The 49,722-nt window shown below is 45.3% G+C and carries 58 protein-coding genes and 1 CRISPR repeat array; of the genes, 26 read left to right on the forward strand and 32 right to left on the reverse strand.

What is annotated here, in order from left to right; all coding sequences use genetic code 11:
• Nucleotides 1-377 precede the first annotated feature (377 nt).
• Nucleotides 378-1,019 carry a cofactor assembly of complex C subunit B gene (locus QZW82_RS25625; protein WP_293154822.1) on the reverse strand — a complete coding sequence of 214 codons (642 nt, stop codon included), beginning with the start codon at nt 1,017-1,019 and terminating at the stop codon, nt 378-380.
• A 109-nt stretch (nt 1,020-1,128) separates the two neighbouring features.
• Entirely contained in the window at nt 1,129-1,860 is a 732-nt protein-coding gene (gene rpaB, locus QZW82_RS25630; protein ID WP_071587789.1) for a response regulator transcription factor RpaB, read from the reverse strand.
• A gap of 164 nt (nt 1,861-2,024) precedes the next feature.
• Between rpaB and radA the strand changes: the two genes are divergently transcribed.
• From radA to QZW82_RS25675, 9 genes are all read left to right on the forward strand, one after another.
• Complete coding sequence (gene radA / locus QZW82_RS25635) at nt 2,025-3,581, forward strand: DNA repair protein RadA (RefSeq protein ID WP_293154833.1); 1,557 nt, start codon at nt 2,025-2,027, stop codon at nt 3,579-3,581.
• A gap of 52 nt (nt 3,582-3,633) precedes the next feature.
• On the forward strand, nt 3,634-3,867 hold the full coding sequence (locus tag QZW82_RS25640) for a hypothetical protein (RefSeq protein ID WP_293154836.1): 234 nt from the start codon (nt 3,634-3,636) through the stop codon (nt 3,865-3,867).
• Nucleotides 3,868-3,870: 3 nt separating this feature from the next.
• The gene (locus QZW82_RS25645) at nt 3,871-4,200 is read left to right on the forward strand and encodes a type II toxin-antitoxin system PemK/MazF family toxin (protein ID WP_293154839.1); all 330 of its coding nucleotides are present in this window, start codon (nt 3,871-3,873) and stop codon (nt 4,198-4,200) included.
• 81 nt (nt 4,201-4,281) lie between these two features.
• Nucleotides 4,282-4,512 carry a type II toxin-antitoxin system prevent-host-death family antitoxin gene (locus tag QZW82_RS25650; protein ID WP_293154842.1) on the forward strand — a complete coding sequence of 77 codons (231 nt, stop codon included), beginning with the start codon at nt 4,282-4,284 and terminating at the stop codon, nt 4,510-4,512.
• A complete protein-coding gene (locus QZW82_RS25655) occupies nt 4,509-4,895 on the forward strand; it encodes a type II toxin-antitoxin system VapC family toxin (protein ID WP_293154845.1) in 387 nt (128 codons plus the stop codon). Before QZW82_RS25650 ends, QZW82_RS25655 begins: the two co-directional genes overlap by 4 nt.
• 31 nt (nt 4,896-4,926) lie before the next feature.
• Nucleotides 4,927-5,151: a hypothetical protein gene (locus QZW82_RS25660; protein ID WP_293154848.1), complete on the forward strand. Its 225-nt coding sequence runs from the start codon at nt 4,927-4,929 to the stop codon at nt 5,149-5,151.
• Between the two features lie 302 nt (nt 5,152-5,453).
• Nucleotides 5,454-6,437 (forward strand): WD40 repeat domain-containing protein, encoded by a 984-nt coding sequence (locus QZW82_RS25665; RefSeq protein ID WP_293154850.1) that lies wholly within the window; start codon nt 5,454-5,456, stop codon nt 6,435-6,437.
• A gap of 15 nt (nt 6,438-6,452) precedes the next feature.
• Nucleotides 6,453-7,310 (forward strand): TIGR02587 family membrane protein, encoded by an 858-nt coding sequence (locus tag QZW82_RS25670; RefSeq protein WP_293154852.1) that lies wholly within the window; start codon nt 6,453-6,455, stop codon nt 7,308-7,310.
• Complete coding sequence (locus QZW82_RS25675) at nt 7,307-7,723, forward strand: TIGR02588 family protein (RefSeq protein ID WP_293154854.1); 417 nt, start codon at nt 7,307-7,309, stop codon at nt 7,721-7,723. The genes QZW82_RS25670 and QZW82_RS25675 overlap by 4 nt, the downstream gene beginning before the upstream one ends.
• Nucleotides 7,724-8,482: 759 nt before the next feature.
• Here QZW82_RS25675 and QZW82_RS25680 read toward each other — a convergent pair.
• The 7 genes from QZW82_RS25680 to QZW82_RS25710 form a co-directional block, all read right to left on the reverse strand.
• The gene (locus tag QZW82_RS25680) at nt 8,483-9,076 is read right to left on the reverse strand and encodes a CPBP family intramembrane glutamic endopeptidase (protein ID WP_293154857.1); all 594 of its coding nucleotides are present in this window, start codon (nt 9,074-9,076) and stop codon (nt 8,483-8,485) included.
• Nucleotides 9,077-9,107: 31 nt separating this feature from the next.
• Nucleotides 9,108-10,190 carry a DUF3326 domain-containing protein gene (locus QZW82_RS25685; RefSeq protein WP_293154860.1) on the reverse strand — a complete coding sequence of 361 codons (1,083 nt, stop codon included), beginning with the start codon at nt 10,188-10,190 and terminating at the stop codon, nt 9,108-9,110.
• Complete coding sequence (locus QZW82_RS25690; protein ID WP_293154985.1) at nt 10,187-10,378, reverse strand: hypothetical protein; 192 nt, start codon at nt 10,376-10,378, stop codon at nt 10,187-10,189. The genes QZW82_RS25685 and QZW82_RS25690 overlap by 4 nt, the downstream gene beginning before the upstream one ends.
• Nucleotides 10,379-10,443: 65 nt before the next feature.
• On the reverse strand, nt 10,444-10,761 hold the full coding sequence (locus tag QZW82_RS25695; protein WP_293154863.1) for a 2Fe-2S iron-sulfur cluster-binding protein: 318 nt from the start codon (nt 10,759-10,761) through the stop codon (nt 10,444-10,446).
• A gap of 246 nt (nt 10,762-11,007) precedes the next feature.
• A complete protein-coding gene (locus QZW82_RS25700) occupies nt 11,008-11,553 on the reverse strand; it encodes a Uma2 family endonuclease (RefSeq protein ID WP_293154866.1) in 546 nt (181 codons plus the stop codon).
• 305 nt (nt 11,554-11,858) lie between these two features.
• Nucleotides 11,859-13,040 carry a GTPase gene (locus tag QZW82_RS25705; RefSeq protein ID WP_293154869.1) on the reverse strand — a complete coding sequence of 394 codons (1,182 nt, stop codon included), beginning with the start codon at nt 13,038-13,040 and terminating at the stop codon, nt 11,859-11,861.
• A 196-nt stretch (nt 13,041-13,236) separates the two neighbouring features.
• Nucleotides 13,237-13,776 (reverse strand): Uma2 family endonuclease, encoded by a 540-nt coding sequence (locus QZW82_RS25710; protein WP_293154872.1) that lies wholly within the window; start codon nt 13,774-13,776, stop codon nt 13,237-13,239.
• On the opposite strand from QZW82_RS25710, the gene QZW82_RS25715 reads away from it, so the two are divergent.
• Complete coding sequence (locus QZW82_RS25715) at nt 13,727-13,972, forward strand: hypothetical protein (RefSeq protein WP_293154993.1); 246 nt, start codon at nt 13,727-13,729, stop codon at nt 13,970-13,972. The two genes, QZW82_RS25710 and QZW82_RS25715, sit on opposite strands and share 50 nt — an antisense overlap.
• A 101-nt stretch (nt 13,973-14,073) precedes the next feature.
• Nucleotides 14,074-16,059 carry an ATP-binding protein gene (locus QZW82_RS25720; RefSeq protein ID WP_293154875.1) on the forward strand — a complete coding sequence of 662 codons (1,986 nt, stop codon included), beginning with the start codon at nt 14,074-14,076 and terminating at the stop codon, nt 16,057-16,059.
• 153 nt (nt 16,060-16,212) lie between these two features.
• Here the strand turns inward: QZW82_RS25720 and QZW82_RS25725 are convergent, their stop codons facing one another.
• Nucleotides 16,213-16,506: a hypothetical protein gene (locus tag QZW82_RS25725; RefSeq protein ID WP_293154878.1), complete on the reverse strand. Its 294-nt coding sequence runs from the start codon at nt 16,504-16,506 to the stop codon at nt 16,213-16,215.
• A 208-nt stretch (nt 16,507-16,714) separates the two neighbouring features.
• Nucleotides 16,715-17,203, reverse strand: a complete 489-nt coding sequence (locus QZW82_RS25730) for a hypothetical protein (RefSeq protein WP_293154881.1) — start codon at nt 17,201-17,203, stop codon at nt 16,715-16,717.
• Nucleotides 17,204-17,391: 188 nt separating this feature from the next.
• On the opposite strand from QZW82_RS25730, the gene QZW82_RS25735 reads away from it, so the two are divergent.
• Genes QZW82_RS25735 through QZW82_RS25745 form a run of 3 tightly spaced genes read left to right on the forward strand, consistent with a single transcriptional unit; the run spans nt 17,392 to nt 18,143 of the window.
• On the forward strand, nt 17,392-17,604 hold the full coding sequence (locus QZW82_RS25735) for a helix-turn-helix transcriptional regulator (RefSeq protein WP_106149040.1): 213 nt from the start codon (nt 17,392-17,394) through the stop codon (nt 17,602-17,604).
• Between the two features lie 57 nt (nt 17,605-17,661).
• Nucleotides 17,662-17,874: a helix-turn-helix transcriptional regulator gene (locus QZW82_RS25740; protein ID WP_293154889.1), complete on the forward strand. Its 213-nt coding sequence runs from the start codon at nt 17,662-17,664 to the stop codon at nt 17,872-17,874.
• Between the two features lie 56 nt (nt 17,875-17,930).
• A complete protein-coding gene (locus QZW82_RS25745) occupies nt 17,931-18,143 on the forward strand; it encodes a helix-turn-helix transcriptional regulator (RefSeq protein ID WP_106149042.1) in 213 nt (70 codons plus the stop codon).
• 89 nt (nt 18,144-18,232) lie between these two features.
• Here the strand turns inward: QZW82_RS25745 and QZW82_RS25750 are convergent, their stop codons facing one another.
• The 11 genes from QZW82_RS25750 to QZW82_RS25800 all read right to left on the reverse strand — a co-directional run bounded on the left by QZW82_RS25750 (nt 18,233) and on the right by QZW82_RS25800 (nt 27,442).
• Complete coding sequence (locus QZW82_RS25750) at nt 18,233-18,418, reverse strand: hypothetical protein (RefSeq protein WP_293154892.1); 186 nt, start codon at nt 18,416-18,418, stop codon at nt 18,233-18,235.
• Nucleotides 18,419-18,633: 215 nt separating this feature from the next.
• Nucleotides 18,634-19,584, reverse strand: coding sequence for a F0F1 ATP synthase subunit gamma (locus QZW82_RS25755; RefSeq protein WP_293154895.1), 951 nt, complete (start codon nt 19,582-19,584; stop codon nt 18,634-18,636).
• A gap of 446 nt (nt 19,585-20,030) precedes the next feature.
• Nucleotides 20,031-21,548 carry a F0F1 ATP synthase subunit alpha gene (atpA, locus tag QZW82_RS25760; protein ID WP_293154898.1) on the reverse strand — a complete coding sequence of 506 codons (1,518 nt, stop codon included), beginning with the start codon at nt 21,546-21,548 and terminating at the stop codon, nt 20,031-20,033.
• A gap of 314 nt (nt 21,549-21,862) precedes the next feature.
• Entirely contained in the window at nt 21,863-22,408 is a 546-nt protein-coding gene (atpH, locus tag QZW82_RS25765; RefSeq protein ID WP_293154901.1) for an ATP synthase F1 subunit delta, read from the reverse strand.
• A gap of 3 nt (nt 22,409-22,411) precedes the next feature.
• Complete coding sequence (locus QZW82_RS25770) at nt 22,412-22,939, reverse strand: F0F1 ATP synthase subunit B (RefSeq protein WP_293154906.1); 528 nt, start codon at nt 22,937-22,939, stop codon at nt 22,412-22,414.
• A gap of 87 nt (nt 22,940-23,026) precedes the next feature.
• The gene (locus QZW82_RS25775) at nt 23,027-23,494 is read right to left on the reverse strand and encodes a F0F1 ATP synthase subunit B' (protein WP_293154909.1); all 468 of its coding nucleotides are present in this window, start codon (nt 23,492-23,494) and stop codon (nt 23,027-23,029) included.
• Between the two features lie 27 nt (nt 23,495-23,521).
• Nucleotides 23,522-23,767 carry an ATP synthase F0 subunit C gene (gene atpE, locus QZW82_RS25780; protein WP_193972048.1) on the reverse strand — a complete coding sequence of 82 codons (246 nt, stop codon included), beginning with the start codon at nt 23,765-23,767 and terminating at the stop codon, nt 23,522-23,524.
• Nucleotides 23,768-23,893: 126 nt separating this feature from the next.
• Nucleotides 23,894-24,649 (reverse strand): F0F1 ATP synthase subunit A, encoded by a 756-nt coding sequence (atpB, locus tag QZW82_RS25785; protein ID WP_293154916.1) that lies wholly within the window; start codon nt 24,647-24,649, stop codon nt 23,894-23,896.
• Between the two features lie 27 nt (nt 24,650-24,676).
• On the reverse strand, nt 24,677-25,048 hold the full coding sequence (locus tag QZW82_RS25790) for an ATP synthase subunit I (protein ID WP_293154987.1): 372 nt from the start codon (nt 25,046-25,048) through the stop codon (nt 24,677-24,679).
• Nucleotides 25,049-25,564: 516 nt separating this feature from the next.
• Nucleotides 25,565-26,854, reverse strand: coding sequence for a calcium-binding protein (locus QZW82_RS25795; RefSeq protein ID WP_293154919.1), 1,290 nt, complete (start codon nt 26,852-26,854; stop codon nt 25,565-25,567).
• Nucleotides 26,855-26,989: 135 nt separating this feature from the next.
• Nucleotides 26,990-27,442, reverse strand: a complete 453-nt coding sequence (locus tag QZW82_RS25800) for a nitrate reductase associated protein (RefSeq protein ID WP_293154922.1) — start codon at nt 27,440-27,442, stop codon at nt 26,990-26,992.
• A 165-nt stretch (nt 27,443-27,607) separates the two neighbouring features.
• Between QZW82_RS25800 and moaA the strand changes: the two genes are divergently transcribed.
• From moaA to QZW82_RS25815, 3 genes are all read left to right on the forward strand, one after another.
• Entirely contained in the window at nt 27,608-28,597 is a 990-nt protein-coding gene (moaA, locus tag QZW82_RS25805; protein ID WP_293154925.1) for a GTP 3',8-cyclase MoaA, read from the forward strand.
• 88 nt (nt 28,598-28,685) lie between these two features.
• Nucleotides 28,686-29,036, forward strand: a complete 351-nt coding sequence (locus QZW82_RS25810; protein ID WP_293154928.1) for a type II toxin-antitoxin system RelE/ParE family toxin — start codon at nt 28,686-28,688, stop codon at nt 29,034-29,036.
• On the forward strand, nt 29,033-29,329 hold the full coding sequence (locus QZW82_RS25815) for an XRE family transcriptional regulator (protein ID WP_293154930.1): 297 nt from the start codon (nt 29,033-29,035) through the stop codon (nt 29,327-29,329). Before QZW82_RS25810 ends, QZW82_RS25815 begins: the two co-directional genes overlap by 4 nt.
• Before the next feature lie 32 nt (nt 29,330-29,361).
• Here QZW82_RS25815 and QZW82_RS25820 read toward each other — a convergent pair whose 3' ends face one another.
• From QZW82_RS25820 to QZW82_RS25835, 4 genes are all read right to left on the reverse strand, one after another.
• Entirely contained in the window at nt 29,362-29,955 is a 594-nt protein-coding gene (locus QZW82_RS25820) for a Uma2 family endonuclease (RefSeq protein WP_293154933.1), read from the reverse strand.
• 398 nt (nt 29,956-30,353) lie between these two features.
• A CRISPR array of direct repeats spans nt 30,354-30,835; the repeat unit is 36 nt; unit sequence GTTTCCATTCAATTAGTTTCCCCAGCGAGTGGGGAC.
• Between the two features lie 349 nt (nt 30,836-31,184).
• Complete coding sequence (locus QZW82_RS25825) at nt 31,185-31,580, reverse strand: hypothetical protein (RefSeq protein WP_293154936.1); 396 nt, start codon at nt 31,578-31,580, stop codon at nt 31,185-31,187.
• A 151-nt stretch (nt 31,581-31,731) separates the two neighbouring features.
• A complete protein-coding gene (locus QZW82_RS25830; RefSeq protein WP_293154939.1) occupies nt 31,732-32,475 on the reverse strand; it encodes a HepT-like ribonuclease domain-containing protein in 744 nt (247 codons plus the stop codon).
• Nucleotides 32,476-32,749: 274 nt separating this feature from the next.
• The gene (locus QZW82_RS25835) at nt 32,750-33,928 is read right to left on the reverse strand and encodes a class I SAM-dependent methyltransferase (protein WP_293154942.1); all 1,179 of its coding nucleotides are present in this window, start codon (nt 33,926-33,928) and stop codon (nt 32,750-32,752) included.
• Between the two features lie 596 nt (nt 33,929-34,524).
• On the opposite strand from QZW82_RS25835, the gene QZW82_RS25840 reads away from it, so the two are divergent.
• From QZW82_RS25840 to QZW82_RS25850, 3 genes are all read left to right on the forward strand, one after another.
• Complete coding sequence (locus tag QZW82_RS25840) at nt 34,525-37,311, forward strand: phycobilisome rod-core linker polypeptide (protein WP_293154945.1); 2,787 nt, start codon at nt 34,525-34,527, stop codon at nt 37,309-37,311.
• Between the two features lie 241 nt (nt 37,312-37,552).
• Nucleotides 37,553-38,005 (forward strand): hypothetical protein, encoded by a 453-nt coding sequence (locus QZW82_RS25845; protein ID WP_293154948.1) that lies wholly within the window; start codon nt 37,553-37,555, stop codon nt 38,003-38,005.
• 19 nt (nt 38,006-38,024) lie between these two features.
• Complete coding sequence (locus tag QZW82_RS25850; protein ID WP_293154951.1) at nt 38,025-38,939, forward strand: pentapeptide repeat-containing protein; 915 nt, start codon at nt 38,025-38,027, stop codon at nt 38,937-38,939.
• Between the two features lie 95 nt (nt 38,940-39,034).
• Here the strand turns inward: QZW82_RS25850 and QZW82_RS25855 are convergent, their stop codons facing one another.
• The gene (locus tag QZW82_RS25855) at nt 39,035-39,673 is read right to left on the reverse strand and encodes a type I restriction enzyme HsdR N-terminal domain-containing protein (RefSeq protein WP_293154954.1); all 639 of its coding nucleotides are present in this window, start codon (nt 39,671-39,673) and stop codon (nt 39,035-39,037) included.
• Between the two features lie 21 nt (nt 39,674-39,694).
• Complete coding sequence (locus QZW82_RS25860; RefSeq protein WP_293154957.1) at nt 39,695-40,603, reverse strand: LysR family transcriptional regulator; 909 nt, start codon at nt 40,601-40,603, stop codon at nt 39,695-39,697.
• A 104-nt stretch (nt 40,604-40,707) separates the two neighbouring features.
• Between QZW82_RS25860 and QZW82_RS25865 the strand changes: the two genes are divergently transcribed.
• The 4 genes from QZW82_RS25865 to QZW82_RS25880 all read left to right on the forward strand — a co-directional run bounded on the left by QZW82_RS25865 (nt 40,708) and on the right by QZW82_RS25880 (nt 45,275).
• Nucleotides 40,708-41,388, forward strand: coding sequence for a type 1 glutamine amidotransferase domain-containing protein (locus QZW82_RS25865; protein WP_293154960.1), 681 nt, complete (start codon nt 40,708-40,710; stop codon nt 41,386-41,388).
• A 561-nt stretch (nt 41,389-41,949) separates the two neighbouring features.
• Complete coding sequence (locus QZW82_RS25870; RefSeq protein WP_293154963.1) at nt 41,950-43,317, forward strand: P-loop NTPase fold protein; 1,368 nt, start codon at nt 41,950-41,952, stop codon at nt 43,315-43,317.
• A 275-nt stretch (nt 43,318-43,592) separates the two neighbouring features.
• Nucleotides 43,593-44,714 (forward strand): shikimate dehydrogenase, encoded by a 1,122-nt coding sequence (locus QZW82_RS25875; protein WP_293154966.1) that lies wholly within the window; start codon nt 43,593-43,595, stop codon nt 44,712-44,714.
• Nucleotides 44,715-44,843: 129 nt separating this feature from the next.
• Nucleotides 44,844-45,275, forward strand: a complete 432-nt coding sequence (locus tag QZW82_RS25880; RefSeq protein WP_293154969.1) for a hypothetical protein — start codon at nt 44,844-44,846, stop codon at nt 45,273-45,275.
• Here QZW82_RS25880 and QZW82_RS25885 read toward each other — a convergent pair.
• From QZW82_RS25885 to QZW82_RS25900, 4 genes are all read right to left on the reverse strand, one after another.
• Nucleotides 45,253-45,405 carry a hypothetical protein gene (locus QZW82_RS25885; protein WP_293154971.1) on the reverse strand — a complete coding sequence of 51 codons (153 nt, stop codon included), beginning with the start codon at nt 45,403-45,405 and terminating at the stop codon, nt 45,253-45,255. The genes QZW82_RS25880 and QZW82_RS25885 overlap by 23 nt on opposite strands.
• Nucleotides 45,406-45,754: 349 nt before the next feature.
• Nucleotides 45,755-46,042: a YggT family protein gene (locus tag QZW82_RS25890; protein WP_293154974.1), complete on the reverse strand. Its 288-nt coding sequence runs from the start codon at nt 46,040-46,042 to the stop codon at nt 45,755-45,757.
• Nucleotides 46,043-46,393: 351 nt separating this feature from the next.
• Nucleotides 46,394-46,717, reverse strand: coding sequence for a hypothetical protein (locus tag QZW82_RS25895; RefSeq protein ID WP_293154977.1), 324 nt, complete (start codon nt 46,715-46,717; stop codon nt 46,394-46,396).
• A 150-nt stretch (nt 46,718-46,867) separates the two neighbouring features.
• Entirely contained in the window at nt 46,868-47,236 is a 369-nt protein-coding gene (locus tag QZW82_RS25900; protein WP_293154980.1) for a YkgJ family cysteine cluster protein, read from the reverse strand.
• 573 nt (nt 47,237-47,809) lie between these two features.
• Here QZW82_RS25900 and QZW82_RS25905 point away from each other — a divergent pair.
• Together QZW82_RS25905 and QZW82_RS25910 are read left to right on the forward strand one after the other, a co-directional pair.
• The gene (locus QZW82_RS25905) at nt 47,810-48,463 is read left to right on the forward strand and encodes a Uma2 family endonuclease (RefSeq protein ID WP_293154982.1); all 654 of its coding nucleotides are present in this window, start codon (nt 47,810-47,812) and stop codon (nt 48,461-48,463) included.
• A 514-nt stretch (nt 48,464-48,977) separates the two neighbouring features.
• Entirely contained in the window at nt 48,978-49,118 is a 141-nt protein-coding gene (locus tag QZW82_RS25910) for a photosystem II reaction center protein Ycf12 (protein WP_293154990.1), read from the forward strand.
• The last annotated feature ends 604 nt before the right edge of the window (nt 49,119-49,722 follow it).

Raw genomic sequence — 49,722 nt, forward strand, 5'->3', positions numbered from 1 at the left:
GGTTTATCAAATATACATGGCTCGAAATAGATGCTTACTCTAGCTGGCAATCTCTTGTTTCATCTGTAGAAAAAATTCTTAAAGAGTTTGGAGATAATTATGTAATTAATTTTGCTTAACTACTTAGGGCGATCGGCTCCAGAGTCTCACCAAGCAAAATAGCCGAAGCCAGCAGCGTCAAAAATGGTTGCAAAAACTGAATTTGACCTACCCCTGCAACTCCACCCATCGCCATCCCGTGATACAATGTGCGTCAGAAAATAGCTTTTCCATGATTGAGACAATAACGTATTCTGACGCACCCTACGACTGTCTCTAGCCGAAGCTGCGGGCACCAAAACCCTACCAACTAAAATCTAAAATCTAAAATCTAAAATCTAAAATTGGTTGAGGGTATTTTCTAGTTTTTCGGCAATGCCTTCAACCCAATTTTCATCTTGCTTGGTATAGCTGCGCGGCGCGTTAGCACCTAATATTAATACGCCTTGAGTGCCGATCGGCTGACAGATAACTCCTTGGGTATTTTCTGGCAAATAGTCGAATTCGATTTTGCCGGGATAGATATTCAGATTTACTAGATAAACTGGTTTGTTTTTGTCGAGCACTCGCTGCAATATTGGCCCTGGCTTGACTTCGGGATTGATGCCTAAGATGCCGCGCCTCAATAAGACTTTTCCTTGATAGACAATGACGATCGCCCTTGTGGCCGTATTTGTCAACAGCAAACGCGACGCCCAAGCTAATTCTAGCTTGACGGCATCGGGCAAATCCGGCGCCAGCTCGAAGCCTTCAGAGCCGGTAAGCTGTACCGAATCGGGCGATCGCGCTTGCACCTGTTGCCACAGCAAACCTGTTAAAATCAGCAGGGCGCTGATAATTACTCCCAAAACGTCCGATCGAGTTTGAGAGTCTGTAATTTGCTCTGTCAGGAAGCGGTTGACCACCAGCAGCGTGCCTGCTAACCCTCCCGCAACTAAGGGTAGTTGCCGCAAAACTTTATTTGGATCCGATTTTGTCATTAGTCATTAGTTAGGATTAAGGTTCGTAGTGCGTCGGGAGTGTCCGCAGAATAAGAGCGGACTGAAGTCCGCACTACGAACCGAACCGCCAACTGCCAACTGCCAACTGTCAACCGACTTCGCCAATTTCGACAATGCGCTGGAATAGATAGCCGGTGCCGCGGGCGGTGAGAATTAATTCAGGATTGCTGGGGTCGTCTTCCAACTTTGCCCTCAGCCGGGAGATGTGAACGTCCACAACGCGGGTGTCTACGTGGCGTTCTGGCGTGTATCCCCAAACTTCTTGCAAAATTTCCGATCGCGAAAAAGGCTCTCCAGAACGGCTGACAAGCAGCTCTAACAAGCTGAATTCCATGCCTGTGAGCCGAATTCGTTCGTCGCCTTTATAAACTTGGCGCTTGTTTGTGTCAATCCTAATGTTGGTGACGTGGATGACTCCCGAACTGGGAATTCCTGAGGCGCCGTTTTTGTCAACCCGGCGCAGTACCGAACGGATGCGGGCTTCGAGCTCTTTGGGAGAGAAAGGTTTGACGACGTAATCGTCGGCGCCCAATTCTAAACCGGTGATGCGATCGGCTACGTCTCCCAAAGCGGTTAGCATGATGATGGGTACGTCTGATTCTTTGCGTAACTCCTGACACACCCCGTAACCGTCGAGCTTCGGCATCATCACGTCCAAAACTACTAAGTCGGGTTCGGTGTTGCGAAATGTTTCGAGAGCTTCTTCACCGTCAGCAGCGGTGACGACATCGTAGCCAATCATGGAAAGGCGAGTCTCCAGAATGCGCCGGATACTGGCTTCGTCATCGACTACCAGAATTTTTTCTTTATGATTTTCCAAGTTACCGAGCACTCCTTAAGTTACATTTCAGATAATCTTAATTTTTTGTACCCTATCATAGAATATACAGATTGAATCGTGTATGGCGATCGGTCTGAAAGCTTGATAATTGCTTTAACTCAGACTTTTCTAAATGTTAGGGTGACTATTTATCATAGTAAACAATGCCTAAGCCTCGAATACAATATATTTGTCGGGAATGTGGGTATGATTCACCACAATATTTTGGCAGGTGTCCTAGCTGTCACAAGTGGGATTCTTTTGACGAGCAGTTAGAACCACATACTGCTGGTGGGCCACGGGCTGGTTTGACTGGGGTGACAACTAAGTCAGTGGGCGGTTCGCCTCCTGATAAGTCGAAGGGTCAACCAAAGGTATCTTTTAGATTATCGCAGATTTCCGACCAAACTCAGTCTCGCTGGCCTTCTGGCTATGGGGAACTCGATCGAGTTTTGGGAGGTGGGATTGTTCCGGGATCGCTGGTGTTGATTGGCGGGGAACCGGGAATCGGGAAATCGACGCTGCTATTACAGATGGCGAATATGTTGGCGCGCAAGGATAGAATACTCTATGTTAGTGCGGAGGAGTCTGGTCAGCAAGTAAAATTGCGATCGCAGCGCTTGGGTGTGGCTAATCCGGTTAATTTGTCAAGCAATGGCGGAAATATATCTGATAGCAATGGAGATGCTAAAACCGATTCCCAGGACAATTCAGCGGAGAATTTCTACTTGCTTCCAGAGACGGATTTAGAAGTTGTTTTGCGGGAGTTGGAAGCGCTGAAACCGAATGTGGCGGTGATTGATAGCATCCAAACTATTTATTTTGCTAATTTAACATCGGCTCCGGGTTCGGTGGCTCAGGTACGGGAATGTACGTCTGCTTTGATGCAGGTTGCAAAAAGGGAAAATATTACTTTATTCTTGGTTGGTCACGTTACTAAGGATGGATCTTTGGCGGGGCCGAGGGTTTTGGAGCATTTGGTAGATACTGTACTGTATTTTGAGGGCGATAGATTTGCTTCTCATCGCCTTTTGCGATCGATGAAAAACCGTTTTGGCGCGACTCACGAAATCGGTGTTTTTGAAATGGTAGCCAATGGTTTGCGAGAAGTAGATAATCCGTCGGAGTTGTTTTTAGGCAATAAGGATGAATTTTCTCCGGGTACTTCGACGACGGTTGCTTGCGAGGGAACTCGACCGATTTTAGTGGAGATTCAGGCGTTAGTCAGCCCTGCAAGTTTTGGTGCGCCACGCCGTTCTACTACTGGTGTGGATAGTAGTAGATTGCAGCAAATTTTGGCTGTTTTGGAGAAAAGGGTGGGGATTCCTTTGTCTAAATTGGATGTGATTGTGGCGTCGGTAGGCGGGTTGAAGGTGGAGGAACCGGCGGCGGATTTGGGGGTGGCGATCGCAGTTGTGGCCAGTTTTCGCGATCGGGTAATTGATGCACGCACAGTTTTGCTCGGAGAAGTCGGTTTGGGCGGACAAGTACGCCCAGTTTCGCAATTAGAACTGCGACTGAGAGAAGCAGCGAAATTGGGCTTCAAAAGGGCGATTATTCCGAAGAATCAATCCGTGCCAGATTTGGGGATGGAAATTATTCCGGTGGCTAGAGTGATCGATGCAATCATTGCGGCGATTCCGGCTACTCCGGCTCAGTTGCAGTCGGATGATACGGAGTTGCCTTCTGTTGACTTGGAGGAAGAGGATTTGTCTGATTGAGATTATGTTAAGGTAGCAATAACTGGGGAAACACAAATCTAAAACTCACATTATGAAAGCCTACGAATTTCCAGCAAAAGTTACATCGGAAGGAAAAATAAACTTGACCGATGACATTTTAAAATACTTGGCAGTCAACCAAGATGTAAGAGTGATAATTCTAGTGAATGAACAAACAAACTCAGAAACAGATGAAGTAGAGGAAAAAACAGATTGGCATCGTCTTGCTGCCACACAATTCTTTGCAGATTGCAGCGAAGAAGATACAATTTACGATCGGGTTTGAGCTATGTCTAATTATCAGTCTGGAGAATTAGTTATAGTCGCATTCTTATTTGCGGGTGCAACCGAAACTAAACGCCGTCCTGGCCTGGTACTGCTGGACACAGGAGATGAAGACATGATTGTTGCCAAGATAACCAGTCAAATTCCTCGTACAAGCTTTGATGTCGAAATTCAGGAATGCCAACAAGCAGGATTAAAGCGACCTTCAGCGGTTCGCTTGCATAAACTGAACACATTACAAAAAAGTTTAGTTGAAAGGAGACTGGGAATATTAACCCCTGATGATTTGGCGCAAGTGCGAGATAGAGTCAAACAAATCTGGTCTTTCATTTGATGAAAATACAGGATCGCAAGCTTCATTAGTCACGGTCAATCTCAAATCTCAAATTTCCAACTTTATGCGGAGGCACGAGTTATGTATCAAGTAGATATTGTTGAGGCAAAAGAAAAGCTTTTGGAATTAATCGAAGCGGCGATGAGAGGTGAAGAAGTTTCGATTAGTAAAGATAATCAGCCTGTTGTAAAATTGGTAGGAATTCCCAAACAAGCTAAACCCAATCGGCAAGCAGGGAGTGCTAAAGGCATGGTTTGGATGTCCGATGATTTTGATGAACCGCTAGAAGAATTTAAGGAGTACATGGAATGAGGTTGTTGTTGGACACTCATGCCTTTATTTGGTACGCGACAGATAGTTCAAGACTCAGCACAACAGCGCGATCGCTAATTGACAACGGAAATAACGATATTATCTTCAGTACAGCTAGCGTCTGGGAAATGGCGATTAAGCATAGCATAGGCAGGCTAAATTTTAGTATGCCTTTTATGGAGTTTATCAAGCAGCAGATCGCAGTTAATAGAATTGAGATACTGGAAATAAGTTTCGACCACATTGAGGTTGTAGCTTCACTGCCTTTACATCACTGCGATCCATTTGACAGGCTGATAATTGCCCAATCTATGGCAGAACAGATACCCGTTTTGAGCGTTGATGCTATTTTTGATGGTTATGCGATCGCGCGCCTGTGGTGAATTAAGTTAGTATAAAAATAAAGAGGCGAAGATGAAACAATTTAGAATTATAATTGAAAAACATCCCGACGGTTATGTAGCCTATCCCCTTGGCATCAAAGGTGTTGTAGTTGGTGAAGGTAACACCTATGAGGAAGCATTAGCTGATGTCAAGTCAGCTATTCGCTGCTACATCGAGATATTCGGCCAAGAAATTATGGAAGACGAATCATCCGCTGTCGAGACTTTTTTAGTAAAGGCAGAGGTGGCTATTTAATGTCGAAATTTCCTGTCGATGCTCCTAAAAAACGAGTCATCAGAACATTTCAGTTTTTGGGTTTTAGGACTATTAGAGAACGCGAACATATTGTCATGGTGCGATAAAATCAGGATGGCACGGAGACTCCGCTGGTAATGCCTAACCACGATCAAATAAAATCAGGGACACTGAGAGCAATTTGTACTCAGCCGGGAATTTCAAGAGAGGAATTTTTAATAGCTTATGCACAAAGTTGAGTGGAGATGCTATCTAAGCTCGCACTTAAAATATGTCAAATTATCGATCGCCATAAGTTATAAATGTTTCAAACTCCCAACTGGCAATGCGTACACACCCTTCACGGACATTCAAGTTCGGTAACTTCTGTTGTCATCACCCCAGACGGACAGACTATAGTTAGCGGAAGTTCTGATAGTACCATTAAGCTGTGGAACCTCAACACAGGGGAAGAAATTCATACTTTAGCAGGACATTCACAAGGGGTTACATCTATTACCCTCAGCCCTGACGGGCAAACTCTTGCTAGCGGTAGTAAAGATGCAACTATCAAACTATGGAATCTCAGCAATAAAGAGGAAATTTACACCATTAACGGCCATTCAAACATAATTACTTCTGTAGCCATCAGTCCCGACGAAAAGACTCTGGCAAGTGCCAGTGAAGACACAACTATCAAACTTTGGAACCTTAGCAATGGAAAACAAATTCGGACTTTAAAGTGGCCAGTAGAAATATATTATGGTTTGGATATTTTATTCAGTCCTGACGGAAAGATTCTAGTCAGTAGCAGTGGAGATGATTATGTTTCTCTAAGTGCAGTAGCTTTTAATTTAGCCACTGGAGACGAAATCTGGACAAAGCATTGGAAAGAGGGGATGGACTCTGTTTATGCGATCGCTGTCAGCCCTGATGCAGAAAATTTTGCTACCTTGCACTCTCGGGGGAATATCAAGTTGTGGAATCTCTATACAGGGGCAAAAATTTATACTCTTGCGGAAACTTCAATGGGAGACTTCTGCTTAGCTTTTAGCCCTGATGGTAAAATTTTAGCAAGTGGTGGGTGGGATTCTGACAGCGAAGATGATAGCAGGGAACCTGGTATTATCGAACTTTGGAATCTTGACGCTAGAGAGAAACTTTGCAGTCTCTTGGGGCATTCATGGGGAGTTTATTCCGTGGCTTTTAGTCCGGATGGGCAGACTCTAGTGGAAGTGATGAAAATACTATCAAGATTTGGCAAAGAGATTTATAAGCGCGGGAAATTTTGTATAATTTTTAATTAGCTTTTTAGCCGAAATATGAACAAAGCAAAAAAACAGCGCAAAAATCAGTGGTCAAATGAACTAAGAGATATTATTCGAGGTGCATCGGGCGGCTTTTTGTTCGGCATTCCGCTGCTTTATACGATGGAGGTTTGGTGGATCGGTTCCTCTACTAAACCAGCGCAAATGTCGATCGCCATTGTAACTACTTTTATCGTCGTTTTCTTGCTGACTCGCACTGAAGGCTTTCGCAAAACTAAGGACATCCGGTGGCGGGATGCTGCAATCGATAGCGTAGAAGCGATCGCGATTGGGATTGTCTGCGCCGCTGTTATCCTGTTTTTGCTCCGGGAAATTACGCCGGATACTCCGCTGCAACAAGCTTTGGGGAAAATCATTTTTGAAGGCTTGCCCTTTGCCTTGGGAGTGGCCCTGGCAAGCGGTTTCTTGAGTGGCGATCACTATCAAAGCTCAGACAGCGACAGCGAACCGATGATTAATCCCACTTTAGCAGATATCGGCGCTACTTTAATCGGCGCGATGATCATTGCTTTCAACATCGCCCCAACTGACGAAATTCCCATGCTAGCCGCAGCTATTTCGCCACCTTGGCAATTAGCAATTATCGCCGCTTCGCTGCTAATTTCCTACGGTATTGTATTCGTAGCTGACTTTACTTATCAAGCAAAACGCCAGCAGCATCAAGGAATTTTTCAGAGTCCCCTCAGCGAAACAGTGATGGCTTATTTAGTATCGCTGGTGGCTTCTGCATTTATGCTGTTTTTTTTCCACAAACTCAGCTTTGACGATCCGTGGTCTGTTTGGTTGGGCTATACGTTAGTATTGGGATTGCCGGCAACTGTTGGCGGCGCGGCGGGGAGGTTGGCGGTATGAATGACAGTAATGAGGAAAGTAATAACGAACAGCCACAAAAAAGAACTTTTGCTGAATGGGTAACATTTGCGATCGCCTGTTCGATCCTGTCTACCATCACCGGACTCGTACTTTACAACTGGGTGACTAAAAAACAGGAACCTCCTGTGATTTCTGTGACTCGCAACGAGCCAATTCGCGCCACGCAAGGGCAATTTTACGTACCGTTTAAAGTTACTAACACGGGTGGCGAAACGGCAGAATCAGTGCAAGTTGTAGCCGAACTGCGCGTCAAGGGCGAAGTCTTGGAATCTGCCGATCAGCAAATTGATTTTTTGTCAAGCGGCGAAACTAAAGAAGGAGCTTTTATCTTCAGCCGTAACCCCAGTCAAGGTGAATTGATTGTGCGATCGAGCAGTTATCAACTGCCTTAATAAAGATCGGATTCGACGGTTTTAATATATCAAAAGTCAATTGATCGTGTCTCGTCAATTACAGCATAAAAAAGGTTCGTAGTGAGGACTTTAGTCCTTTAATTTCTGCGGACTGAAGTCCTCACTACAAACAAATACCAAAGGTTCGTAGTGAGGACTTTAGTCCTTTGATTGATGCGGACTGAAGTCCTCACTACAAACAAATACCAAAGGTTCGTAGTGAGGACTTTAGTCCTTTAATTTCTGCGGACTGAAGTCCTCACTACAAACAAATACCAAAGGTTCGTAGTAAGGACTTTAGTCCTTTGATTTCTGCGGACTGAAGTCCTCACTACAAACAAATACCAAAGGTTCGTAGTAAGGACTTTAGTCCTTTGATTTCTGCGGACTGAAGTCCTCACTACAAACAAATACCAAAGGTTCGTAGTAAGGACTTTAGTCCTTTGATTTCTGCGGACTGAAGTCCTCACTACAAACAAATACCAAAGGTTCGTAGTAAGGACTTTAGTCCTTTGATTTCTGCGGACTGAAGTCCTCACTACAAACAAATACCAAAGGTTCGTAGTAAGGACTTTAGTCCTTTGATTTCTGCGGACTGAAGTCCTCACTACAAACAAATACCAAAGGTTCGTAGTAAGGACTTTAGTCCTTTGATTTCTGCGGACTGAAGTCCTCACTACAAACCAATCTAGTAATGACTTTAGTCCTTGGATTTCTGCGGACTGAAGTCCTCACTACAAACCAATCTGCGCGATCGCTCTACCGCTTCACCATATTGTGTTCCCACTTCCAAACACAGCTAGAAATCAAATTCGTGCAGACATGAGCCGTAATTGGTACTAACAAATTGCCAGTAGCTAAAACACTGTAACCCAGCAGGAAACCCACAGCCGTCGCCCAAACAGCATAAGGCCACTGATCCATTCCTCCCAAGTGCAGAATGCCGAAACAAAAACTCGATAAAACTAAACCGGTCACATTCAAGCCCAAACCAGACAGCATCACGCCTCGAAATAGCAATTCTTCGCTAAGTCCCGGTAGCAGTCCCAGCCAAATTAAATCCGGCCAAAACAAAGGTTTGAGCACTACTTCTAAGTAAATGTCTGCACTCCGGCGATAACCGGGCCAGAGTTGATATACGATCGCACTACCGCCTGTAATTGCCAGTCCGATCGCCAATCCTTTGAACAAATCCATGACGATGAATTTCACGGGTAAAAGCGATACCGATCCAAATATCAACCACAATTTAGCTACCGCCAGCAACATAATTGCTGTCACGCCCATTGCTACTAAAACCTGAGTGCGCGTCAACGGTTCAATTTCGGGATTTTCGGGAAGTTTTTCTGGCACTTAATCAATTTTAGATTTTAGGTTTTAGATTTTAGATTTGTTGAGTTGAGTCAGACAAACACCGCAGGGAGGAGATGTCTGCACCCAAAGAAGCTGGACTAATGCCGGCTCGTAAAGCGACCAATACGCCGATCGCCTCTAAATATGAGTTTACCTGCAAAGCTTTGATTCCGAGTTTTTCTGGGGAAGCTTGCATCTGGGTTTTGTTGTCACCCACAGCAATAATTTGTACTGTCGATCGCCCGCTCAAACTCAGAATAGCACTGCCACCGCACGCTGTGGCCGGTATTACCACCGCATCAACTCGATCGGCAGTAATGGATAATTGGCTGTGTTCCTGGGCTTTCTGTGTTGTAAACTGGGGAGCTTTGCTAAGACCCGCGAGCACGCAAGGTAAGAAAGTATAACCGATTTCCTCCGCAGCCGATCGCGGCGAAAGATGTGGATCGAGGGGAAGTGGCGACAGGGCGGGGGCGTGGGCGCAGGGAATTTTAAATGTTCTGACAATGAGGTGACTGATGACTGCTTCCGCGCCTGCGAGGGGATCGACTCCTTTGCCGCGGCGGTAGTTTTCCAGCGCGACGCTACCTTCATCGTCGGGAAATCTGGCCACAACAGCGATCGCCTGGACTTTGGCTTGTGCGATCAATTTGTCGGCTGCGCGCAGTAAACTGTCGGGATTGCCGATCGTCCCCCAGGATGCCCCTGATTCTGAAATGCGTAATTCTACTTGCAGGGGGCGATCGGTCAAAATACAATCAGTTATGTTTAAACCCAATGTAGCTCTAGCAGCATCAACCGCTTGCAAGTGGCGCAATTGTAACTCCGGTTCGATCGCGCAATCCACGATTAAGCCGATGCGATTTTGATGTACCGGTTGCAGTCCCCAGCATCCGGCGGCAAATTTGTCAAGAGCATAACCTTCCACGTAAAGGGCGTTAGGTATGGGCCAATAAAGTTGAGCGCCGTTGAGGACGTTGGGGTGAGTAATTAGCGTATCAGAAACTTGGGCGATCGCCCTAGCGACAGGTAGAGCATCTCCTGCAAACCCACCGATCGAGGCTCCAACGCCTGTGGGGACTATCAAAACCACTGTTAAAGGGGGGGGGTTCACGCTGATACCGGGGATGCTTCCACGAGCACGTAGCCTTCTACCAGGGCTTTTTGGCGATCGACATCCACATCTGTGACTGCCCAGCGCAGGGGTTCGCCGTGCTTTTGCAGTTCAATTTCAATAGCCGAGTGGAGTTCTTCGGCGGTGTCCTGGAGGTCAACTTCTGCGGAAATGAAATGGGTGGTCATGGGGCGATCCATAGTGGTTTTACCGCGATCGGTACTTAGGTACTTACGTAAATTTTAGCTTAGTCCTAGGATTTACCGAACTGGCGAGCGTAAACAATGTCTTCTTTTTCAGTTTCTATCTTCAAGTGCGATCGGGGAAAAGAAACGCAAAGTAACACATAACCTTCAGCCTGAAGTTCCGGACTAACACCCATGCAATCAACCTGCTTCAGTTGACCCTCAACCACCTTAGCAGCGCAAGTAGTACAAACCCCCGAATTGCAAGAGTTGGGCAAATCAATCCCCGCGGCGATCGCAGTTTGCAGAATTGGTTGATCTTCCGGCACTTCTACGGTATAAGTGCTGCCTTGGTGGAGTAATTCAACAGTGTAAGTTTGAGACATATTTCAATTATTGGTTTTAATTCCCAATTGGAATCTACGGTAGATTTGCAAACAAAGCAGAAAACATTGTACCGCTGTTGGTGATTTGGTGCAAGTTGACAAAATTTATAGGAGTTACGCACGGGGGCCTAGAAACCGGTTTTTTTACAAAAATACTTGATTGCAGCCCTTAAATTCTGTAAAAACCCGGTTTCTTTGTAATGACACGCAATATATGTTCACTCACTTAATAACTAATTTCTGCCTTCAACCCAACAACTCATCAACCGCAACACTAAAACCCAGCAGCACTAACTGAGTGCTGATTACGTCACCGGAATTAAACGCTAACTTTTGAGTTTGAGTCATTATCAATATCCAGCAACTTTCTGGAAAAACAATCCAAACTTCCAGACAACCAGAATCCAAATACTCTTGTGCTTTCAAAAAAATCTCTTCCGCAATATCAGTAGGAGAAACAATTTCAGCAATTAATAGCGGACTTTGAGGAAAAGTAGGAACATCGCCATATTCAGCAACAAGTTCAGCAGTCAGATAAGCAACATCAGGGCGACGCACTCGCCTGTCAGTACGACAAGGAACTTCAGTATAAACTTCGCCCCCTTGTCCGCTAGATATCTTGTAACTTCTCCAAGAAAAATCTAGTCTAGATTGGATTCTACTGTGTTTTACTGTCATTCCATTTTTCTCCGATATTTGCCCGTCCACCCATTCCATATCGTCGGGGGGACTAGCGATGAAGTCTTCTAGAGAAACATTTTCTGATAAAACGGCTGTCATTACCATAGCCATTGACTCCCTTTTGCAGAATTCAATAATATTATAGCGGTTCTCAAAAAGATAAGGTACGTTGTTGGGCTTGGGCCCTCTTAGTTTAAGCGATTATATAAGCTGTCAGTCATACCTCATATTTTTGATAAAGGCTATATATCAATCTTTGGTAATGGATAATTGGTAATGGGTAATTGGTAATGAGTTAGGGGAACTAAAAAATAACAATGCCCAATGCCCAATCCCTCCGCTACGCTCCGCCCAATGCCCAATCCCTCCGCTACGCTCCGCCCAATGCCCTCTTTGGCCGATGCCCAATTCCCAATCTACTCAATATTAATTTGATTCGGTGGCTGTGGTTGATTCTGCTTCTCATCCTTCAAAGTTTTACGCCCCGACGACGCATAATCCTTGTACAAATCCACAAACATCTTAGTCAACTGCTGCAAAGAAAGCTGTTCACCATTAACTTGAGCTTTCATATAAGCTTTAAGCACTTCGATGTAAGCCAAACCAAGAGCAAGGGTGAGAGTTGCCGCCGTTGCACCGGAGATAGCGCCACCGACAATTGTACCCGCACCGGGAATCATTTTAATCAAATTAGTCACAATACTTCTACCAACAGCAGTCACCCCACCAGCACCGCTAATAGCCGACAGCATCGCCGAGATAAACCCCTTATCAAAGGGCATTCCAAAAATCACAGTAATATTCGCAATCATTGCCGTTTGCATCGTCATCAAAATTGGTGCATCAGCAAAAGGTACAGGAGTTGCACCGATAATTGCAGAACCGGCAACATAGGCACTTAGATACTTAAATGCCATGTCCGATTTGAGTCCAATATTGGCAATTTGTTCTTTGACAAAAGCCTTTTTCGCTACTTCTGGTAGCAGTTGAAAAGTTGCATCAACCAACTTGTCTAAACCGTGAGATTTTACTGTATAATCCTCATCAATCTCTTCCGGTTCAGCCATGACTGGGATAACTTGACTGACTGGCAAATTCATGTGTTCCAGTTGCTTGAAAAACTCGCTCGGTTTTTTCGATGTAGTTTGAGTGAGGACTAAAATAACTGGTACATCGATGATTTCCATTTCTCTTAGCCAGCCTTCCTCAACGGATTCTATGCGATTTGCGCCGTGATTGATGCAGTACCAGATGACGTGAATGTGTTCTTTGGGGTGGAGGAGTCTTTGGTCTTCTATGAGTTTAGCAACGTTTAATTGAGTAATTTTAATTTGTTCGGCGTTGAGTTCGAGTCCGGGAGTGTCGTAAACTGCGATCGGGCAATTCGGTTTGGTATATTGGCGGATGCCGTGAGTGACGGGGCGGCCGACTCCGGTTTCTGCTAAGCGCTGGCGAAACACGGAATTGATCAGGGTACTTTTGCCGACTCCGGTTTTGCCGATGACTAAAACATTGCACTGTCCCACTTGGTTTTCGGCGTCTTTGAAGGCGTAGTAACTTCTATTTAAAAGCTCATCTAGGGAAAAGTCGTCTGACATGGCGTTTTCTAGAATGGTGGGATATTAAGGATTAAGCATTCATTGTTAATGTTAAGCCCACCGAATAGAATTCGGGGCTACACAAACGAAGTTGTTAATGTTAAGCCCGCCGAATAGAATTCGGGGCTACACAAACGAAGTCCGCCTGCGCGGACTGGGGGAGTCTCAAATATATTGTAGCAATTTAGTTTGATGTTTAAGCTAGCAAGCGATCGACCTCGATGCTAAAACCCATCAAGATTTGTTGAGTGGTGGCGGTATCGCCGGATCGAAATGTCAGCATTCGATCTTGAGTCATCACAAATATTAAACGACTATCGGGAAAAACTAACCAAACTTCCTGACAGCTAGATGCTAAATATTCCTGTGCTTTGAGAAAGACATCTTCAGCGATATCGGTAGGTGAAACTATTTCGGCAATTAAGGGGAAACTTTGAGGTAAAGTGGCAAGGTTGCCAAATTGTGCAACTAATTCGGGTGTGAGATAAGCGACATCGGGACGGCGAATTTGTCGGTTAGTGCGGCAAGGTGCTGAAATATAAACTTCACCTCGCTGTTTGCTGGAAATCATGTAATTTGCCCAAGCACAACCCAGGTTTGATTGAATTTTACCATGCTTGAGTGTGGCTCCATTTTTCTCCACGAGTTGTCCATCCACCCATTCCATCTGGTCGAGGGGATTGGCCATGAACTCTTCTAGAGTAAAATGCTTCTGTGCGACATTAGCAGCGACCATAGTTATTTCCTCGCTTTTAGGAAACTTACTTGTTATTATTATGGGCGATCGGGAAGGGCGATCGAACTTTGACCGCAAAAAAGACAAATATCACCAACTCCACATCCTCAGCTATGAAGCAGTTTTCTGTTATGTTTTTGATAACGGCTTTCTTCAGACCAGTCTTTCAGCATTGACCATGTATCTCAACTCCTGATTTATTTGTCATTGGCAATGCTTGACAAATCTACTGAGTGGTGATAGGGTTAAATGTTAAAGAATAATCTAAAATAAAAACTTTTGTAAACTTAATTGATTATGAACAAAAAAAATCGTAAAATTCGTTGCCGTATTAATTACAAACATACTTTATTAGAATTATCTGTTAATAGGAAAGATCCATGTGAAGTAATTCGAGAACTAATTTCCAACTCCTATGATGCTAAAGCATCTGTTATAGAAATATATCCTTTACTTCAATATGAAGGGTTTATATTTATTGACAATGGGATTGGTATAAGCTCGGAAAAAGAAGTTAATGGAGTAACTCCAATAGATGCTTTCTTCTCAATAGGTCTTTCCACTAAAACTCCGGGAAAATCTATAGGTTACAAATGTCAAGGCTCAAAACTTTGCTTTGCTTCAGGAAAATTTGCACTTATTACCAGATGTAAAGAGGATAATGAATCTTGCTGGAGTTCCGTAATTATAGATAATCCGAGAGATACTTTAGATTCTGAACAAGACAACATTGATGTTCAAGAAGATATGGAACCTTGGTTAACTTTAAAAAACCTACTACCGCAGCCTGATGCTCGAACAGTAGGTATTTTAGATCATTTAGACCAAAAATATTTCCAATCACATCTTGAAACTGGCTCCCTAATACTTGTCAAAAATTTAGAAATTGATAATTTTTCCAACTATTACGGTACCGATCAAAAATATCCCTATATCAAAAGTTATATCAGATTTTATACCAGACATGGAGATGTCAGAATCCTAAATAACGAAAGAACAGGGTTTAGAGCAATAGACGCTAAAAATTTTAAAACTTCATCTCCTACCTATAACGATAAATGCCAGCTTTTTATTTGGAATTGCAGGGAAAGTAAATTAGAAGAGATTGCTTCTGGATATCCATATATTGATAAACAAGACTTTATTATTCCAGGAATGGAAGATTATTCATGGAAATCGCCAACAGAGATAAAGCGACTTAATTCAGGTAGATTTTATTATCGTAGCGCCCATGTGTTTAAATTTGATGGCATTACCTACTGTTTAGTATTGGCTATTGATGGAAACAGAAGAGCTTTAGAATATTATGAAGACTTAGATCGCCAAGGAAAAAAGAAGTCAGGTATTGGGTTTAGTTCACAAAGAGGAACTTTTATTTGCTCTGAAGGGCTAAAAATATGTTCTTATAATGAAATATTTAATCATAGTTTATTACAAGATTATATGGTTTTAAGTGATGGTAAAGCTATGACACATTATTTGTTGATGATTAACGGTACTTTTCAGTTAGTAACGGACAGAAATTCTTTAAGTGGAACGTCAATTAAAACTCTAAGGAATGAACAGTTTTTGGTACATATTAAGAGCTTTTTAGATCGAGCTTGGAATGACAGCAAAGTTTTTAAAGAGTTGATACAGAGAATCGGAAGTGAAGTTAGTGAATCAAAGACCGAAGTTCAAGTCAAGCAATTCAATAAAGTTAAAACACAAATCCTTCAAAGAGATTATTTTCATATTTTAGATCGTGAAGTTTTAAAAGGCAAGAAGTTCTTTGTTCCTAGTGTCGGAGAAGAACATGGAGTAGGTGCATTATATACATTGTTGGCTCATCTGATTCCTGCAAATTCTTGCTACTCTAATTTTTGGTTAAGACCTTTAAATTTTTCCGGTCAAGGAATTGATAGTTTAGCTGCCGAATTTAATGATGATACCTTAAAACAAGAACTTAAAGGCTTGGAATATAAATATACATTTTCAAGCGATGAGCTATTTAATCATCCATTGGTAGTCACCGATCAGATTGTATGTTGGAAACTCGATGAATCTGTGCAAGATGGTAATCCTGTGGATGATGGAGATTATGTTGGAGAAATTTCATTTACTAATGATTTAAAAGGTATAGGCTGTGAAATTATTAATATACAAAACAGATATGGTTCATGTCATAATTCTAATATTAAAGTCGTTTGCTTAAAAGACTTAATAGATAAAACTTTCCAGTGTCAGTGGAAAAAAGGTTTGAGTAGTGTAGTTTCACAATCATCAAAAAAACGACCCCGATAGTTAAAAACTATAAACATAAATAGGCTGGATTTCGTTATCGATTAGATTTGCTTGGTCAGAAACGATTGCCCTTTGTCAGTACCCATTATTGGGCTGGATTTGTATCGCAGGGTTTGGCGTAGGACAAACAACAGCATTTTGAACAAAGCTAATCTATCCTTGATTCTCTCCCAGTTTTTTGATTAAAAATCTGACTTCTTCCAGCAAATTATTAAATCGCTGGTCATTTTCTATTTTGTACTGTTGAAAATCCTGATCCCGCCGCCGCATTTCTTCATCCCGTTGACTGTCTCTTGCTAAAATAGCATTGACAGCACCTACCAGCATATCGACATTCTGGTTAGTTTGTTCGATATTCCGAGTCGTTTGCTCTACAGTGGAAGCCAAATCCTCAACAGTAGAAGCCAAATCATCCACCATTTCATCTGTCCAGCGTTCGGTTGTCATTTTTTTATTCCTTGATATGACTTCATAGCGAGAGTTTAGATAGTCCAATTATATTTTAGCGATCGCTCCTTCCTGAAATCTTGCTCTACAACAGTCCTGAACCCATCAAGACCAAAGAAACCGGGTTTTTCCGTTACTGCTGGCTCCGACAAAGACTTTCGTGAAAAACCCGGTTTCTGACCACCAGTGCGTTCGGGAATACTACAAATTAGAAATGTTCCAGCAGAGATTTCTCTTGGGCGTAAACCTTTCGCAGCGACTCCAGCCCGATCGCCCCCAACATCAATTTAACCACCCCAACTAACTCTCCCCACTCCAACAATTCAGCAACAGAAACGGCTTCCCGAAATCTCTCCGCATAGAAATCCACCCAAAAATCCGGCGCGTATCTCTCCTTCAGACTCGCCATCCGCCGCTTCCAATAACCAAAATCTAAACCAGACGGCGATTCCACTCCCACCACCGGGGGAAAGTCGGCATAACTCACAAACCGACTCATCCCTTGGGCGTGCACGTACAGGATATGCGCCCAGCACTCGAAGCGATATATTTGTTCTACCGCGATTTTCAGCAGCCGCGCGATCGCCTCTTTTGTGACAAACCGGCTCAATCTGTGCCTGGGGGTTGATTTTGGTCGAAAGCTTGCTAACATAGTTGATACATCCCACTTGATGGGAATTTCAGATGGTTGGTACATCCCAATTACTTGGAATTTCAGACGGTTGGTACATCCCACTTGATGGGAATTTCAGATGGTTAATACATCCCAGTTGATGGGATTTGAACTTTGATAGGCGATCGTCCTTGAGTTTTCCAGGCCTAGGGGCGATCGCTTTTTACATTATAATGATTGTACGACCTATATCAATCATCTGTCAAGAGTTTATGGGTTTAATTAGATTGCGGGTTAGAGAATTTGCTGGTGAGAAAGGCTGGACGATCAAAGAGGTTTCTGACCGATCGGGAGTCAACTACAGCACCCTCAGCACCTATTCGCGTTCTCCAGGAATGGCAATGGTTGATTTTACTTGTCTGCTCAAGTTGGCACGTACTTTTGACGTGATGGTCGAAGACTTGGTTGAGGTCGTCAAAGAATAGGCGATCGCCTTTTACAGTACAATCCTATGACTTATATCAATCACATCTCAAGAGCTTATGGGTTTAATTAGATTGCGGGTTAAAGAGTTTGCTGCTGAGAAAGGCTGGACGATCAAAGAGGTTTCAGAGCGATCGGGCGTAGTCTACAGTACGCTCAGAACCTATGCCCGATCGCCCGGTTTAGCAACAATTGATGTGACAGCCTTGGACAAGTTGGCGAGGACTTTTGATGTGATGGTCGAAGATTTGTATGAGATTGTCCAAGATTAGCCGATCGCCTTTTGGGATAAAAATATCTTATGATGGTACACCATCATTTGTCAAGTATGGGTTTAGTCAGACTAAAAGTCAGGGAATTTGCGGCTGAGAAAGGTTGGACGCTAAAAGAGGTTTCAGAGCGATCGGGAGTAATTTACAGTACAGTCAGACACTACGCCCGCTGTCCGGGAGTTTCAACTATTGACTTCATTTCCATACACAAATTGGCTCGCACCTTTGATGTAATGATTGAAGACTTGGTGGAAATTGTGCAGGAATAGGCGATCGCTCCTCACTTCATAATTCCCTTACAGTTAAACAACTAAATGTCTTGCCCTGTATGCGTTATATCAACCGCTACGCGTAGCAGCTACGTGTTGTTTTGGTTTTGACTTGCTTCTATTTTTGGTTGTTCGGCCTGCTTGACATATTCCTCCATAAATTCAAGCAAAACATCTCTCATATTTTTACCCTCTCTAGCAACAGCCGACTTAAATCGGTTCCGCAATTCCGGGGGCATTTCTACTCTAATAGCCACAGTTTTTTTGTCACTCATATAGGTTTAAAGCTTTAAAACATATAGATTATCATCTCATCTGCGTTCATCTGCGCTAATCCGCCTGTATCTGCGGTTAAAAGAGAATTTCTTAACCGCAGATGATAATGGATTAACGCGGATTCACGCAGATGAAGAGAAGAGACTTCAAATAAAAAAAGCGCCTGAGTTACCCCAGACGCCTAGCATAAAATTAACAATTTGTCAAGTCTAACTTAACCGTTTAAAGCCTCAGCACCGCCGCAAACTTCCAGAATTTCCTGAGTAATTGCCGCTTGTCGCGCCTTGTTATAAGTCAGCGTCAAACTGCCGATCAAATCGCTAGCATTCTCACTTGCATTGTTCATCGCTGTCATCCGCGCCGCCAACTCGCTAGCCGCAGACTCTTGCAAAGCCCGCAGCAATTGGTTGTTCAAATACAACGGCAAAAGAGCATCCAAAATTTGCGCCGGATCTTGCTCGAAAATCATGTCCCGCGGCAAGCTCTTGGTAGGTTTAGAAACTTTCTCCCGCGATACTTGAAACTGTCCGCCTTTTGTTGTCAAGCGGAAGATTTCATCATCGGGAGTTTCCAAACCTTGGGGGTCGAGGGGTAACAAGGTTTGAATTACTGGACGCGAACTAATTAGTGACACAAACTTGGTGTAAATTAGCTCAACTCTATCCACAGTTCCCGACAGGAACAAAGACAGCAATTCGTCAGCAATTAGCGCTGCTTCCGGTGCTGTTGGGATTTGTTCCAAGTTAGTGTAAGTAGCATCAATTGGCTGATCGCGGCGTTGGAAATACTGAGTAGCTTTGCGTCCTACCAACACGAATTTGTAGTTTAAGCCTTCAGCTTTGATTTCCTTGGCGCGATTTTCGGCGTATCTAATGATGTTGCCGTTGTAGCCACCGCACAAACCCCGATCGCCCGAAACGACCAAAAGTCCGACTGTTCTGACTTCGCGTTTTTTCAGCAGCGGCAAATCCTGGCTTTCAAACTTCAAGCGTTCTGCCAAACCGTACAAGACTTCTGCCAAGCGATCGGCAAAAGGACGAGTAGCAGTCACCTGTTCTTGAGCGCGGCGCACCTTAGCAGCAGCCACCAAGCGCATTGCTTCTGTAATCTTTTTAGTGTTCTTGACCGACTTAATGCGATCGCGAATAGTTTTGAGATTTGCCATAACTTTCTCCTTTTTCCTTAGCTTTTATTTCTGAGTTCTTAGTTCCCAGCCATCAGTTTTTAAATTTAGCTGCGGTAGAGACACGGCATTTTCTATTGGTATCAATTTTAAGACCCAAACCAGATGTCTCTCTCGTTTTTCTCAAAGTCTCGATCCCCCTAAATCCCCCTTAAAAAGGGGGACTTTGAGTGTTTCTAGTCTCTCCCTGATAGTCGGGAGACTTTGAATACTCTTGTCCCCCCCTTCTTAAGGGGGGCTAGGGGGGATCCGTGACTTAACTAAGTCTCGATTCCCCTAAATCTTCCTTAATAAAGGGAACTTTGAATGCTTCCAGTCTCTCCCTGATAGTCGGGAGAATTTGAATACTCTTGTCCCCCCCCTTTTTAAGGGGGGCTAGGGGGGATCGAAACTCAACTAATCACTAATCACTGATGACTAATGACTAATTACGCAGAAACCAAGAAAGTTTGCTTGTACTCTGTGATGCCTTCTTTCAGCAGCTTCTCAGCTTCATCAGTCAAAGCTTTACCGCCTTGAACGATTTCGCCGTACTTCGGCTTGCTAGTCCGCAAATAGTCGCGCAAACCAACAGTAAACTTGCTTACTTTGTCCACATCAATGTCATCCATGTAGCCGTTAATACCGGCATAGATTACAGCCACTTGTTCGTTCATCGGCAGAGGAGAACTTTGCGCTTGTTTCAACAGTTCGCGCAAGCGTTGACCGCGGGCCAATTGATTTTGAGTAGCTTTATCCAAGTCAGAAGCAAACTGAGAAAATGCTGCCAATTCTTCAAACTGCGCCAATTCCAATTTCACCTTACCGGCTACTTTTTTCATTGCCTTAGTTTGAGCCGCTGAACCTACCCGCGATACCGAAATACCGGGGTTTACTGCTGGACGCAAACCAGAGTTGAACAAGTCAGAAGAAAGGAAGATTTGACCGTCGGTAATCGAAATTACGTTGGTAGGAATGTAGGCAGAAACGTCGCCAGCTTGGGTTTCAATGATTGGCAAAGCTGTCATGCTGCCTTCGCCCAAGTCGTCGCTCAATTTAGCAGCGCGTTCTAGCAAGCGAGAGTGCAGGTAGAAAACGTCTCCGGGATATGCTTCGCGACCGGGAGGACGGCGCAGCAACAAGGACATTTGGCGGTAGGCCTGTGCTTGCTTGGAAAGGTCATCGTAAATGACCAAGGTGTGCTTGCCTTTGTACATGAAATACTCGGCTAAGCTGGCGCCTGTGTAAGGTGCCAAATATTGCAGGGTTGCGGGGTCGCTAGCGTTGGCTGCTACGACGATTGTGTAGTCCATCGCGCCCTTTTCTTGCAGGACGTTGACGATGTTAGCTACGGTAGAAGCTTTTTGACCGATCGCCACATACACGCAAATTACATCTTCCGATTTTTGGTTGATGATTGTGTCGATCGCGATCGCAGTTTTACCAGTTTGACGGTCTCCAATAATCAGTTCCCGCTGTCCTCTTCCCACAGGAATCATCGCATCAATAGCGGTAATCCCTGTTTGCATCGGTTCGTAAACAGAACGGCGAGAAACGATACCAGGTGCCGGAGATTCAATCAAACGAGACTCAGTAGTTTTAATATCGCCTTTGCCGTCGATAGGACGGGCTAAAGCATCAACTACGCGGCCCAACATTGCTTCACCAACGGGGACTTCAGCAATTCTGCCAGTAGCAGTAACTGCGGAACCTTCTTGAATGCCTAGGCCTTGGCCCATCAACACTGCACCGACGTTATCTTGTTCGAGGTTCAGTGCGATACCCACAGTGCCGTCGGCAAATTCTAGCAATTCGCCGGACATAGCCTTATCCAAGCCATAAATCCGGGCAATGCCGTCGCCTACTTGCAAAACAGTACCGACGTTAGAGACTTTTACATCTTGGTCGTACTGTTCAATTTGCTGGCGAATAATGCTGCTAATTTCGTCAGGTCTGATTGCTGCCATGTCAATTATTATTTGTCAGTTGTCAGTTGTCAGTCAGTCGATTTTAGATTTTAGATTTTAGATTTTAGATTTACTCGCAGCGTTGCATCTGGGAGTTTGAACTCTTAGTCTAAAATTTCGATCTTTCCACGACTTTAAGTCTAGTGCTTGTACCCATTTTTGGGCGGGTGGATGTTTTTGGCAAGAAAGAATTGAGATTTGGCAGTAAGTATTTGGGACTAACAACTCAAAAACAGAAATTCATTAGATTTCTGCCTTTTGTTTAATTCTTCCCTTATTCTTTCTTCCTTCTTCCTTCTTCCTTCTTCCTTAAATCAGGAACTCAAGCGAATTCCGAGACGGCGCAATTGTCCCCGCAGGCTAGCATCAATTACTTGAGAGCCTACTTTAATTACCACACCGCCGATTAAATCTGCGTCTATTTTTGTTTCAATTTCTACGCTGCGAGCGCTGGTCATCGCCTGGACTTTCTCGCGAACAGTTTGCTGTTGAGCGTCTGAAAGTGGGACTGCCGATGTAACTTCAGCCAATACTGTTTGGTTGAGTTCTCGGAGCTTTGCCAAGTATTGTTGGCCAATGCCTTCTAAAAAAAGAATTCTTCCTTTGTCTACTAAAAGCTTCAGAAAGTTGTGCATCAAGGGGTTCATTTCTTCACCCGCTATTTGCCCAATCACAGCTTTTTTTGCATCCGCTTTGATCAGCGGATTGGCTAAAAATTGACGTAATTCTTCCGAACCTTCTAGCAGGCTAAGCAAAGAACGAATGTCTTCGCCGAACTTTTCTGAGAGATTGCTGGACTGAGCCAGTGACATCAAGGCAGATGAGTAAGGCTGTAAGACTGCTGTGCTAACGATACTCACTTTTTAGCCTCCCAGTAACGCAATGCTGCGATCGATTAAGTGGTTTTGGGCGTTGTCGTCCAAGCTAGTTTTTAACTCACCTTCCACTTTTGCTAATGCCAAAGATACAACCGTCGATCTCAGTTGGGCGATCGCTCTTTCCCGCTCCGCTTCCAACTCTTGACCTGCTGTTGCTTTCATGCGTTCAACTTCCTGCGCCGCTTGAGCTAGAATTGCTTCTTTTGCTACGATCGCATTTGCTTCAGCAGCGGAGCGAATTCGTTCCGCTTCTGCTTGAGCCTGAGTCAATTTTTGCTGTTGTTCTGCTAAGGCTGCCGCTGCATCTTTTTGGCGAGTTTCTGCATCTTTAATCGCCTCTTCAATGGCGGAGCGTCTTTCGCCTAGGATATTTCCTAAAAAGCCGCGCCCGAAGTAAAACAGCAATCCAATAACAATGCTCAGGTTAATCAGGTTGGTTTCTAAAATATCGAAATTTAAACCGAAACCACCTTCCCCGCTAGCTTCTGTGGCTAGCAATAAAACAGTCCCCATGATTCTCTTCCATAATTGCGCGTGCAGGTTGGATGAACCGATTTAAGATTTGAGAATTCACCCAAAATCTCAAACTGTTCGATCGAGCTATTTGGCCAATGCTGTGCCCAATAGCTTTTCAAGAATTTGTCGGCTCAGAGTATCTACCTCTTGTTCTAGCGAGCGCATTGCCTCTTGCTTTTGCTGCTCAATCTCTTGGCCTGCCTTTTCTCGCGAAACTTGAGCTTCTTTTTGAGCCTCAGCTACTTTTGCCGACGCGATTTTTTTGGCATCCGCTTGAGCCGTAGCAATTACTGCCTGAGACTGTTTGCGAGTTTCTCCCAGTTTTTGGTCGTATTCCTGCGCTAATTTCTGGGCTTTTGCCAAGCGTTCCTGAGCTGACACTTGAGTGGTACGAATGTATTCGTCCCGATCGTCCAGAACCTTAGTCAAGGGCTTATAGAAAACCGCATTGAGGACTACCGTCAAAACTAGGAACTGCAATGCCATAAATGGCAAAGTTGCATCAAAATCAAACACTTTTAGTTCCTCCTTGTTTTTGGGGCGGAAAGACATCCGCCCCTTTTTTGCAATCCTTCAATATTAAGCGAAGGGATTAGCAAACAGCAGCACCAATGCAATAACCAGACCGTAGATGGTCAAGGATTCCATGAATGCTAAGCTCAGCAGGAGAGTGCCGCGAATTTTGCCTTCTGCTTCCGGCTGACGCGCAATACCTTCTACTGCTTGACCTGCGGCATTACCTTGACCGATACCAGGTCCAATCGCGCCTAAACCAATAGCTAGACCGGCGGCGATAACAGAAGCAGCAGCAATTGTCGGATTCATGATAAATTTCCTTAATCTTTGTGTACAGAGTTCAAGAGAGATGTTGGGTAATTAGTCATTAGTCATTAGTCATTAGACCGCTGACTTTTGACTGTTCGCTATTAGCCTTTACCCAATTTTAGAGAGTTAATCGTGATGTTCGTCGCCGTGTCCTTCCAATGCTTCGTGAATGTAAGCTCCTGCCAAGGTGGCAAATACCAAAGCTTGAATCGCACTGGTAAACAGACCCAACATCATTACGGGCAGAGGTACGAACAGGGGAACTAATAACACCAACACAGCTACCACTAATTCATCCGCTAAGATGTTACCAAATAAACGGAAGCTCAGGGAAAGAGGTTTGGTGAAATCTTCTAAAATCGCGATCGGTAACAAAATTGGGGTCGGTTCGATGTACTTACTAAAGTAACCCAAACCCCGCTTACTGAAACCTGCATAAAAATATGCCAAAGAAGTCAGCAATGCGAGTGCTACCGTCGTGTTGATGTCATTAGTCGGAGCAGCTAGTTCGCCCGCTGGCAGCTTAATTAGCTTCCAAGGAACTAAAGCGCCCGACCAATTCGATACAAAAATAAACAGGAACAATGTGCCAATAAATGGCAGCCAAGGACGGTACTCTTTCTCGCCGAGTTGATTTCTAGCCAAGTCTCGAACGAATTCTAAGGCGTACTCCATGAAATTTTGCATTCCGCTCGGAATTCTCTGCACATTGCGAGTTGCCGCGAGGGAAGCTATCAGGAGGAGAGCAATCACAATCCAGGAGGTAATAAATACCTGTCCGTGAACTTTGAGACTGCCTATGTGCCAGTAGAAATGCTTTCCTACTTCCAACTCAGCGAGGGGAAAAGCATTAAAGGCATTTAAGACATTTAGCATTTCCATTCACAAGAAGTTCACACAGTGGAGGGTTCACCGACTGCCTGACCCATTGGCAGGGTCGGTAACAAACAGGCTTTGCAGCATATAAAAGACGATCGCGCCCTTATACGTCAGAAATCCCAAAAATATGGGCAAAATCTGTAGCTCTTTCAACTGAGTTGATACTACAATCAACCCAATAAATACAGCTAACCTATTTTTGCTCAGACTCGTCTTTTGCGGGCCGATGCGTTCAACGTCTTTAGCCAACATTCTCAAGTAAACCACACCGGCGATCGCCCCAAGCACATAATTTAGGGCAATGTTGAGTGAATAAAAAATCCACACCGAGATAAAAACTATTCCCGTGAAAGCGAGAGTGACCACAAACAACTGTTGTTGAAGTTTGTAGAAATCTTGCATAGTGTCGGTGGACTCCGGTTCGGACGAACCTGTCTGAGAGATGTCCCCCGTTTCAGCGATGGATGCGCGAGATTGATCTGACAAGGTTACTTGACTTTTAAAGCAGTCGGTGTTAGTTGACTCCCACTACAATTAATTCGGTTGAAACCGTCTTGTAGCGACAAGTGTGACAAAAGCTACAGCTCGTACACTTCAGATCGAATAATACCACGCGCAGGTAACATAACTTAAAAAAAAATGAATTTTTTGATTGATTTCTGAGAAAGGTAGATTCGAGACCCAGCCTCACATGGGAGTCCTGCCGGACACAGTCGAGGGGTTGAAATCCCTCTCGGGTTCTTGGATTGTGCGATTGTTCCGAAGGCCGACAGGGAATTAATTCCCTGTCTCATAGCACAAGTCGGTTAAAAACCGACTGAAATCAGCAATCATTTTTAATTATTCGGCGACTGACAACTTTCGGTACGAGACAGCAGTTTTTAACGCCTGTCGGACGATCGGGCTACTGATACAAAGTTAAAAGTCCCCACTCAATGTGGTAAAGTTGGCGGCGCTTAAAGCCGCAGGTTGAATTCCGGCAACCAGGCCTAAAATTTGTCCGGTAGCAAGAATCCGAATAGCTGTGTTGCTACCCGAAGCATCTAAGGCAATTCCTGCAAAGGCTAGTCCGTTGGTAAGGCCGATCGCATCTTGACCCGCCGTAAAATCCGCAATAACATCGGCTTCAGATACGCTGGAGGCCGCTGCGTTTACCCGCAGTACAAACAAATCGTTTCCAGCTTCACCCGTCAGAACGTCTCTACCCAAGTCACCTACCAGTTGGTCGTTACCTTCTCCTCCAATCAGCGCATCGTTGTTCTGTCCGCCGCGCAGGATGTCATCGCCCGCACCGCCAGAGAGCGTATCATTTCCGAGATTTCCAGAGATAATGTCATTGCCGACGTTGCCATCGATGCGATCGTTACCGCGACCGCCCCAGAGCGTATCGTTGCCGTTGGCTCCTAGTATAGTATCGTCGCCGGCATTGCCATTTACCCGATCGGCAGATGGCGAGCCTTGGATAAAGTCGTTGCCATCTAAACCTTGAACCAAGAGATTGCCGACTCGAGCTGGATCGATCGTAAAGTTATCGGCATTGGCAGAAAGGTTGAAAAAGGAGCCATCGGGCCCAAAGGGGACAGGAGAAATGGTTGCAGGTGCGAAACCATATTGAAGATGATCGACTTCCCAGTTATTTTTACCGGGCATCGACAATCGAATCGATGATATCCCGTTTTGATTCACAACTCCAAAGAATCTATCTTCTGAGGTAGTACGCGAAATACTCTGATCGCCCAGCGAAAAGGGGCCGATAACCCCCAGAGATTCTCCCGATGGCCCAAACGCCTCAAATAACGTGTTATTTACCAAGTCGCCAGACAGGGGTGTGCCCCCACCATTCCTACCAATATCCGTCCAGACAATTCCAGCATGGGTTGGTAATTGACCCCCAAGTGCATTAGCGGAAAATTTGAACGTAAAGCTGCTCGTCGTGAAATTCGAGAATAAGCTCCTGCTGTTTCCTCTGGCTTGACCATCAATAACACCGTCATCGCCGTCCACCGAGTCGCTGAACGCAGTTGTAATATTTGTTGTGGCCAACTCAGGAACAGTAACGCCCGGTGTATTTAAAGCCCCGTCTTCAAAGTCTTCTAAATGAAAGTAAGTGAATCTTACTGGGCTAAATGGGCTGATGGCAGTTCCTGCTGATGGATTGTTGAAAGCTGAGTAGGGCAGTGGGCCAAAAAACTGAGGATTGTTAGACATGGTGTCTTGAAAGTAAATCGTACTTGAGAGTTATGTGGCCACAGAAAATGACGGTATATGGTAAAGAAATCGCTCCTAACCAATAACCTACATTGAGCGATCGCTCGCGCTGGCTGCAAACTTTCTAACATACAATTATTGAATAATGCCAAACTCTTGAAGTGCCGGGAGAAAGTTTTTATTCTCGTGGCTCGATCGACTAAGTTTGATTAAAGCAAATCGCTCGATCGGCTGCAAACCGCTCCACTGGGCGTCGGTAACAGTCAATCCGAGCTCTTGCGCTTTTGCTGTGACGGATTCTGGTATTGTTGCAGCATCCATCCAGGGGGGATTTTGGTCGATCGCCAAATCGGTTCCGCATTTTCCAGTATGTTGGATTAATATTTGGTTTAGCTGTTCTCGGTAATCTTGAATTTCTGCACTTGTCACACAAGGAAGCTCTACAAGTGTTTGGCGTTCTGCTTGAGTAAAATGATTCCAATCTTGCAACTTGAGTTTGATGCCGCAAGTATCTAATTTGAGGCGTACTTGCATTGGGATGCAGCGCAGGGCTTCTACAAAATCGGCTTCAAATTTAAAGAATGTCATAGGTATATGGATTTACAAATTAGATTTTTTTTATTTACCGCAGAGGGCGCAGAGAGCGCAGAGGAAGAGATGAGAGAGAAATCTATGCAGGTCTTTTGTTCTGTTTCAATCATGGCAGAAAATCGAGTCAGCATCTATAATTAAATAATATTACAAAGTATTGACATGAATCCCGTAGACTACCTTCGGATTAGTTTGATAGACCGCTGCAATTTCCGCTGTCTCTACTGTATGCCGGAAGGTAGCGAGTTGGACTATGTATTGCAGCAGCAGTTGTTAAGTCACTCGGAATTGCTAACTTTGCTACGGGAAGTTTTCATACCTGTGGGATTTACGAAGTTTCGGTTGACTGGTGGGGAACCGCTGTTGCGCCCTGGGGTTGTTGAGTTGGTTGGGGCGATCGCATCTTTGCCGGAAACGCGAGATTTGTCAATGACAACTAACGGCTTTTTGCTGGCGGGAATGGCCGAAAATCTCTACAATGCTGGTTTACGCCGGATTAATATTAGTTTGGATTCGCTGGAACCGGAGACTTTTGATAAGATAATTGGTAGTCGGGGTCGATCGCGCTGGATGCAAGTTTGGCAGGGAATTCAAGCGGCTTATGAAGCTGGATTCGATCCGCTGAAATTGAATGTGGTGGTGATTCCCGGTGTTAATGACGGGGAAATATTGGAGTTGGCAGAATTAACTATTAACCGAAATTGGCACGTCCGATTTATTGAGTTTATGCCGATCGGCAATGGCGATTTATTTGGCGATAAAGGTTGGGTAGCTTCGGCAGATTTGCGGCAACAAATTAGCGACAAATATGGTTTAGCCGAGTCTGGAGTGCGGGGAAATGGGCCGGCGGATGTGTTTCAAATTCCGGGGGCGAAGGGCACTTTAGGATTTATCAGTCAGATGTCCGAGTGTTTTTGCGATCGGTGCAATCGGATGCGTTTGTCGGCTGACGGGTGGCTGCGGCCTTGTCTGCTGAACGAAACGGGGCAGATTGACTTGAAAACGGCTTTGCGGAATGGGGTGTCTACGGTTGAATTGCGCGATCGAGTGCAGCAGATATTGGAGATCAAACCGGAGATTAATTTCAAGCAGCGAGATTCGGGAACTACTCAAGGAAATTATAGCCGCACCATGTCTCAAATCGGCGGGTGAACTGCCCGAAATCGATCGCTGAAGAAATAAAATACTTAAGGCAATACTTGAGTATAATTGTCACAGTATTCGATTCTCAACAAACTCGATGACCATCAAGCCGATTCGGTGGGTTGGCCCGGCCCGCGAAGAAATCCAATCTCTTCCTGAAGAGGCCCGAAAAGAAGCCGGTTTTTCACTTTGGACTCTCCAGCAGGGCATACAACCACCAGACTTTAAACCGATGTCGATCGTAGGTAAAGGCGTTGAAGAAATTCGGATTCGGACAGAAAATGCCTATCGGGTTTTCTATATTGCTAGATTTGAAGAAGCTATTTATGTGCTCCATGCCTTCCAAAAGAAAACTCAGAAAACAGCCAAGAAAAATATCGAAGTTGGGCAGAAACGCTACCAAGATTTGTTACAAAATCGTTTAAACTCAAGAGAACCGGAACAATGAGCGAAAATACTATTACCCAAGCAGTCGATAATATCTTTCTAGACCTCGGATTCTCATCTGAAGAAGCGGATAACTTACTAATCCGATCGCAACTAATTCTCGCCCTGACTCATCAGATTAAAGAGCGCGGTTGGACTCTCGATCAAACGGCTCAACATCTCCAACAGTCCCACGATCGAATCAAAGCTCTAATTCAAGGTAAAATAGGGCAGTTTTCCGTTGACAGTCTAATTGCAATGCTCAATAAAGTAGGTATGACTGTCAAAGTCGAAATTTGCCCCAAGGTAGCTTAGGTGAAAATTATGCAATTTGGCGCATTCTACAACTAAAACTCCCCTTCCAAGACTTGTTGGGCCGTCAAGTTCAACTGCGGAAAAGTCGGCGATATCAGCGCTTGTTCCCCTTGAAAAACCCCAACTTCGACATACTCACCTGATTCTAGTCGTAGTACCGCTACTATCTCCTCTTGAGCGTCAACAATCCAATATTCAGGGATACCCCGCGCTGCATATTGAGCTCGTTTATTAATGTAATCGCGATCGCGCCCAACTCTACCTGGACTAACAACCTCGACAACCAACTGAGGAGGTGGCATAGTTTGGGTGATGGTTAGCCGGGAGGCTGTCAGCAAGATGTGTTCGGGGCGCAAAACCACCAAATCTGGGTAGCGATTAGCTGCGTCGCCCTCCCGCAGGATCGGAACTTGGATTTCGCACATATGTGTTCTGATCAGCCTGAGTGGGACGAACCCGCTACTAGCCAGAGTGAATAGTAGATAGTTAGCAATGAAATTGTTGGGGCCCGATTCGGGTGGCAATGTTACTAACTCTCCATCAATTAATTCGTAGCGGTTGTCGGTATCGTCCTCGTAGGTGAGGTATTCTTCAAAGGTGAGTTTTGGCTTGTGGGCTTGTATCATCTTTTACCTTCCAGGATTGCTATTGTTATTAAAATACTTACACATCCGAGGGAAGTGGTGGCCGCAGTGATTCTAGTTGAATTAACAAGCTGGGTAGCACTGTTTCAATTATATTATAAGGCTGGATCTGAGAGGTTTTTGTCTAATAGAAGTTTCACAGGGTTCTCCCGTACTTAGGGCGATAAATTTATCTAATTATTCGTAGGTTGGGTTGAGAGAAGCGAAACCCAACACTCTGAGGATAACAAGTTGGGTTTCGTCCCTCAACCCAACCTACAACTACTAATAATCGTCATTATAGTTGGAAACAATCCTAGTTTGTTGAGGTCAGGATTTCAGGTTTGAGCAAGTAGGGAAAAACAAATAACCCTGACGTTGAAAGTAGCCAGGGCAGATGAGTTTCCATTCAATTAGTTTCCCCAGCGAGTGGGGACAGCAGCTAAGGAATACGCCGCGCAAATTAGAGCCGAGTTTCCATTCAATTAGTTTCCCCAGCGAGTGGGGACGGTACGGTTGACCATGACACCAAACAGACCTTAAGCCACACTTGTTTCCATTCAATTAGTTTCCCCAGCGAGTGGGGACCTTAAAGCTAACACTTAAGACATAGGCAATAATCATCTGTTTCCATTCAATTAGTTTCCCCAGCGAGTGGGGACAAAAATGCAAAAAGTACAAACAAGAGTTCTCGTACTCGAAAAGTTTCCATTCAATTAGTTTCCCCAGCGAGTGGGGACTGCAGTGGATGGAATTACCTACAAAAAAGAGGACACGTTTCCATTCAATTAGTTTCCCCAGCGAGTGGGGACACTTAGAAGAAGCTGCATTGAAAGCAGCGCGTCACGTTTCCATTCAATTAGTTTCCCCAGCGAGTGGGGACCCCTGCATTATACACCCAAGACAGCGCAAGGTGTCCAGAGGCCGTTTGCGAGGGTCAGATCTTTTTCTTGGATTTCACACCTGTGTTCGCTCCAAAAAAAACGATGAAACCCTTGCCCAGTAATGCTGCGAGGGTCGCGACGCAAAAAAGGCGTTTCAGCTATTTTGCCGCCACCCTCGCAATACCAGCTAAAATCTGGGTTTATTAACCTTTTGTGGTATTTTTTGTCATTGCAAGCTCTCAGCGAAGCAATCGCAGAGACTCGGCGATTGCTTTCCTTCGGATCGGTTACGCTAAGGCTACGCTCGCAATGACATATTTTAACTGGGAACGATCAATCGCCTACTTCCTACGCTTTGCGCTTCCGACGCCGAATGAGCACACTCATCACTTGCTTCGGATTAGCTGCACGCTGTAGCTGACTCCAATCGCCAACTTCCGCAAATCCCAGGCGGTACAAGGTGAGTATGGTTTCCCTGACAGCCTGGGGCGAACCTGTGATTGTTACACACACCACATCCTGTTCGGATTCTGCTGCTGAGTCGTCATTTGGACAATCAGATTCGTTATCGTCAGGCAAGAATTCCTCTGACATAATATGTTCTCCTGGTTTTGGGTTTTCTAGAAAAACCCAAAAACCCAGCCGCCCCGCTTTTCCACACATAGCAGGGCGGCTACAGAGAGTGTTATCATACTCCGTTAGCCTCCAGACTGCTGATATCAGTTTGGCGGTTATGCTGTCCATTGCTGTTACCAGCAGCTTTGGGCAGTGCAACTAGATTTTTGGGCGACGCGGGCTGCTTCCTCTACAAGCAAAGCAACCTCTAACTTCAAAGCGTATCCATATTTGGGGGCCCGTGTCAATCCATTTGGGATTTGGGATTTGTCCCACGGATTCAATCAGGTAATTCCACATCTGGCGGCAGCGGTGGCAGGAGCAATTCTAACTGGCTTAGCAAACCGGGCAGCACTGTAACAATGATATTCCAGAGAGTGTCTGGCTCCACGCGATCGTACCGATGAGCGATCGGATTCCGCAAATTAATAATATTGCGCCAATCAATATCACCATTAGCTTGACGGAATTCCTCCGAAATTCTCCTAGCAGCCTCGCCGAGAATTTCAAACTCTCTTTCAACAGCCCGCTGCACCATCCTATTTACTTGGTATTCTGCACAGGACAAGCTAGCGGTAAACTCCATTATTTGCTTAATTGCTTCTATCATATCCCAGAGCGCAGCCTGATTTCTATTGTCTGCTTGCATAGTTAGATTGGCTGGTTTAACTGAAAAGTATAAACTGGAAATAGTGCCATTCTCAGAGTAGATAATATGACAAGTTGCCAGGATTTCCGCTCGACTAAAAGGGTTATTTATCTGTTGTTTTTGAGTTAAATCTATGTCGCGCCCCAACATACCTTCTAACTGTTCTTGCATTTGGAGAAAGTCGAAAAGATTCCAAGAAGTATTGAGGGCAAAGCTTGCTAGAATGTCTATATCACTGTCGGGACGAAAATCCTCTCGCAGGATTGAACCGAATAATGCTAACTCAATAATATTCCAGCGCTGGCAAAAGTCGGCTATCTGTGAGGGCGATGCCTGAAGACGTTCTTTGACTGCGGTTGGAAATTGAAAAGTCATTCGATTTTGGATTTTGGATTTTACCGGGAGTCAGTAACTGAAACTTGCAAGGTTCGTCAGTTCGTATATTCTCGATTTTAGCAAAAATAATCCTAACTGACGCACCCTACGACTCAACTTGTAGGGTGCGTCAGTTCCTAGATTGTCGATTTTTACCGAAAATAACGGCGACTGACGCACCCTACGGCTCAACTGAAACTTGTAGGGTGCGTCAGTTCGTAGATTCTCGATTTTTACCGAAAATAACGGCGACTGACGCACCCTACGATACGACTCAACTCGGTGTTAGCAATATGAGCTGTTTTGATAAGATCGATCGCACTTCATCCAATCCCACCTCAACATCCGCCAAAATCTCCCCCACAGTTCTGGTATTGCAACCTTGCAGAAACTCAAACTCAGCACTTGACAAATTGACCAATTGGTAGTTGCAATCAAACACTTGTTGACTCGGCCAACCGTGCATACAAACACTCAACTCTGGAATTGCCGCCAAAAGTGCTTTATCGTCCGACCAATCAATCTTATTAACAGGCTTTTTGCCCAAGAAAAACTCGTAATGAGTGATTTCCGTATCCAACAATTCAATTAATCGATAAAGCTCCCGTTCCGTCAAACCCTGAGATCTTTCTATCAATTCCGGCGCTTTCCCCAAAAGTCTTTCTAACTGCCAATATCCCGGATTTGAGAAACCGATAAATTCCAATCCCGAAGCGTCAATTAACTCGAACAAAGTCTCGATGTTGTAGTCAATTTCCTGCGGATGAACGTACATATCCGCAAAACATTCGTCTCGCTGATTTTCTCCTGCCCAACGCTGTTTTTCGTACTTGACAAGGCGGTTGTTTTCTGGTAAAGAAGCAAAGATTTCACGGCCGACTTTCACACCATCGGGATAGTCGCCTTTTTTGTTACCTTGCAGAAGTGCGATCGCCCTTTGCATCAATTGAATTTCCCAGCGTCCGAGCTCAGCATACACAAAAATGTGCATCAAGCCACCAGGAGCCAACTTCGCCGCCAGTGCTTGAATGCCACGAATCGGATCGGGTAAGTGGTGCAGCACGCCGACGCAGTTGATCAAATCGAACTCTCCTTCCAACTGATCGGCATCGTACAAGCTGAGGTGGCGAAAATCTGCTTCTCGCGCGCCCGATCGGCGGCAGCGTTCTTGTGCTACCTTCAAGGCACCGGAACTAAGGTCGATCGCCGTCACCGACGCTTCAGGATTCAGGTGAATCAGATAATCCGTACTCGAACCCGTGCCACAGCCAGCATCCAAAATGCGAATATCCAATTTTTGCGGCTTTTGGCCCGTGCAAAAATTGTAAGCATCCGGCCAACTCCAGCGCCAGTTGTACCCGGGCGGCGGTTCGTCGGACAAAGGATCGGGCGGAAAAGGAAAAGTATCGTAAAGCCGACGAACGGCGGCGCTGATATCGGGTGAAATTTCCATAGGTTAAGGAATTCTTTTGAGTCTTGAGTTGGGCTCAGGGATGGGGATTGGACTGACAACTGACCGCTGACAAGTGACAACTGACCACTGACAGCGCTAGCGTAATAAAACTTATCATTTTTTCTCATATAAGCTCTCTTAAATCTATACAATAAATCTCGGCAGGCTTTTTAACAAACGAGGACTGTCAATCACCCAATGCTGAGCTTTCGGGTAAGGCAGCGGCGTCTTTCGGCAGAAAGTAAAAGGCAAGAGAAAAAGGCAGAAGGAAATTTTGGATTTTCTTTTTCCTGAATTGAGGGCACTTGCTGCGATCGTCGCAGGAGTCAGCTATCCTGCCAAGTATTTTTTCCAGGAATGTACAGGCGAAGCAAGCGCGCAGGGAGTGCCCCGTCGGTGTCTTCGGGTCGGACATTTCCCGGCAGGACGAAAGATGAAACCAAAACATTTTAATCTAAGAAAGTAAGCGCCCCAACCTCGTGACAGGTGAAGGCAAAAAGTAAACAAAGCAAAAATACCTAATTTTACCTGCATCAGAAGGCAAGGTTAGTCTGGGTAAATGCTGCAACGATTTAGATAGGGAGCGAAGGAGTCTAATGACTGTAAAAGCAAGTGGTGGAAGCTCAGTTGCGCGTCCGCAACTATATCAAACTGTACCAGTCGCAACGATTTCGCAAGCTGAACAGCAAGACCGCTTCCTACAGCGGGGCGAACTCAGCGAACTGGCAAGTTATTTCAGTTCCGGTGGTCTTCGGATCGCGATTTCTGAGACGCTGACCAGAAACTCGGAACTCATAGTATCCCGCGCAGCCAACCGGATTTTTGTCGGCGGTTCCCCGCTGGCATTTTTGGAAAGACCAGCAGAACCTGTGATGGCTATGGCTGGCGCTACTCGCGGCGGCGGTTCGGTAAATGTCTCTGAAGGCATGAAACTGGGAACTGTTACTTATGTTGAAGGTCGCGCAGGCGGCGGCGGCGGCAGCAAAGGCTCAGGTAGCGGCGGATTCTTGGGCTTGGGAAATCTGTTTTCTACTAACGGCGGCGGTGGCGGCCCAATCCCAGCAGGATTCCAGCCGATTAATGTCTCGCGCTACGGCCCGAGCAACATGACCAAATCTCTGCGGGATTTGAGCTGGTTTTTGCGTTACATTACCTACGCGATCGTCGCGGGCGATCCGAACATTATTTCGGTGAACGTGCGCGGATTGCGCGAAATCATTGAAAATGCTTGCTCGTCGGCGGCTACAATTGTGGCAATGCAGGAAATGAAGGCCGCATCCTTGGGCTATTTCAAAAATGATGATGCCGCACGCACGATCGTCGCACAGTATTTTGACGTAGCAATTGCAGAATTCAAAGCCCCCACACCTTCACCCAAGGTGCGTCAGCGCGAAAGTAATGACCAGCAAGGGCTGCAACTGCCTCAAATCTACTTCAACGCAGCGGAAAATCGGGCGAAATTCGTCATGAAGACCGGTCTGTCGTCGGCAGAAAAGATTGAAGTAATCAAAGCAGCTTACCGCCAAGTTTTTGAGCGCGACATTACCCGCGCCTACAGCCAAAGCATTTCTGACTTGGAATCCAAGGTCAAAAATGGCGAAATCTCGATGAAAGAGTTTATTCGCCGCCTTGGCAAATCTCCTCTGTACCGCAAGCAATTTTTCGAGCCGTTTGTCAACAGTCGCGCTGTAGAATTGGCCGCCCGTCACTTCCTCGGCCGCGGTTTGAGCTCGCGCGAGGAATTTAGCAAGTATTTTGCGATCGTCACGAAAGGCGGCCTGGCAGCCCTCGTAGACGCGATGGTTTATTCTCAGGAATATTCCGACTACTTCGGCGAAGAAACAGTCCCTTACCTGCGCGGTTTGGGCCAGGAAGCTCAGGAATGTCGCAACTGGGGCCCGCAAATTGATTTGTTCAATTTCAGCGCTCCTTTCCGCAAGGTTCCTCAGTTCATCACCTTGTTCGCAGGCTACACTCAGCCTCTACCAGATCAGCACGTTTACGGTATTGGTAACGATCCGCTGGAAATTCAGTTCGGGGCGATTTTCCCCAAAGAAACTCGCAACCCTAGGAACCGTCCAGCTCCCTTCGGCAAAGACACTCGCCGGATCTTGATCCGTCAAGGTGCGGGGATTGACAATCAATTGAGTAACCCAGCGGCTCGCGGTGCGGCTCCTGGTTCTCTGGGCCCCAAGGTCTTTAAACTAGACCAGTTACCCAGCAACTATGTAGCTTCCAAGAAAACTGCCCGCGGCGCCTCCAGCAGCTACAGCAATGCTTCCAGTGTCAAATATACCGAAAGTTCCACCCAAGCGGTGATTCGGGCTGCTTATCTGCAAGTGTTCGGTCGCGATGTGTTCGACGGCCAGCGCCAAAAGGTGGCGGAAATTAAGCTGGAAAACGGCGACATTCCGATGCGCGAGTTTATTCGGATGTTGGCGAAATCCGATGTGTTCCGCAATATGTACTGGAGCAAGCTTTATGTTTGTAAGGCGATCGAGTATATTCACCGCCGACTCCTGGGCCGCCCTACCTATGGCCGTCAGGAAATGAACGCTTACTTTGACATTTGCGCTAAGAAGGGTTTCTACGCGCTGGTCGATCAAATGATCGACAGTCTGGAGTACAACGAAGCTTTTGGCGAAGATACAGTGCCCTACGAGCGCTATGTGACTCCGGCTGGTTTGTCGATGCGGACAATGCGATCGGGTTCCTTTGGCGAGAAAAAGGTCAACGCCGATCCGACTCCTGAAACTCCTCGGTTTGTTGAATTGGGCACTGCGCTCGATCGGGGTGATACCGAGTTGCAAAATCGGATTGCTCAAGGTGTGAGCAAGCGTCGCGAACAAACTAAGGTGTTCAAGCTGACGACTACTTCGGACAAGGTTGCTTTGAAAACTTTAATTCAAGCTGCTTACCGTCAAGTTTTTGAACGCGATTTGAATCCCTACGTTGTGAAGAATGAATTCACAGCTTTGGAAAGCAAACTTGGCAACAATGAAATCAATCTCAAGGAGTTCATTGAAGGTTTGGGTTGCTCGCCGCTGTACGTCAAACAATTCTACGCACCTTATCCAAATACTAAGGTGATTGAGTTGGGTACGAAGCACTTCTTGGGCCGCGCTCCTCTCAATCAAGCGGAGATTCGGACTTATAACCAAATCTTGGCAAGCAAAGGGATTAAGGGCTTTATCAACGCGATGTTGCTGACGGTTGAATATGCTGAGGCTTTTGGTGAGGATACGGTTCCTTATCGCCGCTTCCCGACTCTACCGGCTGCTAATTTCCCGAATACTGAAAGGCTGTACAACCAGTTGACTAAGCAGAATGGTGAGATTGTGGTTCCGAGTTTTGAGCCTGCGGCTGTTACTGACAGAAGCTAAGAACAAACTGCAAGAAATTTGATTTTGTAGGTTGACAAAAATCCCTCGCTATGGTAATGCTGTAGCGGGGGATTTTTGGTAAAGGGCTGTTTCATTCTCGGAAAAACCGCGATTTTGTAGGGTAGTGCCCCCGTGCCTACCCCTGACGAAGAGGGCGGGCACGGGGGCGCCGCCCCTACGAAGAATGAAACAGCCCTGAATTTTTGTTAAAGGGCGATCGGGCATTGAGAATTTAGTTAAAATGAATCCAAAGGGCGATAACGAGCAATCAAATCCACTGAGAAAACTCAGAACTCTCCCTACAACCTCAGAGGCTCAATTAATTCAAAATCGAGAGACTTGGCTACCGCGTGGAGAAGCTCTAGCAGTAGATAAAGCTCAGGAAGTGATAAATGACCTTTATAGGGAGGGAGCAGAGTACGGTGATGGAAGTTGTGCTTTCATGGTGATGAAGGAACAATTTGAAGGAGGCGCGGGGAATCCACCGCAGTCGCTAAAAGATAGCACTCTCCATGCTGGAAAGTGCCAGCAGTATATTAAAGGACTTCGGAGGCATTTAGACAAGTTGCCCTCTGAAGCAAAGCAAAAGATTGAGCAGGAAATTGTCAAGATGGAAGAGGCGCTAAAATGGGCTGATGATTACCGCAACAGCGATGAACCGGAGATTCCCAGATGGGCAAAACCTTGGAAATAACAATTGGGGAAATAAAGTAATGCTTAAATTAAACAGCAAGCGTAGTCGTTATATAGGAATGGATTGGCAAAGCAAGCTGCATCCATTTGCGATCGCACCTAATGATTCTCTAATCTGTTGCGATTTAAGAGGTTGTATCTTTGATAAACTAGATTTATCGGGATGTGAGTTTTTTGGTTGTCGCTTGAATGGAACATCTTTTCAAGGAGCAAATTTATATGAAACAAAATTTATTGGCTGTTTTTCTGATGAAGCCGATCGCCCAACGGATTTTAGAAATGCGATCGGCACAAATCTATCAGTAGAATTTTCTCACATAAACTTCCTATCAGAAGAACATCAGCCAAATTTTTCCAATAGTTTTTGGGACGATGGTTTAATCTTGGGAGACTTTTTCCAAGATGATATGAAATGGCCTTCGGAAGTGGCAAAGGCTGCTGCTGATACACTTTCAGAACGCAATGATGTTAGATATAATGCTACTGTAAAAATGGGAGAATTAGATAATCCTGTTGTTGCTCCTCTACTGGGTTGCTTGCTTGCCGATCGGGAATGGGATGTAAGGGCGATCGCTCTGGAAGTATTAGGCAAGCTACGACATCAGAAATTTTGGTACGGTGACGAAGTATTATTAGAGTGGATGTTTTTGTGTTTGGGAGACAGGCATTCGATCGTGCGGCAGACAGCGATTGAACTTGTAGAAACTATTTCACCGCCCGATCGCGTTTTGCTGACTTCTATTAATAGAATGGTCGTAGGTGCTTCTGATGAGGAGCGACTGGCTGGTTTGCTGGCGGCTATTGAACTTTGTCAACTTGATGATGATTATGTCAATTTATGCGATCGACAAGTAATTGATTCTCTACTTTTAGATGGAGGATCGGAAATCCGCAGCGAATCCTCGCGACTGTTTGAGATTATACGCGATCGATGAATCAACAGCCGAATCCGGTCTATCAATTTTAGATTTGATAGAACTGATTTGACATCTTTTAGCGATCGCCCACAGCAATCAATCCAAAACAAAACTTAGGCAGTAGCGATACCTTGTCCTAAATGCTTCAAAACTTGAAAAGCCGATCGCAATTCACTTCGTACAGTATAAATCGAAAATGCCCGCGATAACCCGTATTCGGGTGTAGGTTGAGCCATCAGTTTCACAAATAACACATCATCGCCATTCGTCAACATCCCAAATCTCGGTTTATCTAAATCAGGATTTGCCATCATGTATGCTAATGCTTGGGGTAATGCCGATCGCGTGGAAATCCTAGTCTTCTTGCACTCCAAAACCATTACCCAAAGCTGCTGAAGCAAAATCAAGATATCAATTCGTCCGCGCATCGTTTCTTCCCCATCATCAATGACAATTTCGATAGCAGCTTCAGCTTTCATCCTGAAAGGTGGATCGTAGAATCCCGCCAATTCCAACAAAGGTGATGCTACCAGCAATGTCACTGCCCCTTCTAATAATTCTCCATCGGCTCTATGATATAGTAATCTACGTCGTAGCGTGTCTAAAGCAGTCTGTTCAGAATCGCTGAGACTTGGCAATTCGGATTGCCATTCTGTAAAAAAAGCCTCATCCTCAGTTCGGCTCAAATTCAACTTTGATTCAGCCTCAGCCAGACTTTTAATAGCTTCTGTAACTGCAATAACTTTTGCCATTCGTTGTCGCTTAAATTTTATTCATTGAAACTGATATAATTCTAACATCCGTTTGATTTTTGGCAACTGTCTTTCCGATTTCCGAAAAGCCAGCCAAATCCGATTGGCAACAGCTTGTGCAGGTTTAAGGACGAGTGTCAAGCGATTTTCTGTTACCGAATTTGCACACAAGTAATCGGGAAGGACGCTAAAACCAAATCCGCATTCCACGGCTTGTCTAATTGCTCTTAAATCGGGGATAATTAATTTAGGTTGAACGTCGATTCTTTTGCCAAATACGACGCGCCAAAATCGGCGGGCGATGGGCAATTCTTCACTATAAGCAATCCAATCTTGGGTTAACAGCCATTGAGATAGTGGGTTTAAATCTGCTTGACTGATTCCTTCTGCGATCGGAATCGCAGTATTTGGTGGCCCGACTAGCCAGAAGTTCTCCTCGAATAGCAATTCATATTCGATATCGGATAAGGTGATTTTTTGGGTAGCAATTACGATGTCTAGCTTTCCGGCTTTCAGTTGTTGGATTAACTCCGATGTTAGTCCAAATTGTATCGTGTAAAAAGTGCGTGAAGCGAAGCTATCCCGTAGGGAATCGTCCTGGGGTAACTTATCCAGAATTTGCTCGGTGAAAAATTCTTGTGGTGTACCGATTCTGATGGTTTGCGGAGTTTCGGCGGTGGAGTTTTTGTGGGGAATTGATTCGAGTTTCTCGATCGCACCTACAACTTGAGTATACAGTCTTTTTCCCGCATCCGTCGGCACCATCCGTCTCGGAGTCCTTTGAAACAACAGATTTCCCAAAGCTGACTCTAGGGCTGCGAGGTGTTGGCTGACAGCAGGTTGGGTGAGGTGGAGAACTTGGGCTGCGCCGGATACAGTGCCCGCGCGGTAAACCTCGATAAAGCTGCGATACCACTCAAAGCTGATCATAAATATATTTATAGTTACACGCAACTTTTATAATTTGTATTTTAGATGAATTCGACCTAGGATAAAAACAACAGGCACAAAGACACCCACAAAAGACATAAATTATGACTAGCCAAAAAGTTCTGATTGTTTTGACCAGCCACGATACACTGGGCGATACTGGTAAAGAAACTGGTTTCTATCTCCCAGAAGTAACCCATCCCTTGGACGCATTTAATCGCGCTGGATTAACGGTAGATTTTGTGAGTCCTCAAGGCGGGAAGGCTCCGATGGTTGGGATTGATTTGGAAGACCCCCTAAATAAGGCTTTTTTAGACGATTCGGAACAAGTTTCGCGAGTCGAAAATACGCTCAATCCCGCACAAATTGACCCCGCAGAATACGGCGCTATTTTCTATGCTGGCGGACACGGGACGATGTGGGATTTCGCTGATAACGATCGACTGGCCCAGATTGCTGCTGCTATTTATGAAGCAGGTGGCGTTGTCGGTGCTGTCTGTCACGGGCCTGCGGCGTTAGTCAATATTAAGCTGTCTGACGGTACATACCTGGTTGCTGACAAGACTGTGGCCGCTTTTACTAATGAAGAGGAAGCGGCTGTGGGATTGACTGACATAGTGCCGTTTTTGTTGGAGTCAAAATTAATCGAACGCGGGGCGAATTTTACCAAGGTTCCTAATTTTCAAGTCTGTGTTGTGGCGAGCGAGAGACTCGTCACAGGTCAAAATCCCGCTTCCGCAGGAGGTGTAGGCGAACGAATGGTAGAATTGATTAATGCAAAATAGCACTTTGAATTCTGGTGAATCGGTACAGCCAATAGTTTCGGCAAATTAATCTTGCTCGGTGAGAAATCAGTTACGGGATTTGCTGATGCAATTAAATTTGAGGTTGGAGATTCCCGCCAATCTTCACTAGATAATCGATCGGGGCGAGTGCAAGTGCTCGCCCTTTCTACATTCGGTTAACCCTACTCAAATACCCAATTTTACTGGAGAACATTACCGCCCACTGTTCGTCTTTGATTTTAGCAGACAAATTCGCGATCGCCTGTGTCAGATGCTGTTCGGCAAATCCTCGGCAATCAATCTGTTAGTGGTGATGACTTGAGTCCTCGGATTTTGGAGAGAACTCAAGTCCTCACGCTCGATCCAATCAAGTTATTACTGACTTTTGTTCATTCCGTGACTGCAAAAAATAGGTGGGATTTCTAATTGCGGATTCCGATATACATTTAGATATTGACAAACAAGTAAAACATTAAAAAAAACTAGGAATTTGTGCGGATTGGTCAAATTGCTCAATGAAGAAGCTCTTAGGGCATAATATTATAAAACAGAGAACAGGGTATGGAACTAAATTTACAGAAATTTTATACGGCCTGCAATCCCAGCTACACCCTGGCAGTAGCAAATCAAGAAGACCGACAATACTATATCGATTTTTCGTCAGTGCGGGGCGGCACAATCGTAGAACAATTGGAGCGCACCATCAGCCGTCTCTCGCCCGATGTACCTACCTGTCAATTATTTACCGGTCACATCGGCTCGGGGAAATCCACAGAATTGCTGCGGCTGCAAGCTCAATTGCAGGAGCAAGGTTTTCATGTGGTTTATTTTGAGTCGAGTAAAGATTTAGACATGGCTGATGTCGATATCACTGACATTTTGTTGAGCGTGGCGCGTCAGGTGAGCGAAAGCATTGAGAAAATGAAAATCAAGCTGCAACCGACGGGTTTTAAAGCTTTGCTCAAGGGAGTTGCTGATGTTTTTCAAACTCAAATAGATCTGAAAGCGGGAGCTTCTGTCCCCGGTTTGGGTGAGGTAAATGCTAGCACGGATGGAGAGTTTTCTTTGTCTTTGGGTATTGGCAAAATTACTGCTAAGGCGAAAGATGCTCCGAATTTGCGATCGGAGTTACGGCAATATTTGGAGCCGCGGACTAATGTAATTTTAGATGCGCTCAATAAGGAGTTGCTGGAACCGGCTAATCAAGAACTCAAGCGCCAAGGTAAACAGGGACTTGTGGTAATTATCGACAATCTCGATCGCATACACCTGTGCGCGAAACCAACGGGGCGGATGCAGCCGGAATATCTGTTTGTCGATCGCGGAGAGCAGTTGGCAAGACTAAACTGTCATGTCGTGTATACAATTCCTTTGGTGCTGATTTTCTCTAACGACTTAGGTCAGCTTAGCAATCGCTTCGGGGTAGATCCAAAGGTTTTGCCGATGGTGCCGGTGCAATTGAATGACGCTTCTGAGTGTGCAGAGGGTGTCGAATTGCTGCGACAGATGGTTCTGGCGCGGGCTTTTCCGACGGTGGAGGCGTCGCAGCGCTATGCTTTGGTTGGCAAAATTTTCGATTCTGCCGAAACTCTCGATCGCCTCTGTCGAGTTAGCGGGGGTCACGTTCGCAATTTGTTACAACTACTCTATAGCTGTCTGCAAAAACAAGACCCTCCTGTGTCGCGGGAAACTTTGGAAAATGTGATTGTCCAACGCCGTCACCAGCTTACTTTGGCGATCGAACCTGATGAGTGGCAATTACTCCGCCAAGTAGCTGCTACCAAAACAGTGAATGGTGAAACTAAATACCAAATTTTGCTCCGCAGTCTTTGGGTATTTGAGTACCGTTACGGCGAGGATTACTGGTTTGATGTCAATCCGATTTTGGCTGACGCGAAGGAGTTTCGGGATACAGAAAAATGCGGCTAAATAACTTTTATTCGTAAAAGATTAAAGACGCCCAATTAACTAGGTTTGTAGTGAGGACTTTAGTCCGCATAAATGAGCGGACTAAAGTCCTCACTACAAACCATTTTACCTGCACACAAGTCCATAGTTTTATGTAACTGAGTTGAATAATAATTTTAAATATCTGCCCAAAAAAAGCTGTACAATAAATTTACAAAAATTAGTTTTATTCTTCCTTCTTCTTCCTTCTTCCTTCTTCCTTCTTCCTTCTTCCTTCTTCCTTCTTCCTTCAAACTATGATTAAAGGCACTACTAAACTGCTCGGAGTAATTGGTTATCCGATCGCACATTCTCTGTCGCCGGCGATGCACAATGCTGCCATTTCTCACTTGGGTGTCGATTTTGTTTACCTGCCGTTTCCGGTAAAACCAGAGGATTTAAAGGCTGCGCTGGCAGGATTTGCTGCGATCGACCTTCGGGGATTTAGCATCACGATTCCTCACAAACAGGCAATCTTACCGCTGCTGGCCGAGGTTTCTCCGATCGCCCGGGCGATCGGCGCAGTCAACACCGTCTACCGCACTGACAAAGGTTGGTGCGGCACAAATACCGACGTAGAAGGCTTTCTCGCGCCGCTGCGAACCCCCCCCTACCAAAAGCCAAATTTACCCCCCCCAACCCCCCCTTGCCAAGGGGGGGAGCAAGAGGGAACTTTGGAATCATGTCCCCCCCCTTACCAAGGGGGGGCTAGGGGGGGTTCCGAGGAATCATGTCCCCCCCCTTACCAAGGGGGGGCTAGGGGAGGTTCCGAGGAATCATGTCCCCCCCCTTACCAAGGGGGGGCTAGGGGAGGTTCCGAGGAATCATGTCCCCCCCCTTACCAAGGGGGGGCTAGGGGGGCTTCCGATTGGAGTCAGAAAGTAGCGGTAATTTTGGGGAATGGCGGGGCGGCGAGGGCTGTTGTGGCTGGATGCGCTCAATTGGGATTTGCAGAGATTCACGTTGTCGGCCGCAGCGCCCCCAATTTAGCGGAATTTCAGCAGAGTTGGGTTAATTCTCCGATGCCGGTGCAGAATTTGCAGGTGCATAGTTGGGATAATTTGTCAATGTTGATTTCGCAGGCGGATTTGCTGGTGAATACAACTCCTGTAGGAATGCACCCGCACGGGGAAAAGTCGCCGGTTGCTGCTGCTGCGCTCGATCGAATTTCCGCAGGTGCGATCGTTTACGATCTCATTTACACCCCGAATCCTACTCAGTTTCTCAAAGATGCACAGCTTCGCGGGGCAATACCGATTGACGGACTAGAAATGCTAGTTCAACAAGGAGCCGCCGCCTTGAAAATTTGGCTGGATACAGAATCTGTCCCTGTGGATGTGATGCGCCAAGCCCTGCGCCAACATTTAGGCTTAGGCTAATGCCGTTTCCCTACAGCAATGCAGTCTCCTCCGGGAGGCGGACACGGCAGTGCTGTTTCCCCGAGGAGGTTAAGAATTTGACCTTGAATTCGCGCTAAGCTGAGTAAAATATACTTACGCTGCAATTTTATGAAATTTCGAGCTATCGGTCTTCTTTTTGCCACTTGCGCGATCGCAATTTTGAGTTTGGTAATCACTCCACCAGCTTGGGCTCTCACGCCAATTAAACTTTCCGATCTTTCTTATCGCGAATGTCCGGCAGAAATGGCAGAAGGCACAGTTACCAGCGGTAGCTCTATGGAAGCTAATTGCTTTTTGATTACTGGGAAAGCTGAAAATACGAGCGGCAAACCTGTCGTTAATGCTGATATTTTTGGTCGCATTTATGATGCAGATGAAAATCCAGTGATGCAAAACCGGACTCGCTTAGGTTCTATCGAAGAAGTTCCTCCTGGAATTAGCGATTTTCAGCTCAGAATTTCGGTTGCAGCCAATCAACGAACACCTTTGCAGCTCAAGCAGTTTAAAGCTACAGGTTTTACTGGCGTCGTTCGCCGTTAGTCAAACGATTTAAACAGTTGACAGTTGACAGTTGACAGTTGACAGTTGACAGTTGACAGTTGACAGTTGACAGTTGACAGTTGACAGCGAAGCGATCAGAACCGAGATTTAAACTCCGTTCCGATCGCAATCTGCCTTGATGAGTAAGGGCTTCAAACCCCTGCTATTCAGTGAGATTCTATGTTTGATATCGTGTCCGATGGATTAACCGCAATTAGATAGGTTCGTAGTGCGGACTTAAGTCCGCCACCGGAAAGCGGACGGACTTAAGTCCGTACTACGAACCGTTTTTTATGGTAATCAACCGGACATGATATGAGGTGATTGAATTGCTTTCAATTTCTCAACTCTCATCTACGAAGAACTCCCCGGTAAAAAACTGGGGAGTTCGTGTAAAAATCTCCAATCTCAAATTTTAGTGACGGGCAATATCTGCCAGCGGTTGAGACTAGATGCTTGAAAAAAATCAGCTTTTCTCACTAAAAAGCGGTTTGCAAGCTGCCCAAAAGACCGATTAGAAATTGCGATCCAAACTGAAGTAAAAAAAACGCAATCATTGGAGAAAAGTCAATCCCTCCTAAGGGGGGAATAATTGAGCGGAAGAGATTTAGATAAGGATCTGTTAACTGACTCAAAATCGAAAACGGGGGATCGTACCAATTGATGTTAGGGAACCAGCTTAGCAGTACCCTAATAATCATCAGGGCTATATAGATTTGCAGAAATGTCGCTAGCGTGTTTGCCAAAAGGCCTATGGAATAACTCATAAATTTTGGTTCTCGTTTGAGTAAAGTTTGCCAGAAATAATTGGTTGAAAGCCTCTTCGTTTTAGGGAGAAATTAAAAGAAGACGATTCATTACTCCAATCCTCGGACTTCCAGGTAGAGGTTGCCCTCAACTGTCAACTGTCAACTGTCAACTGAATGAAAGACACTTTAACTTTGAGTTTAGCATAGCTGCGGGAGAGGGAAGGCACAGAGGGTAGAGGCAGAGCAATTTTGTGGTTCGTTTTTCCTTTTGCCTTGGTTTTTAATGGGAAAGTTGAACAGAGAAATGTGCGACAGTTGGTCGATCGCCCGCATTCTACTCCCGGAGTGCTCTAAAATCTTCAATCTTATTCAGGAGTCTTGGGCGATCGAACCTTCGCTGTTGTGGGCTGTCGCGTTACCGTTGACATCGCCGAGTTGCAGTCGCACGTCATCAATTGCTTGATTTAGCTGGGCAATTTTATCTTCCAAACTCAGCCTTGCTACTTCCATCCCTTCGGCTTCGAGTTGGCTGGCTTTCCTCTGGCGCATCTTTCTGATCTTGGCATCGGAAGGATCGCTCAGCAAAGCTTCAGCAGCGCGCCTGGATAGCACCGCACCCAAAACAGCCCCCACCAAGCCCCCAACTGCGGCTCCCGCAATAAATCCGCCTGTAAAACCCTCTCGATTGCTCATGACTCAACTCATCTGCGCGATATTTCCTTGATTTGTCTATTTTGACACTCTCTGGAGCGATCGACCTGGAGAGCATTTTAGATTTTAGATTTTAGGTTTTAGATTGAAAAATGCTTCGGAAGCACAAAGCTCACAGGGGCATCAAGTCCGTTAATTGTCGGGTAAGGTGATAATTCCAACTTCAGAGTTGAAGCGAATCATCTCCAAAGATCGATCGCCATACATATCTTCAATGTGCTCCAAACAGCAGTCGATCGCAAAATCGTTCAACTCAGCAGGCTCAATTCCGTACATATCCTGAAACACTTCCTCGTCTACCCGACAAAACTGCGGGCGATCGGCATAAATTCCGCATTCCCTCGTTTCTTTGTCAAAGTTTATACACCAACCGTCATCTCCCACTAAGCTCAAGTAGAGCGCCAATTGCTCTGTAGATAAATACTCGTCTAGGTCAGGGCGCTCTGTTGGTTCTAGGTAACAACAAGCACCGCACTGCTTTACGCAACGCCAAGTAGCCATAATTAGATTTTAGATTTTAGATTTTAGATTTTAGATTTGGAGCATCATCTCGAAAATGCCCAACTTTAAGAGATTAAAGCCTTTTAAGTATACCAAGTGCCAGCGCCACAGGAGGAGTTCGTCAAAAGACGCTTCGATTTTTGATTGCGAACACTCTCCGGGAAAGGCATCAAGCCCTTGTTCCTGTAGGGATAACCGTTTTATGCTCCTTTGTGGCTGTGAGTGTTAGTATAGCCTTAACTAACATTTGTGCAAGTATTGGCAGTAAAGTTTAATTAGCATTCGCTCTCAACGCAATGAGAAGATAGACAGTAAATGCACAACTTGCACTACTGCCCATGTCAGACTCTGAAGAGAAAATCATCTCACTGCGAATTTTTATATCTGAATTGCTAAGGAACGAATTTAAAGCCGCTTGTGCAAGGCAAGGAAAAAACATGAGCCAGGTTGTCACGGACTTTGCAAGGGACTACGTAGCGAAATACGGAGCCATCCCTAGCCCCGATCGCACCGAAACCAAACCCCCGTCTGCAACTCAGACCAGGCGGGGTAAGAAAACAGAGGAATAACACCATGATCCAAGCCCAAACAATCCGCAAAACAGTCACTTTTGACGAGTTCGCAGCCTGGTATCCAGAGAACTCTGTCCGCCGCTACGAACTACACAATGGAGCAATTATCGAAATGCCTCTAGGAACTGGCCGCCATTCGGGTGTTACAGGTTTTATCAGCTTAAAAGTAGGAGTTGAAATTGACCGACGCGAATTACCCTACTCCATCCCCGGTGACTGCTTGCTTAAACCCACTCGCGATGAGGCTGGTTATCAGCCCGATGTAATTGTCCTAGATCGAGCATCTCTGGCAAACGAACCTCGTTGGGAAAGAGAGTCCATCATCACGATGGGTTCTTCGGTGCGGCTGGCTGTGGAAGTCGTCAGCACGAACTGGCAAGATGATTACCATTTCAAATTTGCTGATTACGAGGAAATGGGTATCCCTGAATACTGGATTGTGGACTACCTCGGTTTAGGCGGCCGCAAGTTCATTGGCAATCCCAAGCAACCCACCCTTTCGGTTTGCCAGTTGGTAGATGGGGAGTACGAGGTAAAGCAGTTTCGGGGCGATGACAGAGTTGAATCGCTGGCTTTCCCAGAATTGAGGTTGACTGCTGAGTCGATTTTTCGGGCTGGTTTGCCTCCAAGCAGGCCGATCGATCTACCAGGCTAATTTACGATCGCCCAAAGTGAGGGTTTGTTAGCCGAATTTGCGATCGCCCGCAGGTCGATCGTTCTTTACATTTTGTTGACTTTTGTAAACTTCATTAAAAAATAGGGTCGATCGCCCGGTAAAATCAGAAACGGATTTTCTTATCGCTCTAGACTTACCAACAGATTGGGTTTAAAGCCCCGTCCTTCTAGGACGGCTTTATGCTATAATGTAATTGGTTGAAATACCCGCCTAAGATTGCAGCGATATATACTCATTTTGAGTTGAAACCGAGACCGATCTAGCACAGGGAAAGACTGAAGGGCAATGGTTAAAATCCAACCTGGAAGCAAAATTAAAAGTATTGTTAATGTTTCCCAAACAAAACGATACATATAGTCGGGATAGGGCATTGCCACGACTTAAAACGAACATGGAGACTAAGTAAAACTATTTCGGTAGTATTGGTCAATGAAGTGTTAAGAATCCCCGCGCTTTTAAGCCGGAGAGTATGTCAATACAGTCAGGAGGACACATGGACTTTATAACGGATCTTTTTAACGGTGGCGGCCCTGTAAACTTGCAGCTCATTATTCAAGTAGCTTTGCTTGCAGCAGTCGTACTTTCTGGCCCGATCGTAATTTTTCTGTTGGCAGCTAAAGGCGGCGACCTGTAATTATACCACCGCTGGCGATCGATTGTTGGGAGTTTTGGATAATTTAAAATTCCAAATTCCCACAGTATCGATCGCCAGTCAAGTCAATTTTAGATTTTAGATTTTAGATTTTAGATTGATATCATGTCCGGTCGATTACCATAAAAAACCGTTTGTAGTGCGGACTTAAGTCCGCAACAAGCGAGCGGACTTAAGTCCGCACTACGAACCAATTTTATAGTGCGTCGATCGACCGGACACGATATGACTTGCAGCGCAGTAAATCTGCGACGTTGAATTTTGATATCAAATTGTGGATTCGAGCCTAACCTTTGTGTTGGGGCTGGTACCTGTTTTTGGGCGAATTTTCCCTAATTTTCACCGAGAAACGAGACGGAAGCCTCTGGCTTTTAGACATGAGGAGGAAGTCGGTAGCGGTTTCAACCGCCTTCAATATTTTTTTTGTATTGGTTGTTTTACAGTCATATTTCAATCTTCAATCAAGAATACTATGCTAATATAAACCAAGGAGGGAAACAGAATGTATGGATGCCAGCAAAATCTAATTAGTCCAGACAAAGACTTAAAAGCAGTCTGAGAATTCTTGTGTAGTGAAGCCTCAAAG

Origin of the sequence: Microcoleus sp. bin48.metabat.b7b8b9.023 (assembly GCF_013299185.1) — a bacterium.
In the GTDB taxonomy this organism is placed as follows: domain Bacteria; phylum Cyanobacteriota; class Cyanobacteriia; order Cyanobacteriales; family Microcoleaceae; genus Microcoleus.

Coding starts and splice junctions, on each gene's coding strand:
- QZW82_RS25625 (WP_293154822.1), bottom strand. CDS start 1,019: ATGACAAAATCGGATCCAAATAAAGTTTTGCGGCAACTACCCTTAGTT.
- QZW82_RS25795 (WP_293154919.1), bottom strand. CDS start 26,854: ATGTCTAACAATCCTCAGTTTTTTGGCCCACTGCCCTACTCAGCTTTC.
- atpB (WP_293154916.1), bottom strand. CDS start 24,649: ATGGAAATGCTAAATGTCTTAAATGCCTTTAATGCTTTTCCCCTCGCT.
- QZW82_RS25880 (WP_293154969.1), top strand. CDS start 44,844: ATGAAATTTCGAGCTATCGGTCTTCTTTTTGCCACTTGCGCGATCGCA.
- atpE (WP_193972048.1), bottom strand. CDS start 23,767: ATGAATCCGACAATTGCTGCTGCTTCTGTTATCGCCGCCGGTCTAGCT.
- QZW82_RS25895 (WP_293154977.1), bottom strand. CDS start 46,717: ATGAGCAATCGAGAGGGTTTTACAGGCGGATTTATTGCGGGAGCCGCA.
- QZW82_RS25755 (WP_293154895.1), bottom strand. CDS start 19,584: ATGGCAAATCTCAAAACTATTCGCGATCGCATTAAGTCGGTCAAGAAC.
- QZW82_RS25750 (WP_293154892.1), bottom strand. CDS start 18,418: ATGAGTGACAAAAAAACTGTGGCTATTAGAGTAGAAATGCCCCCGGAA.
- QZW82_RS25690 (WP_293154985.1), bottom strand. CDS start 10,378: ATGACCACCCATTTCATTTCCGCAGAAGTTGACCTCCAGGACACCGCC.
- QZW82_RS25810 (WP_293154928.1), top strand. CDS start 28,686: ATGACCATCAAGCCGATTCGGTGGGTTGGCCCGGCCCGCGAAGAAATC.
- QZW82_RS25725 (WP_293154878.1), bottom strand. CDS start 16,506: ATGACAACCGAACGCTGGACAGATGAAATGGTGGATGATTTGGCTTCT.
- QZW82_RS25840 (WP_293154945.1), top strand. CDS start 34,525: ATGACTGTAAAAGCAAGTGGTGGAAGCTCAGTTGCGCGTCCGCAACTA.
- QZW82_RS25815 (WP_293154930.1), top strand. CDS start 29,033: ATGAGCGAAAATACTATTACCCAAGCAGTCGATAATATCTTTCTAGAC.
- QZW82_RS25715 (WP_293154993.1), top strand. CDS start 13,727: ATGAACTCTTCTAGAGTAAAATGCTTCTGTGCGACATTAGCAGCGACC.
- QZW82_RS25890 (WP_293154974.1), bottom strand. CDS start 46,042: ATGAGTTATTCCATAGGCCTTTTGGCAAACACGCTAGCGACATTTCTG.
- QZW82_RS25865 (WP_293154960.1), top strand. CDS start 40,708: ATGACTAGCCAAAAAGTTCTGATTGTTTTGACCAGCCACGATACACTG.
- QZW82_RS25905 (WP_293154982.1), top strand. CDS start 47,810: ATGATCCAAGCCCAAACAATCCGCAAAACAGTCACTTTTGACGAGTTC.
- QZW82_RS25820 (WP_293154933.1), bottom strand. CDS start 29,955: ATGATACAAGCCCACAAGCCAAAACTCACCTTTGAAGAATACCTCACC.
- QZW82_RS25800 (WP_293154922.1), bottom strand. CDS start 27,442: ATGACATTCTTTAAATTTGAAGCCGATTTTGTAGAAGCCCTGCGCTGC.
- QZW82_RS25825 (WP_293154936.1), bottom strand. CDS start 31,580: ATGGACAGCATAACCGCCAAACTGATATCAGCAGTCTGGAGGCTAACG.
- QZW82_RS25775 (WP_293154909.1), bottom strand. CDS start 23,494: ATGTCTTTCCGCCCCAAAAACAAGGAGGAACTAAAAGTGTTTGATTTT.
- QZW82_RS25695 (WP_293154863.1), bottom strand. CDS start 10,761: ATGTCTCAAACTTACACTGTTGAATTACTCCACCAAGGCAGCACTTAT.
- QZW82_RS25655 (WP_293154845.1), top strand. CDS start 4,509: ATGAGGTTGTTGTTGGACACTCATGCCTTTATTTGGTACGCGACAGAT.
- QZW82_RS25660 (WP_293154848.1), top strand. CDS start 4,927: ATGAAACAATTTAGAATTATAATTGAAAAACATCCCGACGGTTATGTA.
- QZW82_RS25710 (WP_293154872.1), bottom strand. CDS start 13,776: ATGGTCGCTGCTAATGTCGCACAGAAGCATTTTACTCTAGAAGAGTTC.
- QZW82_RS25740 (WP_293154889.1), top strand. CDS start 17,662: ATGGGTTTAATTAGATTGCGGGTTAAAGAGTTTGCTGCTGAGAAAGGC.
- QZW82_RS25730 (WP_293154881.1), bottom strand. CDS start 17,203: ATGTACCAACCATCTGAAATTCCCATCAAGTGGGATGTATCAACTATG.
- QZW82_RS25860 (WP_293154957.1), bottom strand. CDS start 40,603: ATGATCAGCTTTGAGTGGTATCGCAGCTTTATCGAGGTTTACCGCGCG.
- QZW82_RS25650 (WP_293154842.1), top strand. CDS start 4,282: ATGTATCAAGTAGATATTGTTGAGGCAAAAGAAAAGCTTTTGGAATTA.
- moaA (WP_293154925.1), top strand. CDS start 27,608: ATGAATCCCGTAGACTACCTTCGGATTAGTTTGATAGACCGCTGCAAT.
- QZW82_RS25870 (WP_293154963.1), top strand. CDS start 41,950: ATGGAACTAAATTTACAGAAATTTTATACGGCCTGCAATCCCAGCTAC.
- QZW82_RS25645 (WP_293154839.1), top strand. CDS start 3,871: ATGTCTAATTATCAGTCTGGAGAATTAGTTATAGTCGCATTCTTATTT.
- QZW82_RS25830 (WP_293154939.1), bottom strand. CDS start 32,475: ATGACTTTTCAATTTCCAACCGCAGTCAAAGAACGTCTTCAGGCATCG.
- radA (WP_293154833.1), top strand. CDS start 2,025: ATGCCTAAGCCTCGAATACAATATATTTGTCGGGAATGTGGGTATGAT.
- QZW82_RS25855 (WP_293154954.1), bottom strand. CDS start 39,673: ATGGCAAAAGTTATTGCAGTTACAGAAGCTATTAAAAGTCTGGCTGAG.
- QZW82_RS25910 (WP_293154990.1), top strand. CDS start 48,978: ATGGACTTTATAACGGATCTTTTTAACGGTGGCGGCCCTGTAAACTTG.
- QZW82_RS25720 (WP_293154875.1), top strand. CDS start 14,074: ATGAACAAAAAAAATCGTAAAATTCGTTGCCGTATTAATTACAAACAT.
- QZW82_RS25835 (WP_293154942.1), bottom strand. CDS start 33,928: ATGGAAATTTCACCCGATATCAGCGCCGCCGTTCGTCGGCTTTACGAT.
- QZW82_RS25875 (WP_293154966.1), top strand. CDS start 43,593: ATGATTAAAGGCACTACTAAACTGCTCGGAGTAATTGGTTATCCGATC.
- QZW82_RS25700 (WP_293154866.1), bottom strand. CDS start 11,553: ATGGCTATGGTAATGACAGCCGTTTTATCAGAAAATGTTTCTCTAGAA.
- QZW82_RS25735 (WP_106149040.1), top strand. CDS start 17,392: ATGGGTTTAATTAGATTGCGGGTTAGAGAATTTGCTGGTGAGAAAGGC.
- QZW82_RS25850 (WP_293154951.1), top strand. CDS start 38,025: ATGCTTAAATTAAACAGCAAGCGTAGTCGTTATATAGGAATGGATTGG.
- atpA (WP_293154898.1), bottom strand. CDS start 21,548: ATGGCAGCAATCAGACCTGACGAAATTAGCAGCATTATTCGCCAGCAA.
- QZW82_RS25675 (WP_293154854.1), top strand. CDS start 7,307: ATGAATGACAGTAATGAGGAAAGTAATAACGAACAGCCACAAAAAAGA.
- QZW82_RS25790 (WP_293154987.1), bottom strand. CDS start 25,048: ATGCAAGATTTCTACAAACTTCAACAACAGTTGTTTGTGGTCACTCTC.
- QZW82_RS25745 (WP_106149042.1), top strand. CDS start 17,931: ATGGGTTTAGTCAGACTAAAAGTCAGGGAATTTGCGGCTGAGAAAGGT.
- QZW82_RS25665 (WP_293154850.1), top strand. CDS start 5,454: ATGTTTCAAACTCCCAACTGGCAATGCGTACACACCCTTCACGGACAT.
- QZW82_RS25900 (WP_293154980.1), bottom strand. CDS start 47,236: ATGGCTACTTGGCGTTGCGTAAAGCAGTGCGGTGCTTGTTGTTACCTA.
- QZW82_RS25845 (WP_293154948.1), top strand. CDS start 37,553: ATGAATCCAAAGGGCGATAACGAGCAATCAAATCCACTGAGAAAACTC.
- QZW82_RS25640 (WP_293154836.1), top strand. CDS start 3,634: ATGAAAGCCTACGAATTTCCAGCAAAAGTTACATCGGAAGGAAAAATA.
- QZW82_RS25705 (WP_293154869.1), bottom strand. CDS start 13,040: ATGTCAGACGACTTTTCCCTAGATGAGCTTTTAAATAGAAGTTACTAC.
- QZW82_RS25770 (WP_293154906.1), bottom strand. CDS start 22,939: ATGGGGACTGTTTTATTGCTAGCCACAGAAGCTAGCGGGGAAGGTGGT.
- QZW82_RS25670 (WP_293154852.1), top strand. CDS start 6,453: ATGAACAAAGCAAAAAAACAGCGCAAAAATCAGTGGTCAAATGAACTA.